Here is a 55580-nt window from a genome sequence, read left to right on the forward strand (position 1 = left end):
GTGAGATTTACGGAAATCCCAACTCGCTTCATAAATTTGGCACGGCTTCACATCCGGCTATCAGCAAGGCGATAGACCAAGTTTATAAAGCATTAAATGCAAGTGATAACGATGACATAGTTTTTACATCATGTGCAACGGAATCAAACAACTGGGTTTTAAAATCAATATTTAATGACCACATAGTAAGCGGAGATAAAAACCATATTATCACGACGGAAGTTGAACATCCATCAGTGCTTGCAGCGTGCAGAGCATTAGAAAAAGAGGGTGCCAAAGTCACATATCTGCCTGTAAATAGCCAAGGTGTCGTAGAACCTCATGTCGTAAGAAGTTTTATAACCGATAAAACTGCTTTGGTTTCTGTTATGTGGGCTTCAAATGAGACGGGAATGATTTTTCCTATCAAAGAAATTGGCGAGATTTGTAAAGAAAAGGGTGTTTTATTTCACTCAGACGGCGTTCAGGCTGTCGGTAAAATTCCTGTTGATTTACAAGCCGTACATGTAGATTTTCTCTCAATGTCTGCACACAAATTTCACGGTCCAAAAGGTGTAGGAGCTTTATATATCAGAAACTCTCAGCCGCTCTCTCCGCTTTTGCACGGCGGTGAGCATATGGGCGGTCGCCGTTCAGGCACACTAAATGTTCCATATATCGTTGCGATGGGAAAAGCTATTGAACTTGCAACTACAAATATAGAAGAAAAAATGGCTTCAATTAGAGCAAAAAGAGATCGTCTTGAAGATGCGCTTTTAGAGTTAAGCGATACATTTGTTGTGGGAAATCGCGAAAATCGCACACCAAATACTATACTTATTTCTATTCGTGGAGTTGAGGGAGAGGGGATGCTTTGGGATTTAAATAACGGTCAAATCGGCGCATCAACGGGAAGCGCATGTGCTAGCGAAGATTTGCAGGCAAACACCGTAATGCTAGCTATCGGAGCTGATAGCGAACTTGCGCATACCGGCATTCGTTTAAGTCTTAGCCGCTTTACAACCGATAGTGAAATTGATTATACTATTGCACATTTTAAAAAGGCGGTAGAGCGTTTAAGAGCGATTTCAAGCTCTTATGCAAAAGTGCAGCCAACTTTAGGCGGCGAGTCAAAAGCGTGCGAGTTACACCATTAATTGCTTCGCAATGAATGGCACCTATTTTATATAGTCCGCAAAAGGAAGTAATTTCTTTTGCTTCGCTAGCCGCTACGGCTACTAAAGCTAACTCCTTGCGGAGTAGAAATTTTAAATTTATGAAATAAATTAAAGGAAAAAAAATGGCAAAGAATGACTTGCTAGGCGCTTCACTGTGGGATGCCTACTCAAATAAAGTAACGACTCTGATGAACAACCCAAATCATCAAGGCGAGATTACGGAACAAGAAGCGGCAGAGCATGGAAACAGACTTATCGTTGCAGATTTCGGTGCTGAGAGCTGCGGCGATGCTGTTCGCCTTTACTGGGAAGTTGACCCAAAAACAGATATAATCGTAAACTCTAAGTTTAAGAGTTTTGGATGCGGAACGGCAATAGCAAGTTCAGACATAATGACTGAGTTGTGTATCGGCAAAACTGTTAAAGAGGCTGTAAAGATTACAAATATCGATGTTGAGTTTGCTCTTCGCGATAGTCCTGAAATTCCGGCAGTTCCGCCTCAAAAGATGCACTGTTCGGTTATGGCTTATGATGTTATCAAAAAAGCGGCGGGACTTTATATGGGCGTTGATTCTGAGAGTTTTGAAGATGAAATAATCGTTTGTGAGTGTGCAAGAGTTAGTTTAAAAACTCTTCAAGAGGTTATTAGACTAAATGACTTAACAACGATTGAACAGATAACAGACTATACAAAAGCCGGCGGTTTCTGTAAAAGCTGTATTAAACCGGGCGGACATGAAAAAAGGGAGTACTATCTAGTGGATATTTTAAGAGATACGCGTCGTGAAATGGATGAAGAGAAGATGAAAGCAGCAGCCGATGCAGGCTCAAAAGGCAGTTTTGAGTCGATGACTTTGGTACAGCAAATCAAAGCAATTGATGCCGTAATTGATGAGAATGTTCGTCAGTTTCTTATAATGGACGGCGGAAATATGGAAGTTATCGATGTAAAACCGACTGAAGAGTATGTTGATGTCTATATCAGATATTTGGGTGCATGTAACGGATGTGCAAGTTCTGCAACGGGAACTCTTTACGCAATTGAAGCAACTCTAAAAGAGAAACTTTCTAAAAAAATCAGAGTATTGCCGATATAAGTTTAAAGCGATGGCGTAATTACTTATGTCATCGCGTCATTGCGAGCGAAGCGCGGCAATCTAAGCTATAAAGCAGTTTATATTGTTTTGTACGGATTTAAAAGCGGTGAATTCTCACTCATATACCTCACATCTAAAACCGCGATTTCACACTCAAGCCAAATTTTAAACTTATTATAAACTCTATTTTGAGCCTCTTTTATCAAAAAAATCGCATCATCAAAAGACCCGTTCTCTATATTTACCAAAAAGTTTGCATGCCCTTTGCTAAACTCCATTCCGCCGACTCTAAAACCTTTTAGTCCGACAGCTTCAATGAGCCTGCCTGCATAATCGCCTATTGGATTTTTAAAACAGCTTCCGGCACTTGGGGTAGATGGTTGATTTTGTCGCATAGCTTTAAACATTGTAAGTTTCTCTTTGTCAAACCCGTATGCAAGCTTAAAAGTGGCTTCTAAAATTGGACTCTTAATATCTGTAAATCTATATCCATAGCTGATATCATTTTTTTGTAAATCACCGCTACATGTACTAATTGATATAAGATTATTAAATATTTCAAACTCTTTAAGCCCTGCATTCATAAAAACAAGACCGCCCAAAGTTCCGGGAAGATGAGATAAAAACTCAAAGTTAGCTATATTGTTTTTTTTACAAAATGAAGCGATTTTTCCCGACGGGGTTGAACCACCGATTTTTAGAACACTGTTTTGGATTTTTATATAATCATATTTTTTGCTAAGTTTTAAAAGCGGCGGAGGCTGTGTGCCGATTAGGATGTTGTTGCATGAGCCGATAATATAGTAATCCTCATAGTTTGCGTTGCAATCTTCAAGTATTGAGACGGTTAAATTTCCTCCAATTTTGATTGAAGAAAATTTTGAAAAATCTATACTTTTTTTATGCATTATTCTAGAAATGTCGGCATCATATTAAATATATTTGTTGCAAAATCTATAATTGTATTTAACATCCACGGCATCGTTAAAATGATAACAACGACAACACCGATTATTTTAGGAATAAAGCTCAAAGTCATCTCATTTATCTGAGTTGTAGCTTGAAATATACTAACGGCTAAACCTATAAACATACCCGTTAAAAGACCGGGCAGTGCTAATATTAGGGCGACTTTAAACGTTTCAATCCCTAAAGCTATGAGTTTTGCTTCCATTATGAGTTCCTAAGTTCTTTATACTCGGCAGGTATCATAAAATCTTCTACTTTTATAAGCGAATCATAAAAGCCGTGTTTATAGCCGATTTCAAAAAGTTTGTTTATTGCTTTATATTGAATTTCGCTTAAAGTTACGGAGTCGTCATTTGCATAAAGTTCAAGATATTTATCAAGCGTAGGCGCATCAATACGGACTAGATTTCTCTCTAAGAGCATTTGCGATAACTTATTTTTATGCTCTCTTGCAATTCGCACCGCCTTTGTCAGCGTTGCTTCATACTCTATAGCTTTACTCAGCGGGATTGAGCGCATAATCGCCATACCGCCAAGAGGAAGAGGAAGATTATCTCCTGCTAACTCTTGCCATATATCCCACATTTCTCGTTCAACTTCAAGTTCGCTGTCGTAAGTTAAAATGCTCTCGTGAATTAAGACGCCGGCATCGACTCTACCGTTTAAAACCGCTTCTTCTATCTCCAAGAAATTCATATAAGTAACTCTTGCATCCGGATAAGCTATACGAAAAAGCATCGCATTTGTCGTATGTTCTCCGCTAAGAGCAACTTTGAAATTGCGCTTGAGCTTGACGCCTCTTTTTTTGATGATTTTGGGTCCGTAGCCGTCGCCGAAGCTCACTGCAGTACGAAGCAGGGCATAATCTTCTCTAATGTGCGGATATAGGGCAAAGCTTATCGCCACTATTTCATAAACACAATCCAGCGCTTTTTGATTAAGAGTTTGGATATCTTCGGCGACATTATCAAACTTAACGCCGTTCATATCCACCCAGCCAAATTTTATGGCATAGTACATAAATATATCATCGGCATCGGGAGAGTGAGCAATAAGTGTTTTTTTCAAAATATCTGCCTATGTGAATAGAGATTAGGGTTTTTATAGATGCCCATTAAAATATAAACTAAATTTTAACCAAATAAGGATAAAATCACACTAATTTATATGGAATTTCCATATAAAAAATATGTCAATTTGCAATATTTTTGATAGGAAATAAAAAGTTGACATATAATTAAGTCTAAAATTAATACAAGAGAGCCAAAAATGGACGCGAATAAACAAAAATCATTAGACTTAGCTATGAAACAAATTGACAAAGCATTCGGCAAGGGTGCTCTTATGAGACTCGGTGATAAAGAAATTGTACCTATCGAAGCAATTAGTACCGGTTCTCTTGGACTGGATTTAGCACTTGGCATCGGCGGAGTACCGCAAGGCAGGGTTATTGAGATATATGGACCTGAGAGTTCAGGTAAAACGACTTTAGCGCTCCAAATAACTGCGGAGTGTCAAAAAGCGGGCGGTGTATGTGCATTTATAGATGCCGAACATGCGCTTGATGTCGGATATGCTAAAAATCTCGGCGTAGATGTTAACAATCTGCTCGTATCTCAACCCGATTACGGCGAACAAGCTTTGGATATCGTTGAGACTATTGCAAGAAGCGGCGCGGTTGATTTGATAGTTATCGACTCGGTTGCGGCACTTACTCCTAAGTCTGAGATTGAGGGTGAAATGTCCGACCAAAACGTGGGTGTTCAAGCTCGCTTAATGTCAAAAGCGTTGCGTAAATTAACAGGTATTTTACATAAAATGAACTGTACGGTTATTTTCATAAACCAAATTCGTATGAAAATCGGTATGATGGGTTATGGCTCTCCCGAGACGACTACAGGCGGAAACGCGCTCAAATTTTATGCTTCCGTTCGCATAGATGTTAGACGAGTCGCATCACTAAAACAGGGTGAGAGTCAAATAGGTAATCGTGTCAAAGCAAAAGTCATAAAAAATAAAGTTGCACCTCCGTTTCGTCAAGCTGAATTTGATATAATGTTCGGTGAAGGTATCTCCAAAGAGGGTGAGCTTGTCGATTACGGCGTTAAGTTAGACATAATAGATAAAAGCGGTGCTTGGTTCTCTTATGAAGATATAAAACTTGGTCAAGGGCGTGAGAATGTCAAGGCTAAGTTTAAAGAAGATCCGAAATTGGCTAAAGAGATAGAAGAAAAAATTAAAACGGCTATGGGTATAAATAATCTTATGACCATGGATACCGATGAGATAGAAGAAGCGGTTGATGACTAACCCTTTTAATTAAAAATAAAACAATACAAAGGTGATTAATAATGTTCATAGATAATATAAGTGCAATTGAAGTAATGGATTCTCGCGGAAACCCTACGGTAAAAGCGACGGTAGAGCTAAGTGACGGAACTAAAGAGAGTGCAATTGTGCCATCGGGTGCTAGTACCGGAAAACGAGAAGCACTAGAGCTTCGCGACGGCGGCGGCAGATATATGGGTAAAGGCGTACTCAAGGCTGTAGAGAATGTAAACAGCCAAATTGCCGATGTTCTAATCGGTCTTTCACCGTTTAATCAAGCAGTGATTGATGCTACTATGAAAGAGCTAGACGGAACCGATAACTATGGGAACCTAGGGGCTAATGCCGTTTTAGGCGTATCTATGGCTGTTGCGCGTGCTGCAGCAAAAAGTTTAGGTGTCCCGCTTTATCGTTATTTAGGCGGTGCAAACGCTATGGTTATGCCGACGCCGATGCTTAATATTATTAATGGCGGTTCACACGCCGATAACTCGGTTGATTTTCAAGAGTATATGATTATGCCGATTGGTTTTGAGGATTTCGCAACTTCGCTTCAAGCAAGTGCAGAGGTATATCACAACCTAAAAGCTATCCTAAAAGCTAAAAAGCATAACACGGCACTCGGAGATGAGGGCGGTTTTGCACCGGATTTGAGCTCCAATGAAGAGCCTATTCAGATTATTATGCAAGCAATTGAAAAAGCCGGATACAAAGCAGGTGAACAGATGGCAATCGCTCTTGATGTCGCTGCATCTGAGTTGGTAACTGAGGGCGGTTATAGACTTGATAGTGAAAACAGAACGGTAACTTCTGCAGAATTGGTTGAGTATTATGTAGATTTATGTTCAAAATATCCAATCGTATCTATTGAAGACGGTTTAAGCGAAGATGATTGGGACGGCTGGAAGCTTTTAACTGAAAAATTGGGTGATAAAGTTCAATTAGTAGGCGATGATTTGTTTGTTACAAATGCAAGCATACTAAATGAAGGTATCGTTAAGGGTATTGCTAATGCTATCCTTATTAAGCCGAATCAAATCGGTTCTGTTAGCGAGACTATGCTTACCGTTCGTCTTGCTCAAAGAAACGGATATAAGTGTGTTATGAGCCATCGTTCAGGCGAGAGCGAAGATGCGTTTATTGCTGATTTTGCCGTAGCGCTTAATTGCGGTGAGATAAAAACAGGTTCTACTGCCCGCGGGGAGAGAACTGCTAAATATAATCGCCTCCTAGAGATAGAAAACGAAGTAGTCTACGGTGAATATTTAGGTTCAAAACTTTTTAGATAAGAGCTGCTTATGGCAAATGAAGAACTTTTTGAAGGGATATTTGATACGCAAAGTATTACCGAAAAGTATTTTGGTTTATCTCTTGTAAAGTTCTTGTTGCTTATTCTGTTGGTTCTTGCATTGGGAGTCTATATCGGTATGATTCTATACGGAACAAACTCCTTGGAGATTTTTTTTGGACTACAAGATTATGAACAATATTTGCAAAACGAAATAGATAGGCTAAGAAGTGAAAATGCAGAACTGCAAAGAGAGTATTTTGAATTAAAAGAGATTTCTGCAAAATAGTAATCAACTGATATAATACATATAAACAAATTTAGGGGTAATTTTGATTAGAATTTTATTTATATCTGTTTTATTGCTTCTTGTTCTGGATGCTCGTGAAAATCCTTTTTTTCCTTCAGGCGGCGAAAAAGATATTCCTATCTCGTCAAATGAAAATAGAAGTAAAGAACCTTTAAAAAGAGCAGCGATTGCTCTTCCTGCTCAAGCTAGAATTCTTCAAAAAGTGACATTAGAGTATAAAAATCTTGACGGCACAGTGGAGAATAAAAGTATAGAGCTTGATAACTCAGTGGATTGGCATCTTCCGGTTTTTGTTTCACAGAACTACTCAGAAATTTCAAAAACTGCCCAATCAGAAGATAAACATGATAAAAATGAAGTTAAGCAAAAAGATTCGACATATAAAACTATTGCATCTGTAAAAGATTTATCACTTTTATCATCAGGTAAAAGTTTAAAGGTAGTAACAACAGATGAAGTTTTAAGAAATTTTTTACTTGTACATCCGCATAGAATAGTGATTGATTTGAAAAAAGATGAAGATGTAAAAAGTTATGTAAAAAAAGATTCTCAAAACATCTTCAAAGAAGTTAGAATCGGGAATCATGAAGGATATTACAGAGTTGTTGTTGAACTTGACGGATATTATCGATATGATTTTAAAAAAGTCTCCGACGGCTACCTTATAGAGTTAAAATAGAGATATTAAAAATAGTAGTTTAGATAAACTTTAAAACTATTCTCGTTACTTTGAATTTCAAAATCATTTCTTTCTTTGTAATCGTAATTAAACTTAATCTGAACATTTTGCGATACTCTGAAATTTTGTGAAATATTCATTAGATATTGCGTATCGCCGTTGTCGTACCATCTTCTTGTGGCTTCTATGCTTGTACTCATATATCTGTATTTATCAAAAACAATGCCAATACTCCCACCCAGAGCGGAAGTAGTTTTTTTATCAAAATAAAAGAGCGGGTCGGTCATCATATAAATATAGGCAAACTCATTTCCCCAACTAAGTCCTATACCGACTGTTCCAATAAAATTTGTTGTTGCATCAAGAGAATTTCTATCCCACCCAAATTTTGTTCTCCACGATAAATTTTCGAAAAACTGAGATCTCTGAGCCAGTGAGGTGATGGAGAGAATGGTGGCTTTTTCTACTTCCGTTTTACGATTAGAATAGGAGAGCTCAAAATCAAGAAACTCAATTTGCGTGCCCCTTAAAAATCCGTAGCCGCTATCTTGCAGGTCGTGATACGCAGGACGAATTCCTAAAAGACCGATAGATTTACCTTCTCTAAATCCGCCTCCTATTGAGGCTCTTATCGCTTGATGTCCGTCTATCGGGTTTGGGGGAGTGTTAATATTTAACTTTTCTCCCTGTCCTAAACTTGCTCTTGCTTTGGAAAAAGCATGAAAAAGTTTTAGATAATCCTCTTTTTTGATTTTGCTTTTGCTCATTTTATACTCTAGCAGTTCTATTGAAGCTTCTAATATGTATCTTTTTTGTTGAATATCAATATTTATATTATTTATAACATCTTGCTCGGTAATATCTGAATTAACTAACGATAGCGGCATAGTTTTGTACTCTTCATAAAGCAACTCTTCATACTTTAAAAGGGTAGTTCGTTTTGAGGGCCTGTAAAAACTACCATTTATGATGCCTTCGGCTTTTGTAGCATGTACAGTCTCAAGAGGGATAACTTGATAATTAAAATATTCTCTTAGATGTATATTTTCTCTTGCAGTCTCTAAAAACCAAAGCATATTGTATGAGCAATTCTCGGTAAAAAAATAGTAGTATGAGTGAGTTTCGTTTAGTTCCCAAATGTGCTTAAACATTTTAAGAGTCTCTTCTTCGCTTAGGTCTAAATCATACTCCCAGATATCTCTCTGCTCACTGTCTCTATACTCTTTTAGTTTGTCATAATAGGGAAGAAGCGAGTATTTGCCGAAGTAACCGCCAAATAGTCCTTTTATCGCGAAAATAGCACCGTTTTCTTTGTCCGGATCCGCATCCGCCGCATAATTTACCGCATATGATAGAAGTTTTGAGTCATATGCGGAGTTTATCCGCAGAAATGTATGCCCGAACATAGAAGCCGGTGAGTTTATATGAGCCGAGGGAAAGACTAAAGTTACTGATTTTGGATTTAATCTCTCAAGTACTTTATCATACTCTTTGCACTCTACTTTTGGAAAGTGTGCGATATTTAGCTGCTCTGCCAGCCAAGCTTTTCTTGCCGGAAATCTGCATGCGGTAGAATTGTCGTCAAAAGTTTTTTCGTTTAATAGAGCCTCAATTGTAGCGTTTAGCTCGCTTTTTGCATTAGTTTTGCCATCAGGTGAGAGAAAAAATCTTTCATCGTCTATTTGGCTGACTCCATCATCTATGTGAAGAAGCAGATTCCAATATCTTGATTGTGATAAATTTAACTCTTGTGCCTTTTGTTGATACGCCTCTGTGGAGCCGTTTAAAAAAGTAATGCAAAAAATGAGAATTAAAAAGGATTTATTTAAAATGGAGATTTCCTAAATTTGAAATAAGGAGGTTAACTTTAAAATAGACAAAAAAAAGCTACTAACTAGACTTCTTTATAAAACTTATAAATTAGATTCCAAATCAAGTTTGGAATGACGGAGTACATGAACTCTGTCATCCTGAACTTGATTCAGGGTCTATATAAGAAATTAATCTTATAAAGTAGTCGTAGCGATATTATCAAGAACATCAGCCATAGTAGCATTTTGGCTAGTATAGATGCTGTTGTAATTTTGTTGAAGTGACGCGCTAAAAGTTGCTTTATCGGATATTTTTAGTAATTCCGCTAAAGTATCAACACTTTCGCCGTGTCCTACTGCAATCTCTTTTGCAAGTTGATCCATATTTGAAGCAACAAACTCCTGCGCCTGCTCATTCATTACAAACTTAGTTTTTTGACAACCCGAAGTTCCCGATGTAATACCGAAAGTTTGGTTTCCGAAAATACCGTTTGTAGTAGCTTGGAGTGCTAATAAAACTGCAGTCGAATTATCTTTAATAATCATTGAACCTAGACCACAACCCGTTTGAGAATTAACATCTGCCATTACAGATGAGCTTAGCGCTATAACTGCCGCAAAACTAACTAAAAATTTTTTCATCGAACATTCCTTTGAGTTAAAATCAAACAATTGTAGGATTTGTTACCTTAACTAAAAATTAGTTTTTATTTAAGTCCTCATCTTTCCAGTATTTTGTACCTTGAATAGTCACTTGAAGTGCAAGTCCGCTTTGGGTCAATTTGTAAAGTCTAATTCCCGGTGCAACCGTCTCTGCGGCATTTGCCGCTCCGCCGCTCTCTTTATATTTTGCAGCGGCGTCTGCTTGCGCATTTGCTTCCCAGCCGCTGTTTACGAAACTATCATATGCATTTTTGTTTTCAAATAAAAACACGGCTCTGAAATCTTTAGCACCAAGACCGAGCCCAATACCTCCGGATGCCATGTTCATGTAAGTATTTATTCCGGTTCTGTTGTTATGTGCCATCCCTTTGCCGCCCTCTGCCGAAAACAGAATAAGATTAACCCCGACATTGCTAAATGTTGCATACCCATAGGAACGAAGTATCATATCTTTAGCCTCCGGAGCATACTTATATAGCAGCTGCAGTGTTTCATTACTCATTTTTATGCGCTCTGTTCTCTCTTTGCGGTTATCCTCTTTTATCTCTTTTTCACTCTTACCCGACCAAAAACCTGAGAACATAACAGCAACAAGAAGTAAACCGACAACAAATTTTAAATGTTTCATAGTATCCCACCCTTGATTTCTTTAAATAATAATAGCATAATATATAAAAATTAAAGTAGGTAGCCGTGTCTTTACAAGTCGGTTGGAACTATTTCCCATTTAGGGAAATTAACATAAAAAGCCATGATTTTTGCACTGCATTTTGTGGACTTCGTATCATTCAACTCTCCGATTTGCATCTTACTAAAAAAGTTGATATCGTCTATCTCAAGACATTGGTTAGAAAAATAAATGAGCAAAAACCGGATCTTGTCGTCTTTACCGGAGATATCATTCAAACAAAAGCTCTACGCGTAAAAGAGCAGATAGAAGTTTTTAAAGGCTTGGAGGCAAAAGCCTATTTTGTGACCGGTAATCATGATATAGTTTACGGTGTAAAAGAGCTGCAAGCGGTTATGAATGAGAGCAATATTATCTGCTTGGACAATGAAATAGTAAAAGTGCAAATTAAGGATTTTGAGTTGCAACTGGTTGGACTTAGCGATAGATATAGCTTTTTTCGCGGAATTAAACGACCCATAAAAGAGCTTTTTTCAAAACTTGACCCGAATTTGCCCACAATCCTTCTGGCACATCAGCCAAAGGACATAGAGCATATCGGTTCTCACCGTATCGATGTTCAACTAAGCGGACATACCCACGGCGGGCAAATATACCCGATTAGTCTCTTAGTCAAACTTTTTCAACCATACTTTAGCGGTCTTTATATGTATAAAAAAACAGTTCTATATGTGAGCAACGGAGTCGGATATTGGGGTTTAAATATTAGATATAAAGCTGGGAGTGAAATAGCGGTATTAACAATCAATTAGTAAAAAAAGAGCATAATAAATTTCTAATAAGGAGTTTATGATGAGTAGAGTTTTTTTGTTTTTCCTGTTTTGTGTCTCGATTTTAAGTGCCGATTTTTTACAGCCAAACTCTTATGTAACAAGACTTAATGAGTTTAAATATGCTACGCCAAATGATGTCGCAGTTAAAATACCAAAAGATGTAAAACTTGTAATCGTCTCTTCCCAAAAGGCGACGGGAGCTTTGGTTAATGAGTATTTAGACGGTCAAAATCCGGATTATCTGCAAAAAAACCGCGCTGTTTTTATCGCAGATATTAACAAGATGCCGACCATCGTTACTAAAATGTTTGCTCTGCCAAAACTTAGAAAATATAAACATCCTATATATGTAAGCAATGATGAGAGATTTGAGGAAGTTGTCCCAAGTAAAGATGATAGAGTTACACTTTTGTATGTAGAAAATTCTATAATTAAAAATATCTCATATATCTCAACAAAAGAAGAGCTGAAAAAAGCGATTGAGAAGTGATATCGTTAAAAGCACTTAGTAAAAATCCGTTTAAAAGTCTGTTAATATTTTCATCTATTACCATCGCGGTGATGGCGATTTTTCTTATCAGTTCAGTTTCGCAGGGCATCATCGGGATGTTTTCAAAGATGATTAAAACGGATGGCGATATCATTATTACTCAAAAGGGTATTTCAGATACTTTTTTCTCGAATGTTAATATTGCTTTGATGGATAAAATAGATAAACTAGAGCATGTGACGACGAGTTATGCAATGATAGTCGGGGCATCCCCGATAGGGCATATCCCTATAGCAGGAATTTATGGAACATCCGCTAACCATTTTTCTCACTATAAGCTCTCAAGCGGAAAATACCCTAACGAGGGTGAAGTGATTTTAGGTGAAAATCTAGCTAAACAATTTACAACAAAAAATATAAATATAGGAAACAAAAATTTTGAAATATCGGGTACATACAGCAGCGAGATAGGCTTCGAAGAGGGTGGAGTCGTTATGAACATGGGAGATGCCGGTAATCTTTTTAACCGCTCTGCCTCTTTTATTTTGGTTTCATCAGATTCGCCTAACGAAATAGATGAAATTGTTAAAAAAATTTCTAATTTAAACAGCGAAATAGAGGTGAAAACAACGCAAAATTTCGTAAAAGAGTACAACCAGTTTAAAATAATCGAAAATTCATCTTTTGTTATCTCTACACTTGCTTTTGCTATGGGTTTAATGGGGATTGCTTCGGTTATGAGCATGATTGTAAACTCCCGCAAAGAGGAGTTCGGCATTATGCGCGCACTTGGCAAGAGCCGATTTTTTATCATAAAAAATCTATTTTTTGAAACACTTATTATGAGTTTCTCCGCATATCTGTTCGCACTCTTTCTTAGTTTTGGGATCTTGGCACTCTTGCCTCATATAGAGATGCTTCAAGGGTATGTAAACGGTACGCTCTCTCTCACAAGCGCTATCTATGTTTTAGCCTCAACGCTCTTTATGGCGCTTTTAGGTTCACTCTTTCCTGCTTGGATAGCTTCTAAAACAGACCCGATTTTGCTTATAAATCAAGGATGTGCATGATACAAGCATCAAATATTTCACATTTTTACGGTAGTGAACAAGTGTTATTTGACCTCTCTTTTGAGATAAAAAGCGGTGAGTTTCTCTTTTTAAGCGGAGAGAGCGGAAGCGGAAAATCAACGCTTCTCTCTATTTTATCAACGCTTTTAAAACCATCAATGGGAGAGCTTTTGATAGACACGGAGGCGGTTGATAAAATCAAAAATATAGACTATTTTCGCCAAAGCAAAATAGGCTTTGTTTTTCAGTTTCATTATCTTATAAACTATCTTAGCGTTTATGAAAATATTGCATTAGCCGCAATGGATAATAAAAAAGAAAATATAAACAGGATACTTGATGAGCTTGGTATTTTGGAGCTTTCTTCACGCTATCCAAACGAGATTTCAGGCGGACAAAGACAGCGTGTTGCCGTAGCTCGTGCACTTGTAAATGAGCCGAAAATTATTTTTGCAGATGAGCCGACGGGGAGTTTGGACTCAAAAAACAGTACGATTGTTTATGGACTTTTAGCAGAAGCCGTAAAAAACGGTACAACGGTTGTGGTTGCTTCTCATGATATGCAGATACAAAATTACGCAACTAAAATTATTAGGTTAAAAGATGGACAAATTTTATAAATTAGTAGAGCGCTTTGTACCTGTATGGGCTTTTATATTTCTAGGCTCTATCCTAGTCGGCGTTATTTTTGCGGCTCAACTTTTGGGAGTTGAATTTTTAAATAGTACTTTGTTAAATCCGGCAACAACCCGTTCTCTTCATATAACGCTTATGCTCTATGGACCGATTATGCTTGCTCTCTCACTTCTTCCGTTTGCTCTCTTTGCAAAGGACAAATTGGATTTGAGCGATGCGGTAGAACCGCTTAAAAACTACTTTTTACTATGGCATCTATTTTTATTTATGGCGGTTGTCTCTATCTCTTTAGGAGCGCAGCGTGGTTTGCCTTTTTATGATTTTGCGTATGAGTTAAATTTTATACTTGCAGCTTCGGGCATTTTTTATATTATTGCTATTTTTAAAACCATAAAGAATTATGAAGTTACACCGCTTTGGGTGAAAGTATCAAAAGCACTTCTTTTTGCGGCACCTTTGGTACTTTTGGTTTTGATGAACCCAATATTTGGGCAAGTTGAAAAGAGTCTTATCGGACCTCACGGAGACAATACTTTAGGGATGAGTTTTACTATAATTCCGCTATTTTACCTTATGATAAAACTTCATGCAAAAGATAATTTTGTTCCAAAGTGGCATCTTTTTTGGATTATTCCGCTTGTGGGATATGCTCTCTCCGTTGCAACCCGCATATTTAGGGGTGAGCTTTCATACGGCGAAGAGTGGGTTTATCAGTGGCTAACTTTTGCTTATGCACCGCTGCTTATAAAGTGGTGCAAGGATGCAAAACTCTCTCTCAAAGAAACGCCTTATCTTATCATTTCTATCTGGGCATTTTTGTTTGTGATGATTCAAGGAAATATACTCTTTATCCCTGAAATTCGCTGGCCTTTTCATAGAAACGATTTGATAGTTGCTCATGCTCATGTGGCTATCGGGCTTGGTATATTTTTTATGGCGTTAAGCGTGCTAAAGTATTTTTATAAACTACCGCAAAATTTTATGCGCTTTTGGCTTTATGTCATAGCAATTATCTTTGTTTCACTCTCTCTTGCAGGGTTTGATGAGGCGGGTCTTTTTAAAATTGATGTTACTCTGATGTGGCAAATCCGCCTCTTTGGAGGAATTGTTGCCGTTGTTGGATTAATTTATTATATTCTTAAAAAGATGAAAATTGTTAAATTATCTCTTTTGCAGATATACCATCTAAACGGGTTTTTATCAGATGGCTTAGGGGCAATAATTTTGTTTTTGTTTGCGCCGTTGCTGTTTAAAGTTCTAGGATTCACTTTTACCCCATACTACTATTTAATCTTTGGGTTTATGGGCTTTGTCGGTATCTTACATCTTATCGGCATAACCAAAGAGCCGCATTTTTTGGCATATTTGACATCGATTGCTCGTTTGATTACGGGAACTGTTTTTTTATCTCTATTTTATTTGCAAACGATAGATGCTCTTGGTCTGCTTGTCGGGTTTTATGATATCTCGTATGCCCTTATATATCTTATGCTTAGAAGCCGTTTATGATAATTCACTCTTTTGCGTTATCTCTTCTGCTGGGATTTGAGTTAAGCTACTATCTTCTCATACTTCAAACAGGCATTGTTGCACACTACAACTCCGATTTGGTAACACTTTTTCCGATGTTTGCAGGCGGAGTATTTGGAACATGGTTAAGCGGTGTATCTTGGGGAGGCATTAAAAATCCTATTCATAAGATAATGGTTGCTTTATCTTTGCAACTGTTTTTGTCATTTTCTTATCCGAATTACAATATTTTTACTTTGCTATTTTTGGGTTTAGCAGTCGGTTCAATGGCTCCTTTGGGTATCTATCTTTTTAAAGCAAAACAACAAAAAGAGTTATTTTTTGCGCTATCTATCGCCTATACGGTAGGTACATATTTTTTTACTTATGATGTAGATAGCAGAGAGTTTATAGCAGTTCTTTTTACTCTAATTGCACTCTCTAGTGCATTAGTGCTTAAAAATTACAGAGTTGAGGTGGATAGCAAAGTAGTCTCTTACCCATTTGCTGCATACCTTCCCCTGATATTGTGGATACTTTTGGACTCAAATCTTTTTGAAACGCTCTCAAGGCATGCGGGATTGGATATTTGGTCAAAATATACTCTCACTATAGCTCTTTTTCACATTGCAGGGCTTGCTGTAGCCTATTTTGTCCATATACCAAAAATAAAGCAGCACCTTTTAATAGCTATGCTTTTTGCAATAAGTTACTCTCTATTCTATATTGCTTCTCCTTTTTTGTTGGCGGTTTTCTATCCTTTTACGATTTCATACTACAATGTGGTTGTTTTTAGAGTTTTAAGTGAAGAGATGAGTCTCTCTAAGCTCGCTTTTATGATGATGTTTGTCGGCTGGATTGCCTCCGGATTTGGATTGGTTTTGGCCTTATCAAGAATTTTATACTAAGGAATTAAAATGAAAAAATTATTACTGGCACTACTTTTGGCTCTACCGCTTTTTGCTGTAAATCTGCAACTTAAAAGCGGTTCTGTCGCGGCACATACGGAGATGGCGATGGATAGTGCTATAGATCCGCTAAATAACTCTTTGCGTGCCGATATAACAATGGAGGGTGATGATATAACGACTCTTAAGGGTAAGTTTTGGGTTGAGATGAATCTCTTTGTTAGCGATAAGAGTGATAGAGATAAAAATATGTATAAAGATGTTGAAGCGGATAAATTTAAACTAGCTACATATACTATCTCAAGTGTCACAAAAACAGATGATGGTTACACTATAAATGGAGTACTAAATTTTCACGGAAAAGAGAAACCATTAAGTGCAAAAGCTAAGATAACGACAACTAGCGGTGCTCTTGCAATAGAAGCTACCTCAATGATTTTAGTAAGTGATTTTGGTATTAAAATGCCGTGTATGGTTTTTATGTGTGTTCGTGACAGAGTCGACTTGACGGTTAAAGCTGCATTTTAAAAGCCTAGTTTTGCAAGAACTCTATTGTATAATAACGAATAATTTTTTTTAAGGATAGATATGTTTAAGTATATAGTAGTCGGGTTTTTAATGTTGCTAAATTTGGAAGCAAGTACGGATGAGGCGCTCAAAGCCTTTAAGAATAAAGATTATGCAACAGCTTTTAAGCTGTATGAAAAAAGCGCAAACAGCGGCGATGCAACTGCTCAAAGTGCGCTTAGTTACCTCTATGCAAACGGTTTAGGTACAAAACAAGATACAAGCAAGTCCATAGAGTGGCTGGAAAAATCTGCAAGCAACGGAAATGCAACCGCACAGTATGACTTGGGTATGTTTTACTTAAACGGAAATAGTGTAAAAAAAGATAGTAAAAAAGCTTTTGAACTGCTTAGTGCGTCATCAAATCAAAACAACCCTAACGCTCAGTACAATTTGGCGCTTATGTATTACAACGGCGACGGCGCAGATTTAAATGTGTCAAAAAGTGCTGAACTTTTAGAGAGTGCTGCAAACGGCGGGCATGTAGTTGCAAAACAAAATGTAGGGCGTGTCTATATGCAGCTTTTAAATTTTGAAAAAGCTGCAGAGTGGTTTGAAAAAAGTGCGGCAGCTGGGGATGAGAGCTCATATTATGCTTTAGCGCAGATATATTGCCAATTAGAAAAGTTTGATAAAGCAAAAGTATGGACGCAAAAAGCTATCAAGAGCGGAAATAAAGAGGCAGAGCTGCTTTATAAAAAATATGAGTTGGATAAATATTAATAGAGTTCTTGCATAACAAAAGATCCTGAATCATATCCAAAGGGCACGCGAGTTCAGGATGACGGAAGCTAAAGAATCTCGTCATTTTAAACTTAGTTTGGAATCTAATTTTTAGTCTAATATCTAAATAGAGACTATTTTATAACCTGAGCCGTAAATATTTTGAATTATATCGTGCGGCAGTTTTGTACGAATTCGCTTCATAAGAGATGTTATAGCATGGGTTGAGAACTCTTTGTTATTCTTCTCTTCATGAAGATGCTCAAAGATATCTTTAGCCGCAAAACAGCGGTTTGGTTGTGAAAAAAGTAATTTCAAGAGCAAATTCTCCATTTTTCTTAGTTTTATCTCTTTGGAGTCATGCCAAAGAGTGTTTGTTGAATTATCCCAATATGTATTATCGGTAACATAAGTACGATGAGTTGTTTTTCTAATTAACTCTACGGTTCCAAGCAGCACTTTTTTTAGCTCATCCATTTTTATCGGTTTGATTAGATATGTTTCAAGATGAAGTTTGATTGCCTTTAAGAGTTTTTCTTGTTCGGAGTGCGCACTCATAACGATAATCTTTGTATCTTTATCATTTTTTCTTATCTTGGCAATCATATCAAGCCCGTCTAAATTCGGCATATTTATATCGGTTAAAATAATATGCGGTCTCTTTTGCTTATAGATGTCATATGCTTTGTTTCCGCACTCTGCAGTGTAAATCCTATTAAAAAATATTTGCAGATACTCATGAAGCGATTCGCGAAGGTCCGCTTCATCTTCCGCCAATAAAATAGAGATGTCTTTGATTTTTTCAATGTTCATTTTTTATCTTTATAGTAAATTCGGCACCAATTTTTTCATTTTTGGCGTTGTAGATATTCTTTGCACTTAAAAAGCCGTTCATATTATCCTCTATAATCATTTTTGCTATATGCAGTCCGAGTCCTGTTCCCATTGATTTGTGCTTTGTCGTAAAGTATGGATCAAATATTTTGCTTAAGTTACTCTCTTCTATCCCGCCGCAATTATCGGCTATGCTAAGAGTAGTATAATCGCTGTTTTTATGCAGCGTAATAGTAATGTTAGTATCGGTTAGGTTTTTTATCGTAATTAAATCGTTTATATTTGACAAGATAGAAACTATAACCTGTATAAACTCATTCATAAGTCCGTAAATTTTATATTCGCCATTAAGTAAAAGATTTACTTTAGTTCCTTTATAATCTTGTTGCAGGTTTACGATATCAAGCGATCTCTCTATGGCGTCACAAACCCTAAACCAAGACTTCTCTTTATCAGGGCTATAGTAACTCATAAAATCCTCTATGGTCTCAGACATATATATAACACGCTTTTCCATTTTCTCCAGTTTATCGGCTATCTCTTCTTTGCTTAGTAAATTTGCTCTGTTTTTCTCTTTTAGTATTGCTATGGATGTATTTATTATCGCTAGAGGCTGACGCCATTGATGAGCTATATTTCCAATCATCTCGCCGATTTCTGCTCTTTTAGATTGCTCAAATAGTAACAAATCACGCTCTTTTAAAGCTTTTTTCTTTTTTTGCAACTCTTCAATCGTATCTATCAGTTCACGATTATATTTCTCTTCTATGTATAGCCCGCAATCAAGATTTTTCATATCATTGATTAAGGAATCAATATATCTTTTCTCTATAACGGAACCATGCTGAGGAGCTATTAAATTTATATCAAGCTTCTCTATTTTGCCTAGTGCATAATTAAAAATATCTTTGCTTGGCATATACTCCTGATGAAACTGTTTTGCTTTCATAAAATAGCTCTCATCCGCATAAAACTCCCAAGACTCTTCGATGCCTCCGAAAATATCGCCTGAAAATAAAACTTTAGAAATAGGCTCATAGCTTACAAACGCACCAGGAGAGTGACAATACGGGGTTGTTAAAAAATCAAGCTTAAGCCCGCTAGAAGTTATGAGCTGATTGTTTTGTTTGTCTATTTCGTAATACTTGGAAGTTACCATATAGTGTTTGATTAAAAGAGACATTCTTGAGTGGGTAACTATAAGAAGGTCATCTCTATTTATCAGTTTTTCTATCTCAGGCACGGCTGCTGCCAAATCAGGGTCTTGATGGTGCAATATAATATATTTTATAGAGCGGATATCGATAATGCTTTTTATTTTTCTAACCGTCTCATCAAACTCAATCATAGATCCTGGGTCGATTAAAACCGATTCATTGCCGTTTTTAATCAGATATGAATGACACTGAAAAGGGTCATCTTTTAGATGCATGCCCACCCAGTAGATATTTGGGGCAATGAGCACTGCTTCTGAAGCATTAAGCGGTTTAGACATTTTCCCCAAACCATTTTAGTTGTTCTCTAAGTTCAACAACTCTTCCTACGACTATAAGTGCAGGAGTAGGAACATCTATCGTTTTTTCAACTATATTTTCCAGCGTTCCGACAACGACGCTTTGATGTTTTGTTGTTCCTCTTGAAATTACGGCACAAGGATAACTGCTTGGTTTACCGATTTCCATAAGTTTTTTAGATATTTTTGGAAGGTTGTGCAGCCCCATTAAAAAGACGATGGTATCATCTGTTTTAAAAGTATCCCAAGGGATTTGAGACTCTTTTTTATTCGGAGATTCATGCCCCGTTACGACTCTAAAGCTCACGGAAACGCCGCGATGAGTTACAGGGATACCGGCATAAGCAGGCGCACTTATAGCAGATGTGATGCCGGGAATTATCTCAAACTCAATACCGCGTTCATAAAGATAGAGCGCTTCTTCACCGCCGCGACCAAATACAAACGGATCACCGCCTTTTAAACGAACTACATTTTCGTATTTTAGGGCATTTTGATAGATAACTTCATTGATATCGTCTTGAGGGACAATGTGTCTGCCGTCTTCTTTTCCGACATAAACAAACTGGCATCCGCTCTTAGCTTCTTCCAAAATATCGGGATTTGCCAAGCGATCGTAGATAATTATATCTGCTTCTTTGATTACTCTAAGTGCCTTGAGAGTTAGCAGCTCCATGTCTCCCGGACCTGCGCCCGTTAAATAAACCTTACCCATTACTTAGCCTCTTCATAAATAAATATACCTGATGGTTTGTTTACGTTGAATAGTTCTCGTGCAACATACCACTCTTTTGTGTTGATAACTGCAATCTTATTTGTGTCGTTTACCGATATATAAAGATTAGGGCGTATATTTGACCATCTTGCATGTAAAACTTTTCCGTCAAACTCAAATCTTTTTATAACTTCCAGAGTTTGCGTATCTATGATTTGAACAACCGGAAATTTATCACCGCTAAATGTTACCGCCATATATTTTTTATCAGGGCTTAGAGCCGTAAAGACCGGAAGACCCTCCGTCTCAATATTTTTTACAAATTTAAAGTCGGATGTATAGACTAAAACCTTGTTGTCTCCAACGGCAGGAATAAATACATTGCCGTCACTTATACTCCAAAATCCGAAATGCGGAACTTTAAGTACGGGTTTTCTGTCTTCAAGCAAAATTTTGATTTTTGTATACTCCATAGTGTCAAGGTTTACAACACCGAAAAAGTCGCTTTTGAAAAATCCGGTTATAAAGTTATTGTCTTTTATCATTGCATCAAAAGGCATTACTCCGACATCGTTAAACTCTTTGTAAATTTCAAATTTCGGAAGACCTTTGCCGCCGTTTTTATCTTTAAGCACAGTGATTTTATCATTGTCCATTTGAGAAAAAACCAGATAATCTTTATATGTTTTTATGCCGACATTTTTTGAACCTGTCTCAAATGATTGAATCGGATTTAAATTTCTGTCTAAAATATCAACACTTTTTTTTGCATAGTTTGCAACGGCTATATAATTTTTTTCTATAGTAAAGCCTATTGCACTGTCACTTGTTTTGTACTCTTTAACTATTTTTTCATTCTCAGGGTCGAATTTTACAATGTAGCCGTCGCGTGAAATAACATAACCGTCTTTATCAATAAATTTTACAACACCGTGGTTCATATTGTGCATTCCGGATATACGACCTTTTGGCATACCTTGCTCTATGATTGCTAAGGATTCGCTTTCTCTCTCAACAACAAATATTTTTTCATCGCCTTTTAGTGCCGCAAGTACCGGATTAACCCCTTTTGCATGTGCATTTATAAAAAATACTCCAATTAATGAAGCTCCTATTAAAATTTTGTTTATACTCATTAATGTTTCTCTCTTTCTTGCTGGGTTAAATAACATGATGGATCTTCGCTCCATAAATCTCCGGTAATTGCATAAGCTCTTGCTCTTGAACCGCCGTTGCAGATATCTATTTGTTCACATTCTGCACAAATTCCGCTAATACGCTTTCTTGGGTGAATTCGAAGCTGATCAAGGAGCTCTCCGCTCTTCCAAATATCACCGAAATTTTGCTTTATGATATTTCCTACTGTTATAGGAAAGAATGGATCTGGGCGGACATCCCCTTCGCTATTTATATTTAAAAGTTTGCGTCCTGCACTGTTTCCGCCCCAGCTAACCAATCGTTCGCGCATTGTCTCTTTTAGCTCCGGATACTCTTTGGCAAATCTATCTAAAAATAGAATCGCATCTTGTTCCATATTGCCTGTTACTATCTCGATGTCTCTGCCGGTTTTGTAGTACTCAAACGCTTTGTCAAGTATAAACTCTACCGATTTTCTTCTCTGCTCTTTTGATAAATCCATTTTTAGATTATCCAAACCACGCCCGGAGTATACAAGATGGGAGATATATATCTTTGGAATGTTTTCTCTTTCTGCGAGATCAAAAATATACTCTAATGAATCTATCGTCTCTTTGGTAATTGTAAAGCGGATACCGACCTTTGCTCCGGTTGCATTTGCAAGTTGCACTGCTTTTAGAGTCTCTCTAAAAGCACCCTTTAAACCGCGAAAGTGATCATGAGTAGGCTCATCCCCGTCTATGCTCACACCGACATAATTAAATGTGTCTACAATTCTTTGTACATTGCCTTTTGTAAAATAAAGCCCGTTACTTGAGAGATATGTGATAATTCCGTTAGCTTTGCAAAAATCAGCTATCTCAAAGAGATCTTTTCTTGTCAGCGGTTCTCCGCCCGAGAAGATGATAAACTTTACACCGTTTTCTTTCATCTCTAAAATTGTTTTTTTAATTTGCTCAGTCGTAAGCGTATCGACTTCATCTAAGGTTGATTTTGAGTAGCAGTGAAGACACGATAAATTGCAGCGATTTGTGAAATTCCATATTGCTATAGAGCCGTTAAGTACTCTCTCCGGCTTTCCCTCAACTACCGAGGATATGAGGTTTGATAGTCTAAACATTATTTGCCTTTATATGAGAGTATATATTTTGCAATAGCTTCTCTCTCTTTATCGGTTAAATCTATTTTTGTCATAACCGTTCGCTTGTATCCAAAAGCTTTGTACATAGACTCAGGGCTTAAGATGTATGCTTGAATCTCTTCATAGGTTCTTTTTTGAGCAATTTCATTAAAAGGAGGACCAAACGCTACGGCAGTCTGGTGGTGACAACCCCAGCAATAAGTCTCAAAAATCTTTTTTCCGTCTAGTTCATTTGCAGATAGAAATGAGACTAAACTAAGGGCTATTAATATATTTTTTTTCATATTTATTCTCTTGTTTGATATATTATTTTAACTAAACAAAGCTTGAATTATGGCTTATAAATGTCAAAAATTATAAATTTTATATAGATTGTATATTTATGTATAAGCAGAAGATTTAGAGGTATTTATTAGGGTTTTATTATTGTTATTAATTGAGTATTTTAGATAGAGGTTTCTCTCCCGAGGGAGAGAAAGTGCAAATTATGCACCTGGAATAGTTTGTCTGTGCTCGATTGAGTAAGTGAAAGTAGGAGTTGTTAAACCAGTGATGTATTTAACAAATTTACCTGTTGTCGCTTCATAAATACCGATACGACCTGCATTCCACTCAGAAATCATAGTCCAGTGACCGTGATTTGCCGGTTCAGCGTGAAGAATTCTAGGAACTACTGCAACACCTTTAGCATCTTTAACAGTTGGAACTTCCCATTTGTATAGAACTTTGTGAGTTACAGGATCTGTAACTGTACCTTCAGTTGTACCAACAGTGATAATTCTGTCTAGTTCAAGAGTTTGTTTGTTGATTAAGTGAACTTGATTCCAAACATCGCTTGCTCCAAGTACATTGTCTGCCCATAAGAACGGAGTATGCTCAGATGTACCGATGAATAGACCGCCACCACCAGTTGGAATATGACGAATAACATCGAAGTGATCATCCCAAATAGTTACTTGACCTAAGTTCATGTTAACTGTTGCTCCAAGTTGTTGACCTAGAGTTTCGTTATACCAAGAAGAACCTTGACCAGGGTGTGGTTTAGATGCTGGACCTGTATAGATTTTTGTAACTAAAGATTTAGTTTTAAAGTCTACAACACCAACAACGTCACTTCCTTGAGAAGCAATAAATAGGTAACGACCAATCTCTTTACCTTCATTTAAGAAACCATCATGAAGAATATCTCCGATATTTGGAATATCTCCAACGATTGGGTAGTTTGGTTTAGAGTAATCTACGATATAAACGTGACCACCGTCTTTAAGTGCGAATGCAATATAAGGACCGTATGGAGTGTCAAAAATACCTGCAACACGAGATGAATCGATGTCACCGTTTGGTTTGATAACGCTTGAAGTTGGGTAAACTTTTAACGGCTCAAGAGTCATAGCGTCCATTAGAACAGCTCCGCCTGGTACATAGTTACCAGCCATTAGGAATTTACCGTCTGGTGAAACTGCAAGACCGCGAGACTCAGATCCAACTTGACATTCAGCGATTTTTTGTTGACCAGGAGTATTTAAGTCGAACATTGTTACTAAACCTGAACGAGAGATTGAGTAAGCATAACGAGGTTGACGCTTATTAGTAACTGTTACGTGAACAGCGAAACCAGCAGGGTGCTTAGATAAAATTTTACCGTTTGTACCGTCAACGAATGCAACACGCTCAGCATCTCTTTCTGTTACGAAACAGATATCAGTGTTTTTCTTAACGTCAGCCGGATTTGGATACTTTTTAAAGAATTCCATTCTATCGTTAAGGTTTTTCCAACCGCCTTTTACTGCTTCTAAAGTAAGTTGATCAATTTTTTTACCTTTAAAGTGTTGGATATAATCAACCATTTTATCAGCATCAGCTTTAGAGAATTTTTCTTTAAATCCTGGCATTGCTGTACCGGCTTTACCATTTAAAATAGTATTTGAAAGGTCATAAGCATTTTTCTTAGCTGTTACGGCTGGACGTAAATCTGAACCAACACCACCCTCATGGTTTGGACCGTGACAACCTTGACACTCTTTTTCAAATACTTTTTCAACATCCATTGCAGATGAATCAGCCATTAACCCCGAACCAACTACTGCCATTGCAGCAACAGACATAACTAACTTGTTTAATCTCATTTTATTTCTCCTTCTAAAATAGATATTTTGCGGGCCCGAGGGCCCTGCAACTTCAGATACTTAATTACCTTCTTGCTCTAAACGAGCTTTCTCTTGTTTGTAAATCCAAATCATTGGAAGTACGATAACAGTGTGTAAAAAGATAGTTAATGTTAACGGACCTTGAGCTAGAGTACCGAAAAAACTTGGTACTAAATCTGTAAACGGTTCAAACATTGCATTCATTTTAATTCTCCTTAACGTACATGATGAGTAGCTTTGCCGATACTCAATAAATCTTTAACTAGGAAGAAGAAACCTGTGAATGTAACAACACCCATCACTAATCTCCAATCCATACCTTGTGCAAACCATGCCCCTGACTGACCGTCAAAGTAACCTGCCCAAGTAGCACCCATTTGTGCACGAGTAACAAGAACATCTACATAACCTGCAACAGTAAGCGCAACAGTCATACCAACAACACCACCTGTAATCATGCTAGTTGCAAAAATAGTCGATGTCGTGTTGTTCATAACTTTAATACCGTTTTTACCTTGAACGGCAATATACATCATACCGATAAGGATAGTTGCATAAGCTCCAAAGAACGCTAAGTGTCCGTGTGCCGATGTAAACTGTGTACCGTGCGTATATAGGTTAACTTGTGGTAGAGTGTGGAAGAATCCCCAAATACCAGCACCTAAAAAGTTTCCGAATGCATTTAAAACAAACCATGTAAACGCCGGTTTATTTGTAATAACAGAAACATCTTTGCCTTTTGCACTCTCTTCACCTTGCATTTTACCCCAGTCATAAAGAACATGGATAAACATCGCAACAAGCGGTAATGGCTCTAGTGCAGAGAAAAGTGCTCCGATTTCCCACCAGTACTCAGGTGTTCCAATCCAGAAATAGTGGTGTCCCATACCAAGGATACCTGAACCGAATAACATTGTTACTTCAATCCATAACCACATTTCAACAACTTTACGGTGTGCACCAATCATAGTGATTAGACCATAAGCAGCAATCGAACCAACGAAAACTTCCCAAGTAGCTTCAACCCAAAGGTGAATAACCCACCACCACCAGAATTGATCAACCGTGATGTTGTCCGTATAGAACATACCAGTTAAGTATAAACCTGCAAAAGCGATCATATCTGCCATAAGTACAGTTACGATACCTGAACGGTTACCTTTCATACCAGTCATGAAAAGGTTTGCAACGAAACCAAGTGCAACAACCGTAATACCTAAGTCTGCCCAACGAGGAGCTTCGATATACTCACGACCTTCATGGATAAACCAGATTGATGTCTCGTCTGCTGCTCCAACTTGAACAAATATATAAACAAGAACAACAACAGTTACTGCTGCAGTAAATACCCAGAAAAGTAATTTTCCAAGTTCGATACCTACTGTTTCAATACCTGTTTCATCAGGTAATAACCAATATACTGAACCAAACATTGCAAAAACCATCCATACAACAAGTGCATTAATGTGTATCATTCTCGCAACAGAGAAGTCAAGAATCTCAAATAAGAAACCCGGTATTACATATTGAATAGCAGCTACAAGACCAAAAAGTAATTGTGCGCCAAAAAGAGTTGCAGCAACCGTAAAATACCATGTCGCTAGCTTTTTTGATTCTGATGTTAAATAACTATTTGCCATTTACTGCTCCTTGTATTTTTCCAAAATTTCTTGGGAAACCATTTGTATCAATTGATGACATATGTTTTAAGAAAGCAACTAAACCTTTAGCCTCTTCAGCAGTAATACCAAGATTTGGCATCATACGAGCGTGAGTAGGGTATTGAGACGGATGTTGTAAGAATTCAGCCATAGCTTCTTCTTTTGTACTTTTTCCAGTCATAGCTTGCATTGATCCAGTTGGACCCCATGCCGGATCTAACCAAGCTTTTGTTAAGTCCGGAGCATAATATGCGCCATTTCCAAGAAGTGTATGACAATTCATACAGTTTTTAGTTTGTGAACCTAATTTACCTAAGTGAAGCAATTTTGCAGCTTCTTCTTCTGAGTAATCATCTCTTCCGAAAAATTTCTCTTTTTCACCAATTACAGGAACTTCATGCTGACGCTTCTTGTCCATTTCATAAGTAATTTTATAATTAATAACTGTAGGTCCTGGAACCCTTTTCGTTACACCATTTTTTAAATCTGAATCATTTCCCATTGAAATTTGTCCACTTGTATCAAATGTCAACCAAATGAGAAGAACTGATGCAAACCCTGTGATCCATGCTGCTGAGCGTTGCCAGAAGCGATTATCACTCCATACGGATTTTTTAGCCACTATAGCCTCCTATAAATTATAAGTTAATATATATTTAAGTTAGTGTTCATTTTCTTCATGAACACGATCTTGCATGTAATAAACTGCATGTGGAAGTAATAATATTCCAATAGCAGCAACAACTAAAGCCTTTGCCGTAAGTTCATTAACATGCATCAAACTCCCCATCAGATATAAACAGTAAGCCGTCAATATCCAAAATAGATAGCCAAAAGGCATAGTCCATGCTTTAAGCAGTTTAACTTTCACAGCCGTATATATACCAACATAGAATCCTCCAAATACTAAAACAAGAGTAGAAGATACGAAAATTGTCAAGAAATCATCAGCAAGAATATCCTGCGTCATAATAGCTTCATTAACCATTGGCCTCTCCCTCAATTATTAAATTTTTCAGAATCAAAGAGAAGTTTAGTCCTATTTTGTTTAAAGCTAGTTGATATAAATCAATTTTTTTACTTAATTTAAAAATTAAGGTTTGTTTTATTATTTCTGTAACTTTATGAAACATAAGACAAATTTATTCTATTTTTTATAGAGTATTTATAGTTGATTTTAGATAATTAAAAGTAATGCAAAAATAGCGAGAGAGTGAGTGAAAAAAGGAGAGTTGTAACTACAATTACGGTGCGTTTTTGTTTTTCTTGCAGATTATATTTTTTTTCTAAATAATTCCCCACTTTGATTCCGGGAAATACTGAAAACATTAACATAGGAATAATCATAACAAGAACAATTACAACATCATGTAGCATAATAACAACTCTTTTTAAATTTTATTTTTGTTATTATATCATTGAATCGGTTGATTTTTTTTAAATGAATTTTATGCAAGATAAATTCATTTAAACTCTTTAACTACTTTACTTAGCTCAATAGTCGGCGGACTGGGAAGATTTGGGTAGACTGTTTTAACTGCATCCGTCGCCCATTGAGGGTAGATTCTAAAGTTTAGTTTTATTGTTGCTTCAAGCGGATATTGAACATTTTTGTTTATTTCATAGCTTTCAACCCTTTTTTCTCCTGCGGGTATTCTTGTATCGCTAAGCAGCTTTTTATATTTCCAAAAAAGAAGTCCTACGGGCTTGCCATCTTCATCGCCGAATACTTTTTGAAACAGTCTACTGCCGATTTCTATGTTGCCGTCATCTTTTAGTTTACCGCTTGAGAGAACTACATTGCCGTTTTTGTCTTTAACGGTAATATCAAGCCAGAGCTCTCTAAAATCAGCAGCTCCCGTAGGCAGATGATGTCCTGCACCTATGTTTGTAACGCCTACAACTAATTTCCCCTCTTTTAAATCTACATCAAGTTTTGCAGAAGTTTTGAGAAGTTGTATGGTCTGATCTTCATGTGTTTTATTTTTTAGCCCTGATAAAAAGTGGTTTGAACCGCTAAAATAGTGAACTTTAACATCATCTTTTATAACTCCGCCATCCGTTGAAACAGCTTTAAGAGGTGAGAATTTATTGTTTTGCAGATTTGTCATATGGCAATCTATACATGTTTTATGTTTGCTTTTATCTTTTGGATTGTTGTATGGTGATTTTTCCCATTCGGCAAAGGTAGATACGATTTTTATATCTGTTTTTGGGTGAAACTCATCGTGGCATGAGGCACAATACTTACTCTCTTTATAGAGTGGATTTGAGTAACTTTTTTTATGAACATCCGGGTTTGAGTTTATTAACTTTTCATTAAACCAACGCCCCATGTCTGAAGTGCTATCTTCAAATGCATATTTTTTGCGATCAAGAGAGAGGCTGAATGAAGCATTGCCTTTGCTCTGTGCTTTTGTGATTTGATGGCATGTTATACAGGAGACACCCTCTTCAACTCTGAAGTTACCCTGAGCTTTAAAATCACTCTTAAGTGTTTTTGCATTTTTTTCAAACATCTCATTACTTAAAAAGTTTCCTTCCATTGCATGGGTAGTTTTGCCCAGACCTGTGGCAATGCCGCTCGGATTGTGACAACCCATGCACCATTTACGAAACTCTTGTCCCTCAACTTCACCGGCTAATGTTTCCATTACCATATAGTATGGATTTGAACCTGCCATATGCTTATGGTTGGAGTCGCTCCACTGCTCAAAAATATCGTTATGACATGATTTGCACTTTATGGAGTTTGTCCAATCTTCACTGTGATGAGCATCTTTTTTGCCCTCAATCTCTGTTAGGGATAATTTAGGAGTTTGTGCATAAAGAGGGGCAAAAGAGATAAGTGAAGCCAAAATTATCTGTAAACTTATGTTTGGTTTTTGCTGCTTGTTTGTATGATAAATAAAGAAAAAAATCAAAATAAACGAGCCGTATAGATGAAGATTAAACGAGAGAGTTCCAAATATATCTCCGCCGCGATTGCCTATAAAAAATAGATAAAACCCGCTAAGAGTAAGTAGTGAAATTGTGCATAAAAGCAGCCATCCGTCTATACTTCTTACATTTTTAACAAAAAAATAGTTTTGTATATGTTTGTAAATAAAAGGTGCAATCAAAAAGAGCATCATTACAATGGATATAACGATATGCAGCGCTTGAATGATTTTAAAATTTTCCCAAGCGATGTCAAGAAGTTTTAATTGCAATACTCCCGTGAAAAACATTACAAAAACTAGAATTTTTATATATATGGTTTTCATCTATACTCCTTTATACCGTAATCTACAATGTCGCCCTCAAGAGTTCGCAAAAATGCTACTATTTCATCAATTTGTTCAAGTGTCAGATGACGACCCAACTGATGTCTTGCCATTACATCTACGGCTTCTCTAATTTTTGGTACTGCTCCGTTATGAAAATATGGGGAAGTTTTTGTGACATTTCGTAAAATAGGCACTCTAAAAAGATGCCTGTTGTTTTTACCTAAATATCCTCCGCTATTTTCAAAAGGAAATTCGCTATCAAGCCTTTTAAGCTGAGGAACTATTTCAAAATTTAGTTTTAAATCATAAACTTGCGCGAACTCTCTAAGCGGAAATCTCTGTATGCTTTGACCTCCAAAGCTTATATCGCTGTGACAGCCTTTGCATCCAAAATTTATGAAATTTGCCAATCCTCTTTTTGCTTCATGGCTCATAGCAGAGTTATCTCCTTCTAAAAATCTATCATAATCGCCTCTTGTAACAAGAGTTTTTACATAGGCTTCTATTGCTTTTGTTGTATTTTCAAAACTAATGCCGTCATTAAAAACTTCTCCAAATTTATCTACATATTTAGGATTTTGGTTTACTCTGGCTTCTACTTCTTTAGGTGTAAGATTCATTTTATGATGATCTTGGAGTGAATTTGCGCTCTGTTCTTTTATGCTGCTTATCTCGCCGCTCCACGAAAAATATTTTGCAAATGCCGAGTTTAAAATAGTTTGGGTGTTGAGAAGATATGGGTGTTCTGCGCCACCGTCTCCTTGCGAAAATGTAAATCTATCAACTCCGCTTTGATCTTGGAGATGGCAAGCAGCACAGTTGGTGACCTCTTGATCTTTTTTAGTGAGTGTATCAAGCAGTACGCCTCTGTTTTTTATATCTTTGTCAAATGAGTGACACGAGGCGCAACTTGTTTTTTTGTTTTTTGAGAGGTTTGTATCAAAAAAAAGTTCGGAGCCAAGCGCTATTTTTTGCGGTGTCATAGGATTGGATGTATCATCAACTAACTTCAATAATTTTTCAAATGAATCAGGAACGGGTTTTAAACCTCTCTCTAACGCCAACTCTCTTAACTTCTCATCATTATACTCCGGAATCTTTTTTGGAGGCGTCAAAAATGATATAGTCAATATAATACTCATGACTACAATAGCGATGAGAAGTGCATTAAAGAGTAGTTTTTTCATCTAAATTCCAAAAGTATCTTTGATTTTTTGTTCAAACTCTTTATCGCTTAGCGCTTTTCTTAGCGGAACGAATGTTGTAGCTTCACCGCCGACAGGTATCGCTATGGCTGCATCTTCATTTTCAATAATCATTTTTATTGCATCGGCAATCGGTTGCGGGCTTGGTCCTTCGTTGATAGCTTTTGCAACAATCGGAACAAAGTGAGATACCAAATCTTTGTACGGTGAATTTTGGCTTGTCGTTTGTGCGTTTGCAACTAAACCTTTTTTTACAAAGTTTGTGCCGAAAAGTCCTGATTGGATAGAGTGAACTCTTATACCAAAAGGGAGCGTTTCAAATCTAAGCGAGTCAACAATCCCCTCAACGGCATACTTTGAAGCATTATAGTGAGATAAAAGCGGAAGCCCCATTTTGCCCAAAAACGAACTGATGTTTATGATAACTCCGCTCTTTGCTTCTCTCATATGTGGAAGAACTTCCCTTGTTGTTTTGATAAGCCCAAAAACATTTACATCAAACTGATTAAACATCTCCTCATCAGTTCCCTCTTCAAGAGTTGCTAAAAGCCCATAACCTGCATTGTTTACAAGCACGTCGATTTTACCTTCGTTTTTTATAATTGTTTTTACTGCGTTTTTTATGGTATCTGTTTTTGTAACATCTATATAGATATGCTTAAGGTTGCCGTTACCGACTTTTACATTTTCATCTCTTGAACCTGCATAAACGATGTATCCGTTATCAGATAAAAATTTTGCACTAAGCTCACCCATCCCCGAAGTAGCACCCGTGATTAAAACTACTTTTGACATATAAAACTCCTAAAATTTGATATTTAAAGTATATGAAAAAAAGAGGTAGTTAATCAAGCTATTTTTAGCAGTAGAAGAATTTTATTTTAGCACTAATAGGATTTTATGAATTTTTTTTAAGCAAATCTTTCGGATAGACTCCGTATGTTTGGAAAAAAAGCTTTGAGAAGTGTCCTTGATGTTTGTATCCCACCTCTTTTGCTATTTCGCCTATGTTTAATACCTGCTCTTTTAAAAGAAGATTTGCTTTTTCAAGGCGAAGTTTTTGCACATACTCATAAATGGTGGTTTTGTATACTTTTTTAAAAACCTTTTTCAGTTTTGATTCATTTGTGGCGCACATATGGGCAAGTATCTCAATGGTAGGCGGTTTTGTAAAATTTTTAAGCAGAATCTCTTTTGCATTTTTAGATATACATAGCTCATCCTCCGCCAAGTGCTTATCCGGCATATAGAGAAGATTAAGCCTTTGTATAATAAACTCTAAAATATTATGTTCACATGTGATGCTCTTCATAGTGGAATCAGACTTAATATTTATGATTTTATCAATTATATATAAGCTAAGAGCATCAATCGGTTGGGTGTTTATAAGTCTACTTGTAATATTTTCTTGAAGTAGATTGTACAAAAAATCTATGGGTTCGTTAGGATTTGTGCTTAGATATCTTTTGAGAAAAAAATCTGCAATGCACAGCAGAAAGATATCTGTTGTTTTGCTCTCGTTTGCACTAATCGTTAAATCTTGTTTAGATGAAGCGACTATATTTATGGTGTTTTGATTTAAATAAAATTCACTTTTTTCAATATTGTCAACTATTTTAACTGCTCCATCTTTTACTACACAAATCGCTACCATTCTATCAAGATTTTTAAAGTGGGTTTGGATTTTAGTTTGAGTCGTATGTATGTCTAAAAAAAAGATACCGTTTGAGATATCTACTCTTTTAATATACTCATTTTTACTATTTAAAAGTTCTGTAACTCTATATTTTGTGCTGGTAATATTAAAAAACAGACTCTCCATTATAAGTTGTAATACTCCACAACTCGCCTCTCAAAATCTTCATCGCTCAACTCTTTTTTCATAGGAATAAATTTTTTAGCTTTATCACCGACTGTTGCATGAGCGCTAAATTTAGGGTTTTGGATTATTTCTAAAATCATATCTGCTACTTCCTCTGCGCTATTTCCGTTGTTTATCTGCTCAACTATAATCGGAGCCAGATTTGAAACAAGAGCTGAGTACGGGGACTCTTTATCAAATGTTTTGGCGTTTGTAACAAGATTTTCTCGTGCAAATTTTGTATCAAAAAAACCGGGCATGATAGAGTGAACTCTAATGTTAAAATCTTTTAACTCATAACGCAAGGAGTCGGTTATACCCTCAACAGCGTACTTGCTAGAGTTATATAGAGTCAAAAGCGGCAAGCCGATTTTTCCAAGAAATGAACTTATATTTATGATTACTCCGCTACGCTGTTCTCTCATTATGGGAATGGTGCTTTTACAAACTCGCAGAACCCCAAACACATTGATGTTAAATTGGTTGTACATCTCATCTTCCGTGACATCTTCTACGGTTGAGACCAAGCCATAACCGGCATTGTTTACAAGAACATCAATTTTTTTATGTTTTTGTTTTATAAATTCTATCGCTTTTGTTATGCTTTGCTGATTTGTCAAATCGAGTTCTATGGGGATAATATTGCTATTTTTTAGATTTTTAAACTCTTTTACATCTCTAGTTCCTGCATAAACTACAAAACCTTTTGTTGATAAAAGGTCTACAGATGCTCTTCCCATGCCGGAACTGGCACCTGTGATTAAAATTATATTTGACATTTAAAATACCTTTTATTATCTCATATTAATCAAATGATTATATCATACCGAGAAATAAAAAAAATTGTAAAAGTAGAGAAAAAAATGGATTTTTTTAAGTATATTCACGCGGTTGGAACAGGTGTTAAGGGAAATAGAGATTTAACTCTTGCCGAGTCAAAAGAGATGATGGAGTCTGTTTTAAAACAAGAAGTTCACGGTGAACAGATAGCCGCATTTTTACTCGGATGGAGATTAAAACCTGAGACAACAGAGGAGTTTAGGGGAGTTGTCGAAGCGTGCGATATGTTTATAAAAAAAACAACCGTGCCAAATACGATAGAGCTTGGATACCCTTTTGACGGAAAAGTAAATAACCCTTTTATGTTTCCATTAGTAGGAAAAATTTTAGAGAATTCAGAGCTCGGGCTTGTTGTCGTCGGAGATGATTTGGCACCGGCAAAAGCAGGAATAACCCTAAAAGAGGTTGCAACAAATATAGAACTGAATAAAAATATTCACTATTTTGACAGAGCAGATTTTTTTAAAGAGATGCATGATTTAACGGGCATTCGTATGAGGCTCGGTCTTCGAACGGGTTTTAACACTATCGAAAAAATAACGGGTGTTGCTTCCAGCGAGTTTGCAATTACGGGTGTTTTTCATAAACCGTTTGTAAAAAAATATGTTGAGGTTTTTTCTCATAGATATAAGAGATTTGCTCTTATTCAAGGAAATGAAGGCACCCCTGAGCTTTTTAGCAAAGGTCGTTTATGGGTTGCAAACGATGGCGAGGTTGAAGAGTTTATAATTGACCCGCAGCATTACGGTATAAACTACACAAAATCTTGGGAAAAAATAACTCTTGATGAGTCGATAGAACAGCTAAACAATCCATCGGAAGAGTTTTTAAAATTAGCACGCTTAAATGCAGCCGTTTACCTTTTTGTAGCACAAAAAGCTTCTAGCATAGATGAAGCTTTTGAAAAATTAAATGGATAAATTTTCTAACCATATAAAAAATATTCTGCATGGCTTTTTTTTGGCAATCGGCACGACGATTGCCGAACCCTCGACAATTTTACCGCTTATAGTAAACTACTTCGGCGGCAGCTCTATGCTTGTAGGGTTCTTTGCGGCGCTTCTTCGCGGAGGGGCGATAATAGTACAGCTTTTCGCAGCTTTTCATGCACAAAGTTATCAGTTAATGATGCCTTATCTTCGCCGAATATTTTTTATTAGATTTTTATCGTGGTTTTTAATAGGCGTAGCAATTACCGTCTTTGGTGAAAACTATCCGAATATAACACTTGCTTCTATCGGTTTTGGCTTGTTTATGTTTTCATTTAGCGCAGGTTTTGCCGCGATATACTTTAGAGAGATTATGGCAAAGATTTTTAGTCATAAATTTCGCGGAAAAACTATGGCGTATAGGCAGTTTTTTAGCGGTGCGGGAGGACTTTTAAGCGGAGCTTTGGCTGCTTGGATTTTAGAATCGTTTGAAGCACCGCAAAGTTACGGGTATCTCTTTATAATCAGCTCGTTTATTATGGGTTTTGGGTATTTGGCATTTGCTTTGGTGGATGAACCGATAAAAGAGCAAACTTCAAAAAAAGAGGGTTCGTTTAGGGATTTTTTACATAATTCATACACACTTTTAAAAGCAGACAAGCGACTTCAGTTTCAAACCGCAACTTTTCTTTTGGCTTACGGCTATCTTATCGCTCTGCCGTTTATAATTTTAGATGCACAGCAAAAGATAAATCTTGACGGTGTAGCAATCGGTTCTTTGATTACGACTCAAATGGTCGGCGCCATGCTTAGCAATTTTTTGTGGGGGAGTCTTAGCGGAAGAGGGAAAGATAAACTTACGGCAATAATTTCTATATTTCTTCAATTAGTCGCCGTATCGATGGCGTTTAATGCATCTTCGTTATTTGAATATACGGTTATTTTCTTTTTAATAGGCGCCTCAATGGACGGCAATCGCATCGCATCAAGCAATCTTATACTCAAAATTGCTCCCGCGGAAAAAAGACCCGTCTATATCGCTCTTCAGATGAATATAGTCTCTTTGGGGATGTTTTTCTCGATTGCAGGAGGTGTGATTTTGCACTATTTAAACTATAATATTTTATACGGAAGTTCTATTGCAGTGCTTCTTGGAGCGCTCTTTTTATCTTTTAAGTTAGAGGTACCATCAAGAGATTAAATACCGTAAAATCTCTTGACAAACTCTAACTCTTTTTGATTTTCAATAAAAATTTTAGCAGCAGTTTGATTGTTTTCATCCGTAACAATCACTTCGTTATTTTCAATTTTAAGATGCTCTTTTCCCCAATTTTTTTCAAGCTCATCTAGTCTGTGGTAAAAATCGCTTGCATTAGGTTTCTCTTTTAAATCTTTTTTTGCATCATTTCGTTTGTCTACAATAGCCAAACCTCCGATTCGTTTCTCCACTATATATGGACTATAAACTTTTATAGCCTTATAGATACGATCCTCTTTTGGATCTGGCATAGCACGCTGCATAGAGAGCACTCCTAAAATTAAAAAGGCTGTGAAAAATCCAAATATTAAAGCTTTTTTTACATTCATTTACTTACTCCAACTTCTTATATAGTCTTGTGCTTTTTTATCAAGCATTTTCATTCTCTCTTTGCCTTTTGGCAAAGTTTTTCTTAACTCTTTCATCTCTTGCAGAAAACCACTTATACTTGAGGGAATAAGATTTTGAAGGTATATTTTCAAGTGCTTTGCCATTGCGGGAGATGCTCCCGATGTTGAAATAGCAATTGTCAAATCATCTTTTTTTATATAAGACGGAAAGATAAAATCACAATACTCAACTGAATCAACAGAGTTACAAAGGCAATTATACTGTTTTGATTCAGCAAATATTTCTGCTTGAAGAGGGATGTCGTCAACAGCGATAATAACTATGGTAAAATCCTTAATATCGCCCTTTTGATAGCCTCTTTTTTCAAAATTTAGATTATTTTCTTCTATAACTCTCTTCATATCTTGAGAAAAATCAAGAGCGATTATAGAGATATCGGAAGTAAAATCTAAAAGATGTTCCAACTTTTCATAAGCTATGTGCCCGCCGCCGACAATTAAGATTTTTTTATTGTCTAGTTTTAAAAAAGCGGGGAAATAACTCATTTTTTTTCTTTTTATGCATTTTTTGTGCGACATAATATCATACTTTTTTGAAAACTCTTATTGATAAAAATCAACTTGGATTAATTGAAATTACATTACAATCGACAAAATGAAAGTATGGATGGAACGATAATAGATGAAAGACGAAATTTTATCACGAATTCAGAAGAAATTTCCTTTGGTTGAGAGACCTTTTAAGGAAATAGCAGATGAACTCAACATGAGTGAAGATGAGGTTCTTAGCATTTTGCAAGAGCAGAAAAAGAGTAATATTATCCGTCAAACATCACCGATATTTGATACTAAAAGACTTGGATATGTATCTTCTTTGGTAGCGTTTAAGATACCATCCCAAAAGATAAGCGATGCCGTAAAAATAATAAATTCACATCCAGGCATCTCACATAATTATGAGAGAAATCATGATTTTAATATCTGGTTTACGGTTGCAGTTTCTCCAAACTCTAAACTTGGACTAGAAAAAACGGTTGAAATTTTGGCAGAAGTTACCGGTGCCGAGGATTACATTATACTGCCTACGCTTAAACTATTTAAGATAAATGTAAAGCTCAATACAACCGGAAAAGATGAGAAAAAAGAGGAAGTAAGAAGAGTCAAACATACAGACATAGAGCTAACACCGCTTCACCATGCCGTTATTAGATATGCTCAGTACGATATAGAGATGATTGAAGAGCCGTTTAAAAAAATTGTTGATACGCTGGGTATTGATTATAATACATTTTTTGGGATTTTAAACGAGCTGCAAGAAGCGGGCGTTATGAGAAGATTTGCTTCAATCCTTAACCATAGAAAAGCAGGCTTTAGCGCAAATGCAATGGTTGTATGGGATGTCGATGAAGAAAACGGAGAATCTATCGGGGAGAAGGCTGCCGCATTTAGTGCCGTTTCTCACTGTTATCTTCGTCCAAAATATCCGAATTGGCAATATAATCTCTTTACGATGGTTCACGGAAAAACCACCGATGAGACAAATGATATTATTAAAGAGATGGCGCAAGAGATAGAAGCAAAAAGCTATATGCCGCTTTATAGTTCAAGAGAGTTTAAAAAAGTGCGAATTGAGTATTTTACGCCTGAGTTTGAAGCTTGGGAAGAAAAATATAGCAATATTTGACAAAATAGTGTCAAATTATAAAATTAAGGAATAGAAATGGAACTTTTTTTAGAATTAGAGATAGTATATCTAATCATCGGTATCTTTATATTGAGTATAGCAGCAGTTGTAACGACAAGAGATTTTATGCCAAAGGGCGCATTTAAAAAAGGAATGTTAGGCGTAGGTGCAGCTATGTCTTTAATGATAGCTTTTCACTACGGTATGACAACAAAAAGAATGAACGGAATTGAAGAGATTTTCAACTCCGGAGAGACCGTTATTTGTGAAAACAAAATGCGCAGAACGATTTCAAGGTCTGTGCTTTTATCCAAAGAACTTGGCTGGAAACTTGAAGATCATCTCTTTAAAAATAGTGATTATGAGAGAGATTTTCACACCTCAAGATGTGTAGAGTGGATTGGAAGCAAGCCTCAGTTGGAAGAAGCGGCAAAAGAAGAGGCAGCAAAAGAAACTCCTAGCAAAGAGGCTAAGCAGTAGATGGCGATTTTAAAGCGATATGCACTAGCTATATTTTTTTTACTATTAGTCTCTTTTTTGATGCTTCTTGGCACCATGGGTGTGAAAAGTTTTGGCGAAAAGATGATTGAAGATACGGGAATCGAGATGAAACCAAGAGGGGAGAATTTAACAAAATGAGTTTAACAATTATACTTAGCGTAGCTATATTAGTGAGTGTGGTATTTCACTTTGCCGGAGTCTATGTGGGTGCCAAAAAAACTGTTTGGCTTATGCTTTTGATCATGTGGGCGGGAACTATAGGTATGGCTATGAGCAATATTAAGGCTAAAGGATATAAAGAGATTGAGAGTATGAAGGGTCAGTTTAGCGATACGGATAAACTTATCGAAGAGGCGATGCCTGAAGTCACAATTTATGAAATGTTAGTTATCAAAAAAAGCTATAACACAAATAAACATAAAAATGAGCAGTAAAAGAAGTATAGGTATCATAGGGTGCGGTTGGCTTGGAAAACCGCTCTCTTGCGAGCTTGCAAATGATTTTTCCTTAGAGTGTTTTTCAAGAGAAAACACGACTGACACCTCTGCCCTTTGGCAGAGCGATACCATTATAATCGCCATCCACACAAAAGATAACTACATAAAAACCCTGCAAAAGATTCTTACATTAGCTAAACCGACATCTAATTTTGTTTTAATGAGTTCAACTTCCATATATAGAGAGTTTGACTCTGCCGTAGATGAGAGTGCAATCATTACGAAAACATCACTCATAAAAGAGGCTGAAGACCTGCTGCTTAACTCAAAAAAGAGTGTTTTAGTGCTTAGGCTCGGCGGACTTATGGGAGAAGACAGGGTTGCGGGAAGATGGAAGAGTGCGACTGATTTTAGCGACGGATTTGTAAACTATATCCATAGAGATGATGTTATAAGTATTGTAAAGTTAATGATGCAAAAAGGTATAACGGAGGGGATATATAATCTAGTCGCGCCAAACCATCCGCTTCGCTCCGAAATTCATCAAAAAAATAGCGAAGATTTCGGATTTGCTCTTGGAACATTTGAGGGTATGACAAAGAGAGTGATTATCTCAGATAAGCTGGTAAAAGATTTGGATTACACATTTTTGCACCCAAATCCGCTAAACTTTTGGAGCTAATTGCTTCTTGCTAACGCAGCAAAATCAATCTCCTCTTTTCTCTCTTCTTGCGCTTTTTTATCCTCTTCGTAACTGCCTGTGCTAAAGATATACTCACTGCTTTTTAGTACGCACCCTTTTATGCCGGGAGAGCACTCTTTTTTTAGCAATTTACAGTAACCTTTATAATCATGTTGGCATGTCCATCCCATAATAAGCCTCGCATCTTATAAATTAATATTGAATTATGATACAATTTTTTAAACAAACAGTCAGGGAAGAGATGAATTATAGAGTATTGGACGCGGGTAGTATAGTCGAGTATATTTCAAATGTAAAAAGCGTTATGGATTATTTTGGTTCCGACGAAATAAGAGCCGATGAGATAGGCGACGGCAATCTAAATTATGTTTACAAAATAAGTTCCATTGTAAATCCTCAAAAAGCTCTGATTGCCAAACAGGCGGTACCATTTCTTAGATGTGTTGGCGAGGATTTCTTGCTTAGCAGAGAGAGGATGACTTACGAAATAAGAGCTTTGCAAAAATTTTATGCTATTTTTCCGAGTTTTATCCCTAAAATACATTATGCAAGCGAAGAGATGAGCTTGGTTGTTATGGATTATCTAGGCAGTCACATAATTATGAGAAAAGGGCTTATAAAGAGCGTAAAGTACAAAAATTTCAGCGAGCATATCTCAACCTATATTGCGGCAACGCTTTTTTACACATCCTCTTTATATCTTAGCAGCAGTGACAAAAGAGAGCTGATAGGCAGTTTCAACTCAAATACAGAGCTCTGCAAACTGACGGAGGATCTGGTATTTAGTTTTGCTTTTATGGAGCATGAAACCAACGATAATATAAATGTAAAAGATAACCAAGAAGCAAAAAAACTATTTGCAGATATGGAGTTTAAAGAGAGAGTTTTGGAGCTTAAATATAAGTTTATGACGCAAAGTGACGCACTTGTTCACGGGGATTTGCATACGGGCTCTATTATGATTAACGAGAAAGATACCTATGTTATAGACCCTGAGTTTGCGTTTGTCGGTCCGTTTGGTTTTGATGTCGGGGCGCTTTTGGCAAATCTTGCAAACAACTACATTCACCATAGCGTTGTTACAAAAGATAAAGATTTTCAAGAGTGGCTTTTGGTGACTATTAGAGAGGTGTTGGAGAAATTTGGCGAGAAGTTTTTAAATTTTTGGAAAGAGCATAGAAATTCTGCTCTTTTGGTTGAGGGCTATCTCGATGATAGTACGCTTCAAAACTATAAAGAGAGATTTATAAAAAATATTTTAAGAGAGAGTGTAGGATTTGCGGGCTGCAAGATGGCAAGAAGGGTTTACGGTGTTGCAGGAGTTGCGGAGATAAGAGGGATTGAAAATCCAGATTTGAGAGCCGAAGCCGAGAAGATGGCTCTAAAAATTGCCAGAGAATTTGTAATAAAGCACGACAAGATAGAGAGCGTAGATGAGATATTGGAGATTATAAAAAATGCAGGGTAAATATAAGGCGCTATGGCTAAGTGATGAGATGTTTGATGAGTGCTTAGAGGTTATTGACCAAAGACAGCTTCCGTTTGTCTACGACACAAGATATCTGACAAATACCGAAGAGGTTGTTCAGGCTATAAAAAATATGACCGTTCGGGGTGCGGGAGTTATCGGAAGCGTTGCGGCGTTTGGGATATATATAGCCGCAATTGAAGTTGAGGGAGATTATGAAAAGCTTCAAGAGAAAGCTCTGCTTATAAGAGAGTCCCGTCCAACTGCTGTAAACCTTATGTGGGCGGTTGATAAGATGATGGAGCTTTTGGCGGACTCCTCTGATGTCATAGAAGATGCAAGAGAGGCAGCCATAAAACTAAACGACGAAGAGGCGTTAGAGAGCCAAAAGATTGCCGAGTACGGTTGTGATATCATTGAGGATATTTTAAAAAAGAGCGGCAAAACAGAGATAAATATTTTAACCCACTGCAATGCCGGTTGGCTGGCAGTTATAGATGAGGGAACAGCTCTCGCACCGATTTATGAGGCAAAAAAGAGAGGAATAGATGTGCATGTATGGGTTGATGAGACAAGACCTAGAAATCAGGGTGCATCGCTTACAGCATGGGAACTTTCTCAAAGCGGCATAAAGCATACAATCATAGCTGACAATACAGGCGGACATCTTATGCAGCACCGCATGGTAGATATGGTGATTGTCGGAGCGGACAGGGTAAGTGTAAACGGCGATGTGGCAAACAAGATAGGAACATACTTAAAGGCACTTGCGGCACACGATAACGGCGTACCTTTTTATGTGGCAATTCCAACTTCTACTTTTGACTTTGAGATTAGAGACGGTGTAAAAGAGATACCCATTGAAGAGAGAAGTCCCGATGAGGTTAGATTTATAAAAGGGGTAGACAGCGAGGGCTTGGTTCGTGAAGTGCGTATAACCCCAGAAGATTCGCCGGCTCTAAACTACGGTTTTGATGTAACTCCGGCAAGGTTAATAACAGGGCTTATAACAAATAGAGGGGTTTGCGAAGCAGATTTCGATAAAATTCAAGAAAAATTTAAAAAGAGCAACTAATGAAAAGTTTATACGACGACAAAGAGGCACTCAAGTTTAAAACAGATTTGGATTTGAGAGTTTATACCTCAAGACTGCTTGGGCGTGATGCCTCTTTGGTTCTTCACGGCGGCGGAAATACATCTGTAAAATCAACTGCTACAAACCTTTTTGGCGAGGTTGAAGAGATTCTTTATGTCAAAGGGAGCGGCTGGGATTTGGCAACCATTGAGGCTGAGGGTTTTGCACCGGTTAAGATGGAGATGCTTCTGAAAATGGCGGAGTTAAAAGAGCTGAGCGATACCGATATGGTAAAGTACCAACGCCTTGCCATGACAAATCCCTCTGCTCCAAATCCTTCAGTTGAAGCTATTTTGCATGCGATTATCCCTTTTAAATTTGTTGACCACACACATACAGACGCTGTTGTAACCATTACAAACACTCATGGCGGCGAAGATAAAATCAAAGAGCTTTACGGCGATAAAGTGCTGGTTATTCCATACATTATGCCTGGATTTGTACTTGCAAAACTTATATATGATATGACAAGAGATGTGAACTGGAGCGAGTTGGAGGGGCTGGTTCTTATGAATCACGGGCTTTTTACATTTAGCGACGATGCAAAGAAGTCTTACGAGAAGACAATAGAGTTGGTTGACAAGGCCAAGAGGTATCTTGAGGCTAAGGGCGCAATTTTACATATAGAAAAATCTAATGTATCTTTTGAGCTTTTAAAACTTGCACAGATCCGTAAAGAGGTCTCAAATCTTAAAGGTGCGGCGACAATCTCTATCTTAAACGACAGCGATTTGGCACTACACTTTTCAAAGCAAAATGTTGAAAAAATCGCTTTACAAGGACCTTTGACACCTGATCATGTTATCAGAACAAAGAGAATTCCTGCTATTTTAGGAGATGATTTTAACGCTGATTTGGCAGAGTATGTAAAAGAGTATAAAGAGTACTTTGAAGCAAATAAAACAGACGAGACTCTTCTAAATCCAGCTCCGAATTTTGCAATACTAAAAGGCAATGGAACTCTCTCTTTTGGTTCAAATGCAAAAGAGGCAAATATCATAAAAGATATAAACGACCACACCTACGAGGCTATTTTAAAAGCCCAAATGCTAGGCGGTTACAAAGCCTTAAGCGCTAAAAATATTTTTGAAGTTGAGTACTGGTCACTGGAGCAGGCGAAGCTAAAAGGCGGCGGAAAATTGCCTGAGTTTAGTGGAAAAGTTGCAGTTGTAACGGGAGCAGCAAGCGGAATAGGGCTTGCAATCGCTAAGATGTTAAACTCAAGGGGTGCGGCTATTGTGGCTATTGATATTAACCCGGAAATAGAAAAAATCTTTGCAAAAAGTGATGCTATCGGTGTGAAATGTGATTTGACATGTAGCCAAGATATTCAAAATGCAATAGAGAGAGCGGTTAAGAGTTTTGGCGGAATCGACATAGTCGTAAGCAATGCCGGTATCTTTACGCCAAGTGAAAACCTTGATATGTTGAGCGATGAGAATTGGCAAAGAAGCATGGATATAAACCTTACTTCACACCAAAAACTTATCAAATATACGGCACCGTTTTTAAAACTTGGCGTTGATGCTGCTTTAATCATGGTCGCTTCTAAAAACTTTCCCGCACCCGGGAAAGGTGCGGCGGCTTACTCTGTTGCAAAAGCAGGACAGACTCAGCTAGCGCGCATTGCGGCGCTTGAACTTGGAGAGTTTGGAGTGCGAGTAAACACGCTTCACCCGCATGCAGTATTTGACACGGCTATTTGGACGGAGGAAGTTTTGGCTAATCGTGCCAAAGCTTACAATATGAGCGTTATTCAGTACAAAACAAACAATGTTCTTAAAGCCGAGATAAAATCAAACGATGTTGCAGAACTGGTATGTGCAATGGCAGGAAGAGCGTTTGCAAAAACAACAGGCTCTCAAGTCGCAATTGACGGCGGAAGTGATAGAATAATCTAAAATTATTTTAGGTACTCCATTCTTTTTATATTCTCAGGCATACTTTCAAGAGCAAAGTTTTTTTGATCTTTTATGTAGCTTGGGTATCTAAAATCTTTTGAGGTCATAAGAGCGTAAAGCTTCTCAAGATTCTCATTTTCTATTTTTTTATATTTTATCTCCATCTCTTTTGCGATTCGTAGAAAAAATGTAAGTAAAATCGCTTGAGCCTTTTCATTGACGGCATCGCCGTAGATGACACCCTCAAACTCTTTTCTCATAGTAAGAATATTGTATTCGCACTGTTCATCAAGCTTCTTTGCATCCTCCGTACCTAAAAAGTTTAAAATATTTAAAATCAGATTGAGAAACATTAAATTTGTTTTATCTATAGTAACGTTGTTTTTGTCCAACTTTTCTTTATATGCTAATATGTCCGGTTGTATCTGTTTAAAATAAGCTAACATGTAAACCCTTTAAGTGTTTTAAATATGTTCCAAAAGCGGCTAAAATCGCTAAAAAAAATTATACCACATTTAATTGTTTATAAAATCAACCCCTTTTTGAGTCAATACTAATGTAACTCCGTCTTCTTTCGTTTCAATCAAACCGCTACGCTTGAGCTCATTCATAGCCTGCTCTAAAGCATCGTTTTGTTTCGCATCTAACTTAGCTATGACATTTTCAACTACATCTTGTTTAGTCATAATCTGACCGACTTTATTGTTTTTTTTGAACCATTTCATAAACATATCTTTAACTTCATTTTTAGGATCTAAATCCAAAGTTTTATTTTTAGGAGATGTTTTTATTCTTTTGTAATGAGGTAATTTCATAATTAATCTTCACTTTTATCTGATTTTATTTATCTAGGCATTGTCGCATATTTTTACTAAAAAAATAGAATAAGAGCTCCTATTGTTGTATACTCTCAATTATAAAAACTGACCTTACGCACTTTTGTCAAAAAGAGCCTAAAGTGTCAACTTTTCTCCCATATCCGAAAGATATGGGTAGCTTTAGGGGGTTGTAGGGACATTTGTCCCTGCCACTTTATGGGCTTTGCTCATGAAGTGCGTAATATCAGATAAAAAGAGCCGATACAAGGAGAACAATGGCTGCTAAAGCAACTATTTATAAAGCTTCACTAAACATTGCCGATATGGATCGTAATTATTATGCAGAGCATAACTTTACTTTAGCCAAACATCCTTCAGAAAATGATTTACGCCTAATGGTACGCTTGGCGGCATTTATACTAAATGCAGATGAGAAACTGCTCTTTAGCAAAGGAATTTCACAAGATGATGAGCCGGACTTATGGCAAAAGGCTTTAGACGGCGAGATTAAACTTTGGATAGATTTGGGTCAGCCTGATGAAAAACGCATTAGAAAAGCATGCGGGCGTTCTGAGAAGGTTATTATCTATACATACCAAGAAGGCAGTGCTTCGGCGTGGTGGAAGCAGGTAGGAAAATCTCTTGAACGATTTAAAAATCTCTCCGTGGTTTATCTTAATATTGAAGGCGAGATAGAGCTTTTAGCGCAAAGAACGATGAGTTTGCAGTGTAATATCAGCGATTATGAGCTTACTATAATTGATAATGAAAATAGTGTAATAGTTAAAGAAGAGAGATACAAATAAGAGCGGAGAGGGTTTAATGGCGCTATTTGGAGCATTAGAAATTGTAAAAAGCCAAGCAAATCAGGAAAAATTTGCAGTAGCTTTTGAGTACCTTGAAAGATTGGTTGATAAAAACAGTATAGAGCACAAACGGCTTATGAGCTGCTCATTAGATAGTTGTAAAAAAGTAGAATTGGATGATGGCAATTTTGCATTAGAACAGATTTATAACGCTAAAGAGAGAAAAGAGTGTTTTTTTGAGTCGCATAGAAAATATATCGATATACAGTTTATACTTAGCGGAGAAGAGATTATAGAGGTATCAAATGCTACTCTTTTGGTTGTCTCTTTAGCGTATAATGAACAAGCGGACTTAATCAAATACGAAGATATAAAGCAAGCTTCATCTATTGTTCTTAAAGCAGGTGATGCGGCTATTTTTTACCCGCAAGACGCTCACATGCCGTGTATCAAAGCAACGGATGAGCTAAAAGTCGTCAAAGCCGTAGTAAAAGTCAAGATATGACCTAAACTAGACTCTCAAACTATGCTTTTTAAACCGATGTAACAGTTTTTTTAATTTGATATGAATAATTTCAAAAAAATTCAAGCTACCCCTCCAACTCATATTTTAAACATTTGAGTTTGTTATAGCTAGCAATATTTATTCCATTTAAAGAAAAAATTAGCGGTGAATTCTCAGAAATTTGAATTAATAGTTATACGGATTGTTTAGATAGAGCATATTTTTATCAAGTTCAAGCAATCTTTCAAACTGCTCTTTAGATAAAGTCTTTCTAAAAAATAGTATACAATTGATTTTCATAGCTAAAACGCTCTCTTTTTGTTTAGCAATTTCATTTGATATCTTTAGAGCTTCCTGTTCACTCATAGTGCCGTACAAAACTCCGTTTTTTAACTTTTGCGATAGTTCATGAGAACTCTTCATTATAGGTAATATGCTATCCATAGTTTCCAATTTGTACTTTTGAATAGCAATTTTTTGCTCTTTTGTTAAAGCCAATTTTTCGTCTTCATTATTTTTGTTGAATGTTCTTGCTAAGATAGGCAGATTTACTAATGCGTCAAAATGGAGCTTTAACTTCATATCTTCGGGCATTTGATTTACCATTTCTAATTTTTGGTTACCGCTTTGCATACCCTTACTGTTGCAAGAAGTAGCGCACTTGTTGACATTTTCATCTGCAGCAAAAGCCATAACAGCCGAAGACAAAAGAATTACTAATAACTTATTCATATTTTTTCCTTATTTTAATAACATTAAAAGACCATAGAGTTTGCACCCGACACAATAATCCAAGACGGCATCTAATAACAAGCACATAAACTTCTTTTAGATTTTAAAGAAGTTTAGTATATCTAGTGTGAAAAAATCGTTGAGTGTTCTTTGATAAAATCGCAAAACGGATTGATAGCCAAAATGCCTAATTTGTTAGTGCCCACACTGCTTTAGAAATCATAAATTATGATATTATTACTTAAATTTTTTAATAAGATTCTATATATTGATTAGGAAGATGAATGTGGGGAAAAGTATTTTTTGTAGGTACGGTATTGCTTTTGGTATTATCCGGATGCAGCCGTCAAGATTCGGAAGATAAGGATAACTCTCCTGCATCAGTAAGCGTAATGATACTCAAAAAAGAAAGTCTTGATGCGCCTATGGAATTTACCGCGACTAGTGTTGCTAACCGACATGTTCAGATACGCGCACGTGTTGAAGGGTATTTGCTGAGCAAAAATTATCGTGAAGGAAATTATATTCAAGCAGGAGATATTCTCTTTACCATTGATCCACAACCTTTTGTGCTTGCCGTAACATCCGCAGAAGCTGCATTGGAAGGTGAAATAGCCAAAGAAGAGAATGCTGTACAAAATTTAAAGCGGGTTCAAAATCTGTTTGAGCAAAAAGCATCGGGTCAGCAAGAACTTGATGCAGCGATAGCAGCTAAACGTACGCAAAGTGCATTGGTTAGCGAAGCTAAAGCAGCGTTTGCTCAAGCTAAATTAAATTTAAGTTATACGACAATCCGTTCTCCTATATCCGGATGGTCAGATAAAGTAGTTCAACACGAAGGCAGCTATATCGCTCCGACTCAAAACGGCTTGTTAACGACGATTTATCAGAGTAATCCTATTTATGTAGATTTTTCAGTCAATACACTCTCAATGGAGAAAATCAAAAAAGCGATTAACGGCGCAGGTGATACACTTGCTGATATAATTCTTCCAAACGGGCATACACATCCAAACAGAGCCAAAATCTCTTTTTTAAGCCCAACGGTTGATTCACTTAGCGGAACACGAACAGTGCGAGCCGAATTATCCAATCCAAACGGTGAATTGGTGCCGGGCGAATTTGTAAAGGTGAGAATTAAAGCAAGAATGGAGAATACGCTTCTTATTCCCCATAAGGCACTTATGCAAGGGGCAAAAGGGACCTTTGTTTATGTTGTTGGCAAAGAGAATATCGCAGAGTCTCGAAGCGTCAAAGTAGGAGAATGGGTAGAACATAGTGTAGTAATACTAGAAGGGCTTAAAGAGGGCGAACAGATTATTTGCGATGGCAATTCACGTGTTGAAGCAGGAAAAGCGGTAAAAATAGACTCGGCTAAGAAAGTTCAATAATGTTATCGCGATATTTTATTAATCGCCCTATTTTTGCAGGGGTTATATCTATTTTAATCGTTGTGCTTGGGTTTACGGCAACTCAAATGCTTCCGGTATCGCAGTTCCCAAATGTTACCCCTCCGTCTGTCGGCGTAAGTATTACATATCCGGGAGCCGATGCAAAAACAATTTCCGATACTGTTCTTGCACCGATTGAAGCACAAATTGCCGGAGCAGATAATCTGATGTATGTAAGTTCCTCGGCTTCAGGAATGTCAGGCAATGGACGAATCAGCTGTACTTTTGAAGTGGGAACCGATGTCGATAAAGCATTAAACGATATTCAAAACAGAGTAAATCTTGCCCAGCCGAGGCTTCCGAGTATAGTTAAGATGCTGGGAGTGGATGTAAAAAAAAGAACTCAAGATATTTTAATGATTGCGGCTTTGTACTCTCCTGATGAGTCGATGAACGATATCGAGATTAGCAACTATGTAACTACGCATGTAATCAACAATATCAAGCGTCTTCACGGTGCAGGAAACGCTTTGATTTCAGGTCAGAGAGATTATTCGATGCGTATCTGGCTTAATCCGGATAAGATGGCATCAATGGGAATCAGTACTTCGGATATAGATTCGGCAATAAATGAACAAAACCTTCAGGTCAACCCGGGTCGTTTAGGGCAGAGCCCTATCAGCAATCAGCAAATGACCGTGATGCTTACCTCTAAAGGGAGGCTCTCGAGGGTAGAGGAGTTTGAGCAGATTATTGTTCGTACAAAACCGGATGGCACGGTTGTTCGTCTTAACGATGTAGCCAGAGTGGAACTTGGAACGAGCAATTATGAGTATTATGGTCGTTTCAACGGAAAACCGGCTGTTTTATTGGCGGTTTATGACCAATCCGATAGCAATGCTATAGAGACGGTAGATACTGTAAATATGGAGCTAGAGCGTCTTTCTAAAACCTTTCCTGCAGGCTTAAAATATCAAATAGCGCACAATGCTACCAAATTTGTAAAAATATCTATTAAAGAGGTAATAAAAACGCTCTCAGAAGCATTGCTGCTGGTAATTATCGTAATTTATCTGTTTTTACAGAGCTTCAGGGCGACTATTATCGCTTTGGTCGCTGTTCCGGTATCTCTTATGGGAGCGTTTATCGGTATGTATCTGCTGGGATATTCGATAAACACTCTGACTCTCTTTGGGATGGTATTGGCTATCGGTATAGTAGTAGATGATGCGATTGTGGTTGTGGAGAATATTGAGCGGATTATTCAGGATGAAAATCTCTCTCCAAAAGAAGCCGCAATTAAGGCGATGAGTCAAGTCTCTAGCCCGATTATAGCTATCGTTTTGGTGCTTTGCGCTGTTTTTGTACCAGCAACCTTTGTGGGCGGCATGACCGGTGAGCTCTACAAACAGTTTGCTATGACGATTGCAGTGTCGGTAGTCTTTTCAGGCTTTGTGGCATTGACGCTCTCTCCCGCTCTTGGCGCATTGCTTTTACGCCCTCATGAGAAAGCTCCTTTGCCGATATTTGCACGTTTTAATGCTATGTTTGCGGATATGACAGAGCGTTATCTGCATCTCTCTTCCATAATGATTCGACGAAGTTTTATCACTTTGATGCTGTATCTCTCCGTTTTCGTAGTTATCTATCATCTCTCTTCAACACTGCAAAAATCATTTTTGCCGGTTGAAGATCAGGGATTTTTTTTCACCGTTGTCTCTTTGCCTGAGGGTGCAACTATTGAGAGGACTCATGAGGCTGTTGTTAAAGCTGAAAATGCGGTTCAAGCAATCGCCGGAGTTGAGAGCGTTGTTACTATTGTAGGAAGTAATTTTATGGGTGGAACACAAGAACCGAATTCCGCGACAATGATTATACGGCTTGCACATTGGGATCAGCGTAAGAGCGATGAGTTAAGCGTAAAGTCAATTAAAAAAGAAGTTCAAAAAGCTACGGATTTGATTAAAGAGGCGAGTTTTAACAGCTACTCTCCACCGCCTATTAGAGGGTTAAGTAAAACCGGAGGGGTGCAATTATGGCTTCAAAGCCCCGACGGAGATATGGATCTGTTAGTTCAAGCTGCGCAAGATTTTATAAATAAAGCAAAAGAGATTCCGCAGTTTAAGGATGTAACAAGTTCAATGCGTCCATCTTCTCCGGTTCTGTTTATAGATATAAATCGTGAGCGTGCAAAAATTTTAGGAGTTTCGCTAGAAGATCTATATTCAACGATTCAAAATACAATCGGTCTCTCAAATGTCGGTCAATTTGTCAAAGACGGCAATACATACTGGATTAAAGTTCAATCTGACGGAGATTTTAGGCGTGAACCGTCTGACATAGGCAGAGGTTATGTTAAATCTTCTTCAGGTGCGATGATACCGCTTAGTTCGCTTATCAATGTAGAACAAAAATCGGCTGCCGTCAAAATTGAGCACTTCAATACCACTCTTGCCGTTGCGATTAACGTAAGCCAAAAACATGGAGTGAGTACGGGAGAGATGATTACATTGATTGAAGAGCTATCAAAAAAATCGTTACCGCCGCAGATTACCACAAGTTGGGACGGTATCGCCCATCAACAGCTTAAAGTGCAAGACAGAGCAAGGAGCATACTGCTTTTTGCGTTTGTAATCGTTTTTTTGATTCTTGCTGCCCAATATGAAGCGTGGACATTGCCGTTGGCAGTTATGCTTGCCATACCTTTTGGAATGGGCGGGGCATATATTGCAGTGTGGCTTACAGGTCAAAATAACGATGTCTTTTTTCAGATTGGACTGCTGACTCTTGTCGCATTGGCGGCAAAAAATGCGATATTGGTAATACAGTTTGCCGAAGAGGAGCGAAAATCAGGAAAAAGCGTATATGATGCGACAATGTCAGCGGCACGATTGCGTTATCGTCCGATGATGATGACATCGTTAGCATTTGTCTTCGGTGTGTTGCCCTTAGCCTTTAGCACAGGAGCAGGGGCGGAGAGCCGTCACTCAATCGGCATAGGTATTTTAGGCGGGATGATTGCCGCGACATTCGTCGAACGCTATTTTATCCCTTATCTATATTATCAGGTCTCGACTCTACGAGAAAAAATACAACGATATAAGGAGAAGCAATGACACTTAACAATACTATTTTATTAAGTATAGTCGCTTTATTGAGTGCAGGTTGCAGTATAGAGCCTGATTTTACTCCTCCAAAACCAAATCTTCCGATTGAGTGGAAAACAGGTGAACAAAACAGTTCCGCCGAAGTTCTAAACAGGTGGTGGGAAAAACTTGGCGATCCGACTCTAAATGCGTTAGTAGAAAAAGCGTTTGAACAAAACAGAGAGATTGCCGTTGCTGCGGCTCAAAATGAGAGTTTTATGGCGCAGTTGGGAATAGCGGAGTCCAATCTTGTTCCCCATTTTGAGGCAGACGCTTCCATGTCTCGCCAAGAGTTGTCGAGCAGCACCTCAAATAGAACATCTACATTTAACAAGCTGACTTCACTCTACGGTTTTAATTTAGCTATGAGTCGATTTGAAATCGATTTTTGGGGTAAATATGCCCGTGCCGAAGAATCTGCTAAAGCCACACTTTTGGCTAGTGAATATAACGTTAAGATAGTTAAATCTTCCATTGCGGCAAATGTAGTCTCTACCTATAATGCGCTTTTAACTCAGCACCGCTTGCTTGAAAATGCCAAAAAGAACGTTCTGATTTCAGAAGAAATAGCGTCAATTTCCAAAGTCAAATGGGAGCAGGGTGTAGGATCATTTAGAGATGTTCTTCAAACAGGAGCATCCGCGGATGAAGCACACGGCGAAATTCCGCCGATTGAGGCAAAAATGTCGGTGTTAGAAAATGCTCTTTCGCTCCTTATAGGGGAATTTCCAAAAGGTTTTACAATAACAAATGCCGATGTATCGCTTTTAGAGATTAATGTCCCAGCAGGGCTGCCTTCGGAGCTTTTACAACGACGTCCGGATATTTTGTCGGCAGAAGCATCCTTGCATTCGGCAAATGCCTCTATAGGAGTAGCTAAAGCGGCATATTTTCCATCATTTTCCTTGACCGCTATGCTTGGGTATCAGAGTGCGGAGCTTACCACACTGTTAAAGGCACCGTCACAAATATGGCAGATTGCTCCGTCTGTCACATTACCTATCTTTGATGCAGGGCAAATTGAAAATAAAGTTAAATATGCAAAAGCCAAAACCAAAGAAGCACAAGCACAATATGAGCATACAGTGCTTAAAGCATTTGGCGAAGTGGAGAGTGCTTTAAAGGAGCGCCGCACTCTTATAGACGAATCCAAGGCTTTAACAAACGCACAGAAAAAATATATCCAGACCGAACTCTTAAGTAGAGCCGAGTACGATAATGGAAAAACAGGCTATTTGCCCCTGTTAATTATTCGGCAATCACTAATAGCAAATGAAAATAAAATAGTATTAAATGAAGAAGCAAAACGAGAAAATTTTGTTGCATTATGTAAAGCTCTAGGCGGAGGATGGGAATAATTTTCCACCCCTTTTTGAAGAAGCAAAACAAAAAGTTCAAAAGGCTGTAAATAGCATCTCTGTAAATAAAGGTCTACATTTAAGTCAAGTTATAGAAAAAGTGATTCAATATTAAGGGCTTTATTTATCAATCCATTTAAAAATGTCTAGTATAGAAATTCTATTTTCATCTAGTTCTACTAGATAAATTATTGTATAACCCTTGAAAATCATATCTCTAACATTCTCATCTTCATTATGAATAGACGGTCGAAATTTATGTGGAAAGTTTGCTAAGTTATTTATTTTGTTATCTACTTCACTTTTGAAGTTCAAAGCTCTGTTTTTTACTATCTTTTGAGATGTAAGAGAGTATGTTTTTGAGTGAATCTAAGTATTCTCTTTTTCGTACAATTGTTATTTACAGAGTCTTCATAAATTCATCTATCTCTTTATCATATTCTTTTTGGCTCAGTAGTACAGCCTCACCACTTTTTATATCTTGGAGTGCTTTTGCAACTCTTTTTTTTGCTTCTTCTTTGGTAATCGCAGGGTAGACATCATCTAAAGAAAGTTTCACAAATTTTATAAAATCATTGACGAAGCTTTGCGTGTCACTACCATATCTTGAAGCTATAAAACTTTCTACTTCCGGATTATTAATTTGGATGGTTTGCATGTTAAACCCCCATCCTCACTTTCTGTATTGTAACATTATTCTTTTTATAAACGGTTATTATATGTATTGCGTTGTTAAAATAAATATTTTTTTAGAGTGTAGGTGGGCGCAAAAGTAGTCGCGAAGCCTTAGATATTTTTACTAAAAATTAGTTACAATAATGAAACTAGGAGTTTTTATGCATACAATACAACTAAATATTGATGATTCAATTTTTGATAAATTTATGGGTCTGCTTGAGATGCTGCCAAGAGACAAAGTAGAAGTTACAAGTGGGAGAGAGTATCCGTCCATCTCTTTTGAAGAAGCAAAACAAAAAGTTCAAAAGGCTGTGAATAGCATTTCCGAAAATAAGGGTATCCCTTTAAATCAAGCTATAGAAAAAATTCTTCAATCTTAAATGCATTATAATATAATTGTCGAGCCTGAAGCTTTGGAAGATTTGCAAAATATTTATAGTTATATATCTGAGCAAGATTCAAGAAATAAAGCAAGAAAATTTATCTTTGAACTTCAAAAAAAGATTAACTCTTTAAACCAAATGCCTCACCGCTGTAGGAAAAGTTACTATATCGAAGATGAAGATACAAGAGACTTGATATATAAAAAATATACAATCGTTTTCAAAATCATTGAACAAAATGTGCATATATTAACACTTTTTAAACAGCGAACTTTTTAAAATTTTAAGAGTAAAAAAATATTTTATAAAAGTTTACACCCGTCACACACGTTGAAAAGCTAAGTTTCAAAAGAGTGTTTCAAATAGATTATACTATGGTTAAAAATTTATCTACTTTATAGGGGTCATTCCAGTTCTCATCGAATTATTAGTAAAAAGACCACGTCAAATCTGCGACTAAAATTGTTTTAAAAGTAAAAAATTATTGAAAAAGCGGATAGATAGAATAAAGTTATTAAATATCTCTGAAAGTAACGTGTTTAAGGAGATTGTGTAAAAATAGTGGTGGACCCTCAGAGATTCGAACTCTGGGAGGTATTACCCTCGCCGGTTTTCAAGACTTGCAATGTATGCTTCCTTAAACTTCCATATGCTTCTATAATCCGATAAAATAGGGATTTTAAATTCTTTTTAATTCTCTTCATAGTACTATAGTTTCATAATAACTCGGGAACCAAGTCGGGAACCAAATTAAGGAAATAATTGTGGCACATGGGAACACATTTAAAAAAGAATTTGTAAATAAAGTAGAAACTGGATTGTTCGCAAATCAAGACTATACAAAATTCAGATACCGATTTACCATGCAAGATAAAGAGTACAGCAAGACATTTAGTATTAAAGCAAGTTTTGGTTTGCGAGATAGAAAAAGGTTGGCTAAAAGTGAAGCTGAAGAATATCGTAATGAGATTGAGGACTCCTTGTATAATCTTTTCACTAAAAGTACCAAGGTGGATAATATAGCCGAAATGTATTTTGATAAAAAGTGCAAGGATTCTTCATGGACGCGAGATAGAAAAAATATGTACATTAATTATATTAAGCCTGTTATTGGTAAAAAAGCAGTGGGCAAAGTCATAGAGCATGATATTTTGACAATAGTTGAAAATATGAAAGACGGGGGCAAGACAAAACAAAATGAAGCAGGTAATTCACATCGTAATATAGTTAAATGCTTAAGGCAAGTTTTAAAACCTATCTTAGAGTATGCAATGGTTAATGGGGCGATAAATAAACTTCCTCCAATAGAGATACCAAAAAAAGAAACCAGTAGCAAAAAGTTTGTATCAAAGCCTATTGATAAGCTAAAAATTTTGTATCACACAATAATTGATCTATACAAAGATGA

At 37.0% G+C, this 55580-nt stretch carries 63 protein-coding genes and 1 tRNA gene (2 of these 64 cut by a window edge); 33 read left to right on the forward strand and 31 right to left on the reverse strand.

Features of this window, described 5'->3' with window-relative positions:
* A protein-coding gene (locus PHQ93_RS08115; protein ID WP_299942971.1) for a NifS family cysteine desulfurase crosses the window boundary here: on the forward strand, positions 1-1136 show its 3' portion. Its footprint begins 76 nt before the window's first position; the window shows 1136 of its 1212 coding nt (coding positions 77-1212); its start codon lies off the left edge, out of view; its stop codon occupies positions 1134-1136.
* Positions 1137-1279: 143 nt separating this feature from the next.
* A complete protein-coding gene (locus PHQ93_RS08120; RefSeq protein ID WP_299942973.1) occupies positions 1280-2254 on the forward strand; it encodes an iron-sulfur cluster assembly scaffold protein in 975 nt (324 codons plus the stop codon).
* 77 nt (positions 2255-2331) lie between these two features.
* On the opposite strand, the gene PHQ93_RS08125 is transcribed toward PHQ93_RS08120, so the two are convergent.
* Genes PHQ93_RS08125 through PHQ93_RS08135 form a run of 3 tightly spaced genes read right to left on the reverse strand, consistent with a single transcriptional unit; the run spans position 2332 to position 4291 of the window.
* Positions 2332-3162, reverse strand: a complete 831-nt coding sequence (locus PHQ93_RS08125) for a UDP-N-acetylmuramate dehydrogenase (RefSeq protein ID WP_299942975.1) — start codon at positions 3160-3162, stop codon at positions 2332-2334.
* Entirely contained in the window at positions 3162-3428 is a 267-nt protein-coding gene (fliQ, locus tag PHQ93_RS08130) for a flagellar biosynthesis protein FliQ (protein WP_299942977.1), read from the reverse strand. The genes PHQ93_RS08125 and fliQ overlap by 1 nt, the downstream gene beginning before the upstream one ends.
* The gene (locus PHQ93_RS08135) at positions 3428-4291 is read right to left on the reverse strand and encodes an MqnA/MqnD/SBP family protein (protein ID WP_299942979.1); all 864 of its coding nucleotides are present in this window, start codon (positions 4289-4291) and stop codon (positions 3428-3430) included. The genes fliQ and PHQ93_RS08135 overlap by 1 nt, the downstream gene beginning before the upstream one ends.
* A 201-nt stretch (positions 4292-4492) precedes the next feature.
* Here PHQ93_RS08135 and recA point away from each other — a divergent pair, with 201 nt between their 5' ends.
* The 4 genes from recA to PHQ93_RS08155 are packed head-to-tail and all read left to right on the forward strand — an operon-like array spanning position 4493 to position 7828.
* Complete coding sequence (gene recA, locus PHQ93_RS08140) at positions 4493-5533, forward strand: recombinase RecA (protein ID WP_299942981.1); 1041 nt, start codon at positions 4493-4495, stop codon at positions 5531-5533.
* Positions 5534-5574: 41 nt separating this feature from the next.
* Positions 5575-6840 (forward strand): phosphopyruvate hydratase, encoded by a 1266-nt coding sequence (gene eno, locus PHQ93_RS08145; protein WP_299942982.1) that lies wholly within the window; start codon positions 5575-5577, stop codon positions 6838-6840.
* A 9-nt stretch (positions 6841-6849) separates the two neighbouring features.
* Positions 6850-7128 carry a hypothetical protein gene (locus PHQ93_RS08150; protein ID WP_299942984.1) on the forward strand — a complete coding sequence of 93 codons (279 nt, stop codon included), beginning with the start codon at positions 6850-6852 and terminating at the stop codon, positions 7126-7128.
* 43 nt (positions 7129-7171) lie between these two features.
* The gene (locus tag PHQ93_RS08155) at positions 7172-7828 is read left to right on the forward strand and encodes an AMIN domain-containing protein (RefSeq protein ID WP_299942986.1); all 657 of its coding nucleotides are present in this window, start codon (positions 7172-7174) and stop codon (positions 7826-7828) included.
* 5 nt (positions 7829-7833) lie between these two features.
* Here PHQ93_RS08155 and PHQ93_RS08160 read toward each other — a convergent pair whose 3' ends face one another.
* Positions 7834-9366: a DUF4105 domain-containing protein gene (locus PHQ93_RS08160; protein ID WP_367278387.1), complete on the reverse strand. Its 1533-nt coding sequence runs from the start codon at positions 9364-9366 to the stop codon at positions 7834-7836.
* Between PHQ93_RS08160 and PHQ93_RS08165 the strand changes: the two genes are divergently transcribed.
* Entirely contained in the window at positions 9320-9535 is a 216-nt protein-coding gene (locus PHQ93_RS08165; protein WP_299942988.1) for a hypothetical protein, read from the forward strand. The two genes, PHQ93_RS08160 and PHQ93_RS08165, sit on opposite strands and share 47 nt — an antisense overlap.
* A 299-nt stretch (positions 9536-9834) precedes the next feature.
* Here the strand turns inward: PHQ93_RS08165 and PHQ93_RS08170 are convergent, their stop codons facing one another.
* Together PHQ93_RS08170 and PHQ93_RS08175 are read right to left on the reverse strand one after the other, a co-directional pair.
* Positions 9835-10281: a DUF3015 family protein gene (locus PHQ93_RS08170; protein ID WP_299942990.1), complete on the reverse strand. Its 447-nt coding sequence runs from the start codon at positions 10279-10281 to the stop codon at positions 9835-9837.
* Between the two features lie 58 nt (positions 10282-10339).
* The gene (locus PHQ93_RS08175; RefSeq protein WP_299942992.1) at positions 10340-10930 is read right to left on the reverse strand and encodes a hypothetical protein; all 591 of its coding nucleotides are present in this window, start codon (positions 10928-10930) and stop codon (positions 10340-10342) included.
* 65 nt (positions 10931-10995) lie between these two features.
* Here PHQ93_RS08175 and PHQ93_RS08180 point away from each other — a divergent pair, with 65 nt between their 5' ends.
* From PHQ93_RS08180 to PHQ93_RS08215, 8 genes are read left to right on the forward strand one after another with little or no spacing between them, the layout of a single operon-like run.
* Positions 10996-11742 carry a metallophosphoesterase gene (locus tag PHQ93_RS08180; protein WP_299942993.1) on the forward strand — a complete coding sequence of 249 codons (747 nt, stop codon included), beginning with the start codon at positions 10996-10998 and terminating at the stop codon, positions 11740-11742.
* 40 nt (positions 11743-11782) lie between these two features.
* The gene (locus tag PHQ93_RS08185; RefSeq protein WP_299942994.1) at positions 11783-12253 is read left to right on the forward strand and encodes a hypothetical protein; all 471 of its coding nucleotides are present in this window, start codon (positions 11783-11785) and stop codon (positions 12251-12253) included.
* Entirely contained in the window at positions 12250-13323 is a 1074-nt protein-coding gene (locus PHQ93_RS08190) for an ABC transporter permease (RefSeq protein WP_299942996.1), read from the forward strand. The genes PHQ93_RS08185 and PHQ93_RS08190 overlap by 4 nt, the downstream gene beginning before the upstream one ends.
* On the forward strand, positions 13320-13943 hold the full coding sequence (locus tag PHQ93_RS08195) for an ABC transporter ATP-binding protein (protein ID WP_299942997.1): 624 nt from the start codon (positions 13320-13322) through the stop codon (positions 13941-13943). The genes PHQ93_RS08190 and PHQ93_RS08195 overlap by 4 nt, the downstream gene beginning before the upstream one ends.
* Complete coding sequence (locus PHQ93_RS08200) at positions 13927-15468, forward strand: hypothetical protein (protein WP_299942999.1); 1542 nt, start codon at positions 13927-13929, stop codon at positions 15466-15468. The genes PHQ93_RS08195 and PHQ93_RS08200 overlap by 17 nt, the downstream gene beginning before the upstream one ends.
* Positions 15465-16376 carry a hypothetical protein gene (locus PHQ93_RS08205; protein ID WP_299943002.1) on the forward strand — a complete coding sequence of 304 codons (912 nt, stop codon included), beginning with the start codon at positions 15465-15467 and terminating at the stop codon, positions 16374-16376. The genes PHQ93_RS08200 and PHQ93_RS08205 overlap by 4 nt, the downstream gene beginning before the upstream one ends.
* Positions 16377-16385: 9 nt before the next feature.
* Positions 16386-16904, forward strand: a complete 519-nt coding sequence (locus tag PHQ93_RS08210) for a YceI family protein (protein WP_299943004.1) — start codon at positions 16386-16388, stop codon at positions 16902-16904.
* Between the two features lie 60 nt (positions 16905-16964).
* Positions 16965-17666, forward strand: coding sequence for a tetratricopeptide repeat protein (locus tag PHQ93_RS08215; protein ID WP_299943006.1), 702 nt, complete (start codon positions 16965-16967; stop codon positions 17664-17666).
* A gap of 123 nt (positions 17667-17789) precedes the next feature.
* On the opposite strand, the gene PHQ93_RS08220 is transcribed toward PHQ93_RS08215, so the two are convergent.
* The 16 genes from PHQ93_RS08220 to PHQ93_RS08295 form a co-directional block, all read right to left on the reverse strand.
* Complete coding sequence (locus PHQ93_RS08220) at positions 17790-18479, reverse strand: response regulator (RefSeq protein ID WP_299943007.1); 690 nt, start codon at positions 18477-18479, stop codon at positions 17790-17792.
* Positions 18469-19995 (reverse strand): ATP-binding protein, encoded by a 1527-nt coding sequence (locus PHQ93_RS08225; protein WP_299943009.1) that lies wholly within the window; start codon positions 19993-19995, stop codon positions 18469-18471. The genes PHQ93_RS08220 and PHQ93_RS08225 overlap by 11 nt, the downstream gene beginning before the upstream one ends.
* Positions 19988-20728 (reverse strand): uroporphyrinogen-III C-methyltransferase, encoded by a 741-nt coding sequence (cobA, locus tag PHQ93_RS08230; RefSeq protein ID WP_299943011.1) that lies wholly within the window; start codon positions 20726-20728, stop codon positions 19988-19990. The genes PHQ93_RS08225 and cobA overlap by 8 nt, the downstream gene beginning before the upstream one ends.
* Positions 20728-21864 carry a cytochrome D1 domain-containing protein gene (locus tag PHQ93_RS08235; protein WP_299943013.1) on the reverse strand — a complete coding sequence of 379 codons (1137 nt, stop codon included), beginning with the start codon at positions 21862-21864 and terminating at the stop codon, positions 20728-20730. Before PHQ93_RS08235 ends, cobA begins: the two co-directional genes overlap by 1 nt.
* Complete coding sequence (locus PHQ93_RS08240; protein ID WP_299943015.1) at positions 21864-22985, reverse strand: radical SAM protein; 1122 nt, start codon at positions 22983-22985, stop codon at positions 21864-21866. The genes PHQ93_RS08235 and PHQ93_RS08240 overlap by 1 nt, the downstream gene beginning before the upstream one ends.
* Positions 22985-23290 (reverse strand): cytochrome c, encoded by a 306-nt coding sequence (locus tag PHQ93_RS08245; RefSeq protein WP_299943017.1) that lies wholly within the window; start codon positions 23288-23290, stop codon positions 22985-22987. The genes PHQ93_RS08240 and PHQ93_RS08245 overlap by 1 nt, the downstream gene beginning before the upstream one ends.
* 201 nt (positions 23291-23491) lie before the next feature.
* A complete protein-coding gene (locus PHQ93_RS08250) occupies positions 23492-25132 on the reverse strand; it encodes a nitrite reductase (RefSeq protein WP_299943019.1) in 1641 nt (546 codons plus the stop codon).
* Between the two features lie 60 nt (positions 25133-25192).
* Positions 25193-25357 carry a hypothetical protein gene (locus tag PHQ93_RS08255; protein WP_299915136.1) on the reverse strand — a complete coding sequence of 55 codons (165 nt, stop codon included), beginning with the start codon at positions 25355-25357 and terminating at the stop codon, positions 25193-25195.
* A gap of 11 nt (positions 25358-25368) precedes the next feature.
* Positions 25369-26793 (reverse strand): cbb3-type cytochrome c oxidase subunit I, encoded by a 1425-nt coding sequence (locus tag PHQ93_RS08260; RefSeq protein WP_299943021.1) that lies wholly within the window; start codon positions 26791-26793, stop codon positions 25369-25371.
* Complete coding sequence (locus PHQ93_RS08265) at positions 26783-27436, reverse strand: cytochrome c (protein ID WP_299915134.1); 654 nt, start codon at positions 27434-27436, stop codon at positions 26783-26785. The genes PHQ93_RS08260 and PHQ93_RS08265 overlap by 11 nt, the downstream gene beginning before the upstream one ends.
* Before the next feature lie 39 nt (positions 27437-27475).
* On the reverse strand, positions 27476-27802 hold the full coding sequence (locus PHQ93_RS08270) for a hypothetical protein (protein WP_299915133.1): 327 nt from the start codon (positions 27800-27802) through the stop codon (positions 27476-27478).
* A gap of 475 nt (positions 27803-28277) precedes the next feature.
* Positions 28278-30080 carry a multiheme c-type cytochrome gene (locus PHQ93_RS08275; RefSeq protein WP_299943023.1) on the reverse strand — a complete coding sequence of 601 codons (1803 nt, stop codon included), beginning with the start codon at positions 30078-30080 and terminating at the stop codon, positions 28278-28280.
* Positions 30077-31270, reverse strand: coding sequence for a cytochrome c peroxidase (locus PHQ93_RS08280; RefSeq protein WP_299943025.1), 1194 nt, complete (start codon positions 31268-31270; stop codon positions 30077-30079). The genes PHQ93_RS08275 and PHQ93_RS08280 overlap by 4 nt, the downstream gene beginning before the upstream one ends.
* Positions 31271-32083 (reverse strand): SDR family oxidoreductase, encoded by an 813-nt coding sequence (locus PHQ93_RS08285; RefSeq protein WP_299943027.1) that lies wholly within the window; start codon positions 32081-32083, stop codon positions 31271-31273.
* A 103-nt stretch (positions 32084-32186) separates the two neighbouring features.
* Positions 32187-33110 (reverse strand): helix-turn-helix transcriptional regulator, encoded by a 924-nt coding sequence (locus PHQ93_RS08290; protein WP_299943029.1) that lies wholly within the window; start codon positions 33108-33110, stop codon positions 32187-32189.
* Positions 33110-33928 carry an SDR family oxidoreductase gene (locus tag PHQ93_RS08295; RefSeq protein WP_299943031.1) on the reverse strand — a complete coding sequence of 273 codons (819 nt, stop codon included), beginning with the start codon at positions 33926-33928 and terminating at the stop codon, positions 33110-33112. The genes PHQ93_RS08290 and PHQ93_RS08295 overlap by 1 nt, the downstream gene beginning before the upstream one ends.
* Positions 33929-34012: 84 nt before the next feature.
* Between PHQ93_RS08295 and PHQ93_RS08300 the strand changes: the two genes are divergently transcribed.
* Both PHQ93_RS08300 and PHQ93_RS08305 read left to right on the forward strand, forming a co-directional pair.
* The gene (locus tag PHQ93_RS08300) at positions 34013-34909 is read left to right on the forward strand and encodes a glycosyl transferase (RefSeq protein ID WP_299943033.1); all 897 of its coding nucleotides are present in this window, start codon (positions 34013-34015) and stop codon (positions 34907-34909) included.
* Positions 34902-36119 carry an MFS transporter gene (locus tag PHQ93_RS08305; RefSeq protein WP_299943036.1) on the forward strand — a complete coding sequence of 406 codons (1218 nt, stop codon included), beginning with the start codon at positions 34902-34904 and terminating at the stop codon, positions 36117-36119. Before PHQ93_RS08300 ends, PHQ93_RS08305 begins: the two co-directional genes overlap by 8 nt.
* Here PHQ93_RS08305 and PHQ93_RS08310 read toward each other — a convergent pair.
* A complete protein-coding gene (locus PHQ93_RS08310) occupies positions 36116-36505 on the reverse strand; it encodes a hypothetical protein (RefSeq protein WP_299943038.1) in 390 nt (129 codons plus the stop codon). The genes PHQ93_RS08305 and PHQ93_RS08310 overlap by 4 nt on opposite strands.
* On the reverse strand, positions 36506-37072 hold the full coding sequence (locus PHQ93_RS08315) for a bifunctional precorrin-2 dehydrogenase/sirohydrochlorin ferrochelatase (RefSeq protein ID WP_299943040.1): 567 nt from the start codon (positions 37070-37072) through the stop codon (positions 36506-36508). It lies immediately after the preceding gene.
* 136 nt (positions 37073-37208) lie between these two features.
* Here PHQ93_RS08315 and PHQ93_RS08320 point away from each other — a divergent pair, with 136 nt between their 5' ends.
* The 5 genes from PHQ93_RS08320 to PHQ93_RS08340 are packed head-to-tail and all read left to right on the forward strand — an operon-like array spanning position 37209 to position 39830.
* On the forward strand, positions 37209-38210 hold the full coding sequence (locus PHQ93_RS08320) for an Lrp/AsnC family transcriptional regulator (RefSeq protein WP_299943042.1): 1002 nt from the start codon (positions 37209-37211) through the stop codon (positions 38208-38210).
* Between the two features lie 36 nt (positions 38211-38246).
* Positions 38247-38690: a hypothetical protein gene (locus tag PHQ93_RS08325; protein ID WP_299943044.1), complete on the forward strand. Its 444-nt coding sequence runs from the start codon at positions 38247-38249 to the stop codon at positions 38688-38690.
* Entirely contained in the window at positions 38691-38849 is a 159-nt protein-coding gene (locus PHQ93_RS08330) for a hypothetical protein (protein ID WP_299915121.1), read from the forward strand.
* The gene (locus PHQ93_RS08335; protein ID WP_299943046.1) at positions 38846-39145 is read left to right on the forward strand and encodes a hypothetical protein; all 300 of its coding nucleotides are present in this window, start codon (positions 38846-38848) and stop codon (positions 39143-39145) included. Before PHQ93_RS08330 ends, PHQ93_RS08335 begins: the two co-directional genes overlap by 4 nt.
* Entirely contained in the window at positions 39135-39830 is a 696-nt protein-coding gene (locus PHQ93_RS08340; protein ID WP_299943048.1) for a hypothetical protein, read from the forward strand. Before PHQ93_RS08335 ends, PHQ93_RS08340 begins: the two co-directional genes overlap by 11 nt.
* Here the strand turns inward: PHQ93_RS08340 and PHQ93_RS08345 are convergent.
* Positions 39827-40021 carry a hypothetical protein gene (locus PHQ93_RS08345; protein WP_299943050.1) on the reverse strand — a complete coding sequence of 65 codons (195 nt, stop codon included), beginning with the start codon at positions 40019-40021 and terminating at the stop codon, positions 39827-39829. The genes PHQ93_RS08340 and PHQ93_RS08345 overlap by 4 nt on opposite strands.
* A 71-nt stretch (positions 40022-40092) precedes the next feature.
* Here PHQ93_RS08345 and mtnK point away from each other — a divergent pair, with 71 nt between their 5' ends.
* Genes mtnK through PHQ93_RS08360 form a run of 3 tightly spaced genes read left to right on the forward strand, consistent with a single transcriptional unit; the run spans position 40093 to position 44355 of the window.
* Complete coding sequence (mtnK, locus tag PHQ93_RS08350) at positions 40093-41319, forward strand: S-methyl-5-thioribose kinase (protein ID WP_299943052.1); 1227 nt, start codon at positions 40093-40095, stop codon at positions 41317-41319.
* Entirely contained in the window at positions 41309-42394 is a 1086-nt protein-coding gene (mtnA, locus tag PHQ93_RS08355; protein ID WP_299943054.1) for an S-methyl-5-thioribose-1-phosphate isomerase, read from the forward strand. The genes mtnK and mtnA overlap by 11 nt, the downstream gene beginning before the upstream one ends.
* A complete protein-coding gene (locus PHQ93_RS08360; protein ID WP_299943056.1) occupies positions 42394-44355 on the forward strand; it encodes a bifunctional aldolase/short-chain dehydrogenase in 1962 nt (653 codons plus the stop codon). Before mtnA ends, PHQ93_RS08360 begins: the two co-directional genes overlap by 1 nt.
* Before the next feature lie 2 nt (positions 44356-44357).
* Here PHQ93_RS08360 and PHQ93_RS08365 read toward each other — a convergent pair whose 3' ends face one another.
* On the reverse strand, positions 44358-44801 hold the full coding sequence (locus PHQ93_RS08365) for a hypothetical protein (protein WP_299943058.1): 444 nt from the start codon (positions 44799-44801) through the stop codon (positions 44358-44360).
* A gap of 69 nt (positions 44802-44870) precedes the next feature.
* Positions 44871-45170, reverse strand: coding sequence for a hypothetical protein (locus PHQ93_RS08370; RefSeq protein ID WP_299943060.1), 300 nt, complete (start codon positions 45168-45170; stop codon positions 44871-44873).
* A 278-nt stretch (positions 45171-45448) separates the two neighbouring features.
* On the opposite strand from PHQ93_RS08370, the gene PHQ93_RS08375 reads away from it, so the two are divergent.
* Together PHQ93_RS08375 and PHQ93_RS08380 are read left to right on the forward strand one after the other, a co-directional pair.
* The gene (locus PHQ93_RS08375; RefSeq protein ID WP_299943062.1) at positions 45449-45979 is read left to right on the forward strand and encodes a YaeQ family protein; all 531 of its coding nucleotides are present in this window, start codon (positions 45449-45451) and stop codon (positions 45977-45979) included.
* Between the two features lie 16 nt (positions 45980-45995).
* The gene (locus PHQ93_RS08380) at positions 45996-46484 is read left to right on the forward strand and encodes a YhcH/YjgK/YiaL family protein (protein WP_299943064.1); all 489 of its coding nucleotides are present in this window, start codon (positions 45996-45998) and stop codon (positions 46482-46484) included.
* A gap of 186 nt (positions 46485-46670) precedes the next feature.
* Here the strand turns inward: PHQ93_RS08380 and PHQ93_RS08385 are convergent, their stop codons facing one another.
* Positions 46671-47216 carry a hypothetical protein gene (locus tag PHQ93_RS08385; RefSeq protein WP_299943065.1) on the reverse strand — a complete coding sequence of 182 codons (546 nt, stop codon included), beginning with the start codon at positions 47214-47216 and terminating at the stop codon, positions 46671-46673.
* Between the two features lie 284 nt (positions 47217-47500).
* On the opposite strand from PHQ93_RS08385, the gene PHQ93_RS08390 reads away from it, so the two are divergent.
* From PHQ93_RS08390 to PHQ93_RS08400, 3 genes are read left to right on the forward strand one after another with little or no spacing between them, the layout of a single operon-like run.
* Positions 47501-48607, forward strand: coding sequence for an efflux RND transporter periplasmic adaptor subunit (locus tag PHQ93_RS08390; protein ID WP_299943066.1), 1107 nt, complete (start codon positions 47501-47503; stop codon positions 48605-48607).
* Positions 48607-51723 (forward strand): efflux RND transporter permease subunit, encoded by a 3117-nt coding sequence (locus tag PHQ93_RS08395; protein ID WP_299943067.1) that lies wholly within the window; start codon positions 48607-48609, stop codon positions 51721-51723. The genes PHQ93_RS08390 and PHQ93_RS08395 overlap by 1 nt, the downstream gene beginning before the upstream one ends.
* A complete protein-coding gene (locus PHQ93_RS08400; RefSeq protein ID WP_299943068.1) occupies positions 51720-53111 on the forward strand; it encodes an efflux transporter outer membrane subunit in 1392 nt (463 codons plus the stop codon). Before PHQ93_RS08395 ends, PHQ93_RS08400 begins: the two co-directional genes overlap by 4 nt.
* Before the next feature lie 120 nt (positions 53112-53231).
* Here PHQ93_RS08400 and PHQ93_RS08405 read toward each other — a convergent pair whose 3' ends face one another.
* Positions 53232-53426, reverse strand: a complete 195-nt coding sequence (locus tag PHQ93_RS08405; protein ID WP_299943069.1) for a type II toxin-antitoxin system RelE/ParE family toxin — start codon at positions 53424-53426, stop codon at positions 53232-53234.
* Between the two features lie 85 nt (positions 53427-53511).
* Positions 53512-53769, reverse strand: coding sequence for a hypothetical protein (locus PHQ93_RS08410; RefSeq protein WP_299943071.1), 258 nt, complete (start codon positions 53767-53769; stop codon positions 53512-53514).
* A 178-nt stretch (positions 53770-53947) separates the two neighbouring features.
* On the opposite strand from PHQ93_RS08410, the gene PHQ93_RS08415 reads away from it, so the two are divergent.
* Both PHQ93_RS08415 and PHQ93_RS08420 read left to right on the forward strand, forming a co-directional pair.
* A complete protein-coding gene (locus PHQ93_RS08415; RefSeq protein WP_299943073.1) occupies positions 53948-54169 on the forward strand; it encodes a hypothetical protein in 222 nt (73 codons plus the stop codon).
* The gene (locus tag PHQ93_RS08420) at positions 54170-54451 is read left to right on the forward strand and encodes a type II toxin-antitoxin system RelE/ParE family toxin (RefSeq protein ID WP_299943076.1); all 282 of its coding nucleotides are present in this window, start codon (positions 54170-54172) and stop codon (positions 54449-54451) included.
* A 283-nt stretch (positions 54452-54734) separates the two neighbouring features.
* Here PHQ93_RS08420 and PHQ93_RS08425 read toward each other — a convergent pair.
* Positions 54735-54819: transfer RNA gene (locus PHQ93_RS08425), tRNA-Ser, on the reverse strand.
* Between the two features lie 117 nt (positions 54820-54936).
* Here PHQ93_RS08425 and PHQ93_RS08430 point away from each other — a divergent pair.
* On the forward strand, positions 54937-55580 hold the 5' portion of the coding sequence (locus PHQ93_RS08430; RefSeq protein WP_299943078.1) for a tyrosine-type recombinase/integrase. 487 nt of this gene lie beyond the right edge of the window; the window shows 644 of its 1131 coding nt (coding positions 1-644); it begins with the start codon at positions 54937-54939; the stop codon falls past the right edge of the window.

Origin of the sequence: Sulfurimonas sp. (assembly GCF_028714975.1) — a bacterium.
In the GTDB taxonomy this organism is placed as follows: domain Bacteria; phylum Campylobacterota; class Campylobacteria; order Campylobacterales; family Sulfurimonadaceae; genus Sulfurimonas.

Bases quoted from the DNA above. Each gene is read 5' to 3' on its own strand.
- PHQ93_RS08150 (WP_299942984.1), top strand. From the start codon at position 6,850: ATGGCAAATGAAGAACTTTTTGAAGGGATATTTGATACGCAAAGTATT.
- eno (WP_299942982.1), top strand. From the start codon at position 5,575: ATGTTCATAGATAATATAAGTGCAATTGAAGTAATGGATTCTCGCGGA.
- PHQ93_RS08285 (WP_299943027.1), bottom strand. From the start codon at position 32,083: ATGTCAAAAGTAGTTTTAATCACGGGTGCTACTTCGGGGATGGGTGAG.
- PHQ93_RS08205 (WP_299943002.1), top strand. From the start codon at position 15,465: ATGATAATTCACTCTTTTGCGTTATCTCTTCTGCTGGGATTTGAGTTA.
- PHQ93_RS08170 (WP_299942990.1), bottom strand. From the start codon at position 10,281: ATGAAAAAATTTTTAGTTAGTTTTGCGGCAGTTATAGCGCTAAGCTCA.
- PHQ93_RS08245 (WP_299943017.1), bottom strand. From the start codon at position 23,290: ATGAAAAAAAATATATTAATAGCCCTTAGTTTAGTCTCATTTCTATCT.
- PHQ93_RS08125 (WP_299942975.1), bottom strand. From the start codon at position 3,162: ATGCATAAAAAAAGTATAGATTTTTCAAAATTTTCTTCAATCAAAATT.
- PHQ93_RS08370 (WP_299943060.1), bottom strand. From the start codon at position 45,170: ATGAAATTACCTCATTACAAAAGAATAAAAACATCTCCTAAAAATAAA.
- PHQ93_RS08390 (WP_299943066.1), top strand. From the start codon at position 47,501: ATGTGGGGAAAAGTATTTTTTGTAGGTACGGTATTGCTTTTGGTATTA.
- PHQ93_RS08320 (WP_299943042.1), top strand. From the start codon at position 37,209: ATGAAAGACGAAATTTTATCACGAATTCAGAAGAAATTTCCTTTGGTT.
- PHQ93_RS08360 (WP_299943056.1), top strand. From the start codon at position 42,394: ATGAAAAGTTTATACGACGACAAAGAGGCACTCAAGTTTAAAACAGAT.
- PHQ93_RS08275 (WP_299943023.1), bottom strand. From the start codon at position 30,080: ATGAAAACCATATATATAAAAATTCTAGTTTTTGTAATGTTTTTCACG.
- PHQ93_RS08385 (WP_299943065.1), bottom strand. From the start codon at position 47,216: ATGAATAAGTTATTAGTAATTCTTTTGTCTTCGGCTGTTATGGCTTTT.
- PHQ93_RS08120 (WP_299942973.1), top strand. From the start codon at position 1,280: ATGGCAAAGAATGACTTGCTAGGCGCTTCACTGTGGGATGCCTACTCA.
- recA (WP_299942981.1), top strand. From the start codon at position 4,493: ATGGACGCGAATAAACAAAAATCATTAGACTTAGCTATGAAACAAATT.
- PHQ93_RS08260 (WP_299943021.1), bottom strand. From the start codon at position 26,793: ATGGCAAATAGTTATTTAACATCAGAATCAAAAAAGCTAGCGACATGG.
- PHQ93_RS08240 (WP_299943015.1), bottom strand. From the start codon at position 22,985: ATGTTTAGACTATCAAACCTCATATCCTCGGTAGTTGAGGGAAAGCCG.
- PHQ93_RS08290 (WP_299943029.1), bottom strand. From the start codon at position 33,110: ATGGAGAGTCTGTTTTTTAATATTACCAGCACAAAATATAGAGTTACA.
- PHQ93_RS08305 (WP_299943036.1), top strand. From the start codon at position 34,902: ATGGATAAATTTTCTAACCATATAAAAAATATTCTGCATGGCTTTTTT.
- PHQ93_RS08220 (WP_299943007.1), bottom strand. From the start codon at position 18,479: ATGAACATTGAAAAAATCAAAGACATCTCTATTTTATTGGCGGAAGAT.
- PHQ93_RS08315 (WP_299943040.1), bottom strand. From the start codon at position 37,072: ATGAGTTATTTCCCCGCTTTTTTAAAACTAGACAATAAAAAAATCTTA.
- mtnA (WP_299943054.1), top strand. From the start codon at position 41,309: ATGCAGGGTAAATATAAGGCGCTATGGCTAAGTGATGAGATGTTTGAT.
- PHQ93_RS08335 (WP_299943046.1), top strand. From the start codon at position 38,846: ATGAGTTTAACAATTATACTTAGCGTAGCTATATTAGTGAGTGTGGTA.
- PHQ93_RS08210 (WP_299943004.1), top strand. From the start codon at position 16,386: ATGAAAAAATTATTACTGGCACTACTTTTGGCTCTACCGCTTTTTGCT.
- PHQ93_RS08415 (WP_299943073.1), top strand. From the start codon at position 53,948: ATGCATACAATACAACTAAATATTGATGATTCAATTTTTGATAAATTT.
- PHQ93_RS08340 (WP_299943048.1), top strand. From the start codon at position 39,135: ATGAGCAGTAAAAGAAGTATAGGTATCATAGGGTGCGGTTGGCTTGGA.
- PHQ93_RS08375 (WP_299943062.1), top strand. From the start codon at position 45,449: ATGGCTGCTAAAGCAACTATTTATAAAGCTTCACTAAACATTGCCGAT.
- PHQ93_RS08295 (WP_299943031.1), bottom strand. From the start codon at position 33,928: ATGTCAAATATAATTTTAATCACAGGTGCCAGTTCCGGCATGGGAAGA.
- PHQ93_RS08380 (WP_299943064.1), top strand. From the start codon at position 45,996: ATGGCGCTATTTGGAGCATTAGAAATTGTAAAAAGCCAAGCAAATCAG.
- cobA (WP_299943011.1), bottom strand. From the start codon at position 20,728: ATGGGTAAGGTTTATTTAACGGGCGCAGGTCCGGGAGACATGGAGCTG.
- PHQ93_RS08255 (WP_299915136.1), bottom strand. From the start codon at position 25,357: ATGAATGCAATGTTTGAACCGTTTACAGATTTAGTACCAAGTTTTTTC.
- PHQ93_RS08200 (WP_299942999.1), top strand. From the start codon at position 13,927: ATGGACAAATTTTATAAATTAGTAGAGCGCTTTGTACCTGTATGGGCT.
- fliQ (WP_299942977.1), bottom strand. From the start codon at position 3,428: ATGGAAGCAAAACTCATAGCTTTAGGGATTGAAACGTTTAAAGTCGCC.
- PHQ93_RS08395 (WP_299943067.1), top strand. From the start codon at position 48,607: ATGTTATCGCGATATTTTATTAATCGCCCTATTTTTGCAGGGGTTATA.
- PHQ93_RS08195 (WP_299942997.1), top strand. From the start codon at position 13,320: ATGATACAAGCATCAAATATTTCACATTTTTACGGTAGTGAACAAGTG.
- PHQ93_RS08270 (WP_299915133.1), bottom strand. From the start codon at position 27,802: ATGGTTAATGAAGCTATTATGACGCAGGATATTCTTGCTGATGATTTC.
- PHQ93_RS08175 (WP_299942992.1), bottom strand. From the start codon at position 10,930: ATGAAACATTTAAAATTTGTTGTCGGTTTACTTCTTGTTGCTGTTATG.
- PHQ93_RS08280 (WP_299943025.1), bottom strand. From the start codon at position 31,270: ATGAAAAAACTACTCTTTAATGCACTTCTCATCGCTATTGTAGTCATG.
- PHQ93_RS08235 (WP_299943013.1), bottom strand. From the start codon at position 21,864: ATGAGTATAAACAAAATTTTAATAGGAGCTTCATTAATTGGAGTATTT.
- PHQ93_RS08330 (WP_299915121.1), top strand. From the start codon at position 38,691: ATGGCGATTTTAAAGCGATATGCACTAGCTATATTTTTTTTACTATTA.
- PHQ93_RS08250 (WP_299943019.1), bottom strand. From the start codon at position 25,132: ATGAGATTAAACAAGTTAGTTATGTCTGTTGCTGCAATGGCAGTAGTT.
- PHQ93_RS08345 (WP_299943050.1), bottom strand. From the start codon at position 40,021: ATGGGATGGACATGCCAACATGATTATAAAGGTTACTGTAAATTGCTA.
- PHQ93_RS08225 (WP_299943009.1), bottom strand. From the start codon at position 19,995: ATGTCTAAACCGCTTAATGCTTCAGAAGCAGTGCTCATTGCCCCAAAT.
- PHQ93_RS08410 (WP_299943071.1), bottom strand. From the start codon at position 53,769: ATGCAAACCATCCAAATTAATAATCCGGAAGTAGAAAGTTTTATAGCT.
- PHQ93_RS08400 (WP_299943068.1), top strand. From the start codon at position 51,720: ATGACACTTAACAATACTATTTTATTAAGTATAGTCGCTTTATTGAGT.
- PHQ93_RS08310 (WP_299943038.1), bottom strand. From the start codon at position 36,505: ATGAATGTAAAAAAAGCTTTAATATTTGGATTTTTCACAGCCTTTTTA.
- PHQ93_RS08215 (WP_299943006.1), top strand. From the start codon at position 16,965: ATGTTTAAGTATATAGTAGTCGGGTTTTTAATGTTGCTAAATTTGGAA.
- PHQ93_RS08185 (WP_299942994.1), top strand. From the start codon at position 11,783: ATGAGTAGAGTTTTTTTGTTTTTCCTGTTTTGTGTCTCGATTTTAAGT.
- PHQ93_RS08300 (WP_299943033.1), top strand. From the start codon at position 34,013: ATGGATTTTTTTAAGTATATTCACGCGGTTGGAACAGGTGTTAAGGGA.
- PHQ93_RS08325 (WP_299943044.1), top strand. From the start codon at position 38,247: ATGGAACTTTTTTTAGAATTAGAGATAGTATATCTAATCATCGGTATC.
- PHQ93_RS08365 (WP_299943058.1), bottom strand. From the start codon at position 44,801: ATGTTAGCTTATTTTAAACAGATACAACCGGACATATTAGCATATAAA.
- PHQ93_RS08420 (WP_299943076.1), top strand. From the start codon at position 54,170: ATGCATTATAATATAATTGTCGAGCCTGAAGCTTTGGAAGATTTGCAA.
- mtnK (WP_299943052.1), top strand. From the start codon at position 40,093: ATGAATTATAGAGTATTGGACGCGGGTAGTATAGTCGAGTATATTTCA.